The sequence below is a fragment of the Citrobacter sp. Res13-Sevr-PEB04-36 genome (assembly GCF_015672735.1).
Taxonomy (GTDB): Bacteria; Pseudomonadota; Gammaproteobacteria; order Enterobacterales; family Enterobacteriaceae; genus Citrobacter.
Map to the genome: position 1 here is coordinate 1 of NZ_JADABY010000012.1, position 49,459 is coordinate 49,459.

The window sequence follows — 49,459 nt, forward strand, 5'->3', positions numbered from 1 at the left end:
ACCGGTAATACGACCACTACGCATCACTAAAATGCGATCGCACATACCCAGTACTTCCGGTAATTCAGAAGAAATCATGATGATTGATTTCCCTTTTGCCACCAGTCGATTCATTAATTCATAAATTTCAAGTTTGGCCCCCACGTCAATGCCGCGCGTAGGCTCATCAAAGATGAGAATATCGGTGTCTTTACACACCCATCTGGCAATAATTATTTTCTGCTGATTACCACCACTTAAATTTAATGCGGCCTGCTCAAGGTGTGGCGTTTTAATTCGCAGGGCTTTCACCTGCTCCTGGCTGGTTTGCTGACAGCGTTTGCTATCCACATTACCGTAGCGATCGGAATACTCCGGGTAATTCCCCAGCATAATATTGCGTTCAACGGACAACCCTAATGCCAGCCCTTCTTTTTTTCTGTCCTCGGTTAAATAGCTGATCCCCTGTTTAATTGCATCAGGGATATCTTTGACCACCGTAACATTGCCATTAAGTTTAATGGTGCCGCTATCAATAGGGTCTGCGCCGAAAATAGCACGCGCCAGTTCGGTACGACCTGCCCCCATCAGACCGGCAAAACCCAGAATCTCCCCCTGATGCAAGGTGAAGTCGATGTTGTTCAACACCCCTTTACGCGTCAGGCCACTCACCTCCAGCACCGGTTTATGCTGAGACAGGGGGGCACGACGCGGATAGATATTCCCAAGGTCACGCCCAACCATCATGGCAATCAGATCGCTGATTTTCACCGCGTCATAATCAACGGTGGCAATAAACTGGCCATCTCGCATTACGGTCGCGCGGTCGGCAATCAATGCCAGCTCTTCCAGACGGTGCGAGATATAAACAATGCCGGTACCCTGCTCTTTCAACAATCGGGTAACCTGAAATAAACTGTCGATCTCCGTTTCCGTCAACGCAGCCGTTGGTTCATCCATAATCAGAATTTTGGCATTCACCGATATGGCTTTAGCAATCTCAACCATTTGTTGTTGAGCGACGGTAAGATCGGCAACCAGCGTATCTGGCGCAATGTTCAGGTTCAATTTTTGCAAAATATCGATAGCAGCCTGGCGCTGTTGTTTCTCGTCGAGACGCCAGCGGTTATTTTTGCAAAATTCCCTGCCAATGAAGATATTGTCTTCAACTGTTAACTCAGGAAAAAGATTAAATTCCTGATGAATAATCGTGATCCCAGCTTTTTGCGCACTCAATGGGTTCGTAAATGAAACAGATTGATCTTCAAAAATAATACTGCCTTCATCCGGTTGATAAACGCCGGATAAAATTTTCATCAAGGTGGACTTTCCCGCGCCATTTTCACCAAGCAGCGCGTGAACTTCCCCTTTACGTAAAGAAAAATCCACATTACTCAACGCTAATACGCCGGGAAAACGTTTTGTTATATGGCTCATCTGTAAAAATGTTTCGGACATTGCTGCTTTCCTCAATATACAGAAACTACAGTCGGTAAATCAGGCGAAAACAGCGTTGCCAGGGAGCCATCGTCACCGTTAATGCGAATACTGCCTAAAATCGTAGATGCGTTTTATCAATTTTGCTAACTCGAGTTAGCGATTGCCTTTTAAAGCTATTTTAGCTGCAAAAAATAACCAAATCATTTGATTTAAAATTGTGATGCCGGGCAGACAATTTATTGTATCTTATTAATTAAAAAGGGAATTAACTAGAATACATCCATTTATTTATTTGACGCAGATCGAATTTTAACCACTTCTCGTGAGGCTTCTCACAGTTCCACAACAAAAAAGTTGTGCAAAAAACTCTCTGATACCTAAGCTAACTCGAGTTAGCAAAAATGAGAAATTCAGCCAACTGCGGCAGTGGTGTCCTCCATCCGCTTCAGCAGCACGGCATAAAGTGAGATGAGGAACCTCGAATGAACAAAATGAGTTTACCGAAAATCGGTATTCGTCCAGTAATTGACGGACGTCGTATGGGTGTACGCGAGTCGCTCGAAGAACAAACCATGAATATGGCGAAAGCCACTGCCGTGCTTATCACGGAAAAACTTCGCCACGCCTGCGGAGCACAAATTGAATGCGTGATCGCTGACACCTGCATTGCCGGGATGGCTGAATCCGCCGCCTGCGAAGAAAAATTCAGTAGCCAAAATGTGGGCGTGACAATCACCGTGACCCCGTGCTGGTGCTACGGCAGCGAAACCATCGACATGGACCCCATGCGTCCAAAAGCCATCTGGGGCTTCAACGGCACGGAACGTCCTGGTGCCGTCTATCTGGCAGCCGCACTGGCTGCGCATAACCAAAAAGGACTTCCTGCTTTCTCAATTTACGGTCATGACGTGCAGGATGAGGGTGACACTACCATCCCTGCCGATGTTGAAGAAAAACTGCTGCGCTTTAGCCGTGCGGGCCTGGCCGTTGCCAGCATGAAAGGCAAAAGCTATCTGTCCGTGGGTGGCGTTTCAATGGGGATCGCAGGATCCATCGTCGATCATAACTTCTTTGAATCCTGGCTGGGCATGAAGGTTCAGCCAGTTGATATGACCGAACTGCGTCGTCGTATTGACCAGAAAATCTATGACGAAGCAGAACTGGAAATGGCGCTAGCGTGGGCGGACAATAACTTCCGCTACGGTGAAGATCAGAATGCCCAGCAGTACAAACGTAACGAAGAGCAAAGCCGCGCAGTGCTGAAAGAAAGCCTGCTGATGGCTATGTGCATTCGCGACATGATGCAGGGTAACAAAAAGCTGGCAGACAAAGGTCTGGTCGAAGAATCCCTGGGCTATAACGCGATCGCTGCAGGCTTCCAGGGCCAGCGTCACTGGACGGATCAATACCCAAATGGCGATACCGCCGAGGCATTGCTGAACAGCTCCTTTGACTGGAATGGCGTACGTGAACCGTTCGTTGTCGCGACCGAAAACGACAGTCTGAACGGCGTGGCAATGCTGTTCGGTCATCAACTCACCGGCACGGCACAGGTCTTTGCCGATGTACGCACCTACTGGTCACCGGAAGCGGTGCAACGCGTCACGGGTAAACCGCTAACCGGCCTTGCTGAGCACGGCATCATTCACCTGATTAACTCCGGTTCTGCGGCACTGGACGGCTCCTGCAAACAGCGCGACAGCGATGGTAAACCGACTATGAAACCGTACTGGGAAATCTCGCAGAAAGAGGCGGATGATTGCCTGGCGGCAACCGAGTGGTGTCCGGCTATTCATGAATACTTCCGCGGGGGCGGTTACTCATCTCGCTTTCTGACCGAAGGTGGCGTGCCGTTCACCATGACCCGTATCAATATCATCAAAGGTCTGGGACCGGTGCTGCAGATAGCCGAAGGCTGGAGCGTGGAATTGCCGAAAGACATGCACGACCAGCTCGATGCCCGAACCAACTCCACCTGGCCAACCACCTGGTTTGCTCCGCGCTTAACCGGTAAAGGTCCGTTCAGCGACGTTTACTCGGTGATGGCGAACTGGGGTGCGAACCACGGTGTGCTGACCATTGGTCACGTGGGTGCAGACTTTATTACTCTTGCCGCTATGCTGCGTATTCCAGTGTGTATGCACAATGTGGAAGAAGAGAAAATCTATCGTCCTTCCTCCTGGGCAGCCCATGGCATGGATACGGAAGGTCAGGATTACCGCGCTTGCCAGAACTACGGTCCGCTGTACAAACGTTAATCACGGCGTCTTTGCCCGGTGGCGAAAGTTACCGGGTCTACAAAATACCGAATTGTAGACCGGATAAGCGTAGCGCCATCCGGCAACGTTTCAGGAGTTGTTATGAAACAAGATGTTATCCTGGTTCTCGACTGTGGTGCGACCAACGTACGGGCCATTGCCGTTGACCGACAGGGAAAGATTGTCGCTCGTGCTGCGACTCCGAACGCCAGTGACATCGCCGCAGAAAACAGTGCCTGGCACCAATGGTCGCTGGAGGCCATTCTGCAACGCTTTGCCGACTGCTGTCAGCGGCTCTCCACTCAACTGGCCGCCTGTCATATTCGCGGGATCGCCGTCACCACCTTTGGCGTGGACGGCGCGCTGGTTGATAAGAACGGCAAGCAACTGTATCCGGTCATCAGTTGGAAATGCCCACGTACCGCAGCGGTAATGGAAAATATCCATCGTTACATGTCGCCGCAGCAGCTGCAGGACGTTTCCGGCGTTGGCGCGTTTAGCTTCAATACGCTGTACAAACTTGTGTGGCTGAAAGAAAACCATCCGCAATTACTGGAACAGGCGCACGCCTGGCTGTTTATCTCATCACTTATCAACCACCGTTTGACTGGCGAGTTCACCACAGATACCACCATGGCGGGCACCAGCCAGATGCTGGACATCCAGCAGCGAGATTTCAGCCATGACATTTTGCAGGCAACGGGTATACCGCGTCGCTTGTTTCCGCGCCTGGTTGAAGCAGGCGAACAAATTGGAGTACTGCAACACGAGGCCGCTAACCAGCTCGGACTTCCAGAGGGTATTCCGGTCATCTCTGCCGGACACGACACACAGTTTGCGCTATTTGGCGCAGGAGCCCAACAGGATGAACCGGTGCTCTCCTCCGGCACATGGGAAATTCTGATGGTACGCAGTGCGCAGGTAAACACCTCCCTGCTTAGCCATTATGCGGGCTCCACCTGTGAGCTGGATAGTCAGGCAGGACTAAACAATCCCGGTATGCAGTGGCTGGCTTCAGGCGTGCTCGAATGGGTACGTAAACTGCTGTGGACTGCCGATACGCCGTGGCAAACGCTTATCGATGAAGCCAACGCCATTCCAGCTGGGGCTGATGGGGTAAAAATGCAGTGCGATCTGCTCACCGGCGCGAACGCGGGCTGGCACGGCGTCACGCTCAACAGTACCCGGGGACATTTATACCGTGCGGCACTGGAGGGACTCACCCACCGGCTGCGGCAAAATCTACAGACACTGGAGACCATCGGTCACTTCCAGGCGACAGAGCTGTTGCTGGTTGGCGGTGGAAGTCGTAACGCGCTGTGGAATCAGATTAAAGCCAACGTTCTGGGTATTCCTGTAAAAGTGCTGGATGATGCCGAAACCACCGTGGCGGGTGCCGCAATGTTTGCCTGGTCAGGCATTGGGGAATTTACCTCTCCGGAACAGGCTCGCGCCCAGGTGCACTACCAGTACCGTTATTTCTATCCGCAAACTGAACCCGAACTCACAGGAGTCGAGTGACATGCTAAAAACGATTTCCCCTTTAATTTCCCCCGACCTGCTGAAAGTGCTGGCTGAAATGGGTCACGGCGATGAAATTATCTTTTCCGATGCCCATTTCCCCGCGCACAGCATGGGGCCACAGGTCATCCGCGCTGACGGTCTGCTGGTCAGCGACCTTCTACAGGCGATTATTCCGCTATTTGAACTCGACAGCTACGCCCCACCGCTGGTGATGATGGCCGCTGTTGAAGGCGACACTCTCGATCCTGACGTTGAGGCTCGCTATCGTCAGGCGCTTTCATTGCAGACCCCCTGCCCCGACATCACGCGTATTGACCGCTATGCCTTTTACGAACGAGCACAAAAGGCATTTGCTGTCGTTATCACAGGAGAGCGGGCAAAGTACGGGAATATCCTTTTAAAAAAAGGGGTAACGCCGTAATCTCTGGTCAGAATGCCCGTCTGGTACGGGCATTCATCATAAGATGAGGATCAGAACATGAAAGCGGCGCGCCAGCAGGCAATCGTAGATCTGCTTACTAATCACAAAAGCCTGACAACCGAAGCCTTGTCTTTGCAGCTTAACGTCAGCAAAGAGACCATCCGCCGCGATCTCAGCGAGTTACAGGCCCAGGGTAAAGTGTTACGCAATCACGGTCGGGCTAAAGTTATTCATCGTGAAAATCAGGACAGCGGCGACCCGTTTCATATTCGACTCAAAAGCCACTATGCACACAAAGCGGATATCGCCCGAGAAGCGCTGGCATGGATCGAAGAAGGTATGGTGATCGCCTTAGACGCCAGCTCAACCTGCTGGTATCTGGCCCGACAATTACCGGATATCAACATCCAGGTATTTACCAACAGCCAACCCATTTGCCAGGAATTGGCTAAACGCGAACACATTCAGCTCATCAGCTCGGGCGGCCGCCTTGAGCGCAAATACGGTTGCTACGTTAATCCCTCGCTTATCTCGCAGCTAAAACCACTCGAGATCGACCTGTTTATTTTTTCCTGCGAAGGGATCGACAGCGACGGTGCGCTTTGGGACTCAAATGCGACCAACGCAGATTTCAAATCCATTCTGCTTAAGCGTGCATCGCAGTCTTTATTGCTGATCGATAAAAGTAAATTTAATCGTTCGGGAGAAACCAGAATTGGGCATCTGGATGATGTGACGCATATTATTTCAGATACACAGTTGATTGAAATAACCCAGGCCGAATAGGGCGATTACGCCGCCATCCGGCCTACAATGCAGCCCTATCGCTCGTCGCGACGACCGCCTACGGCAGCCCACAGACGGCGCACGTGCACGGTCACTTCTTCGCGGTCATGGTACAGCTGACGCGCCTGAATCTGAGCATTGATGTTATGTTCATCCAGCTGCGCCTGAATATAGGCCAGGTTTTGCGACACTTCTTCGTAGCGTTTTTTCATCGGCAGTTTGAGATTGAAAATCGTCTCACGACACCAGCCATTGACCAGCCACTGTGCCATCAGCGCGGCAACTTTCGCCGGCTTCTCCACCATATCGCAAACCATCCACGAAATGTTGCTACGATTCGGACGGTACTTAAATCCGTCTTCACGCAGCCAGGTAACCTGTCCGGTATCCATCAGGCTTTGCGCCATCGGACCATTGTCCACGGAGTAAACCCACATATTGCGTTTGACCAGCTGATAGGTCCAGCCGCCAGGACATGCGCCTAAATCCACCGCATACATACCGTTTGCCAGGCGCTCATCCCACTCATCGGCCGGAATAAAGACATGCAGCGCCTCTTCCAGCTTCAGCGTTGAGCGGCTTGGCGCATCGGCCGGGAACTTCAGACGTGGGATCCCCATGTAAAACGGCGAGTTGTTGTCAGGCCAGGAATAGCCGGTGTAACAGCAGCCCGGCGCAATAAAGAACACATGGACTACCGGGCGCTTTGGTGTCTCATACTTTGCCAGCACTCCCGCTTCGCGCAGCGCTGCACGCAGCGGTACGGTAAATTTGCGGCAAAACTTCACTAGCTCTTTGCTTTCGTTGGTGTCGGCCACTTCTACGCGCAGATCGCCGCCCTTCTCCACCACGCCCTGCAACATGCCAACAATCGGCGTAATACGGTCTTCCGGCGGTAAATATTGCAGCAACTCGCCGACAACAAACATCTGGCGAGCAAAAATCAGCGAGCTAAACGGCAACTCTTTTACGAGCTTTTCAGCATCCCCCTGCTGATAGCACTCAAAAGTCACATACCCCGCATTGTCTTTCACGCGGGCAAAGCCGAACACTTCCCGGCGCGTTGCTTTATCCGTAATTTCTGCGGCGCACTCTTTCTCAAAACCCGGGCGACACAACAATACAACCTTATTCATGGCTAACGCCCTTACGTTTCAATCGAATAGCACCCACTAACATCAGCGCCCAGCCTACCAGGAAGCTGAAACCGCCGACCGGGGTAACAAACGCCCACAGGCGTAAATGAGAGAGCGCGAGGCAATACAAGCTACCGCTAAACAGCACGGTACCTAATGCCATGAACACGCTACTCCAGTAAAACCAAATGCTGATACGTCGCTGCATGGCGACGGCCAGACCAAAAATAGCCAGCGTATGAAACGCCTGATACTCAAGACCGGTCTGGATCCAACCCATTTCAACAACGCCAAGCGTTTTGCTCAGAACATGAGCCCCAAACGCGCCCAGAGCAACAAAGATAAAGCCACTTATGGCGGCAAAAATCAGCATAAAACGGCTGGTCATGTTAATACCCTACGTAAATTATTGTTCGTAACGAAAGCGGAATTTTTCTTGTTCAGTGGCCGCTTTCGCCAGAATCCACTGACGGAAGGCGGCTATTTTACCCAGTTCTGCCTGACTGTCATGACAAACCAGATAAAACGCGTTCTTGCTGACCAGCACATCATTAAACGGGCAGACCAGACGGCCCGCTTCAATTTCTGATTGCGACATCACGTTATTGGCCAGCGCAACACCCTGTCCATGGATAGCAGCCTGTAGCACCATGGCGCTATGACTGAAGATAGGTCCCTGCTGAACGTTAATATGATTCAGGCCAAGCTGACGCGTATAGGCCTGCCAGTCGCGGCGAGAAGCATCGTGCAATAACGTGTGCTTTGCCAGATCCTCTGGCGTCTTCAGCGGTTTATCGCCGGTGAGTAATAAAGGAGAGCAGACCGGCAACAGATATTCTGCGTACAATTTTTCTACACGCAGGCCAGGCCAGTTGCCGCGGCCATAAAAAATCGCCACGTCAACATCGTCAGCCAGTTTATCTTCCTGACGGTCTACTGCCTGGATCCTGACATCGATTCCCGGATAAGCTGAGTTAAAGCTAGAGAGTCTGGGCACCAGCCATTGAATGGCAAAACTGGGCAATAAACTGACCGTAAGCGCGCCTTTTGCACTGCGTGCCTGAAGTTTACGCGTCGCATCGGTTAATTGCGAAAAAATCTCTTTGATGTCGAGGAAGTAGCTTTGGCCTTCTTCCGTCAGCAGAAGAGATCGATTGCGTCGACGGAACAGCTTCAGCCCAAGGAAATCCTCAAGTGACTTGATTTGGTGACTTACTGCGGCCTGCGTCACAAAAAGCTCTTCTGCCGCGCGAGTAAAGCTCAAATGACGCGCCGCGGCATCAAAAACACGTAACGCATTTAAGGGTGGTAATCGTTTTGACATGACTTTTAGGCTTTGATGTTAAATGAATTTAACAGTAATCTAACAGGCTGTAACCTATTAGTTTTTTTAATCTGAGCCATTATAAATTGTCCGTTGAGGTTCTACCAGCAAATACCTATAGTGGCGGCACTTCCTGAAGCCGGAACGAAAAGTTTTATCGGAATGCGTGTTCTGGTGGGCTTTTGGCTTACGGTTGTGATGTTGTGTTGTTGTGTTTGCAATTGGTCTGCAATTCAGACCATGGTAGCAAAGCTACCCTTTTTCACTTCCTGTACATTTACCCTGTCTGTCCATAGTGATTAATGTAGCACCGCCAACTTGCGGTGCTTTTTTTTGTCTGCGTTTTATCGATGGCCGAGCGGCTAGTTCTCCAGTTCTACCATCTCTTTCACGTCAGTGCGGTTAATCTGCTGTTTGTTGCCGTTAGCGTCCTTATACGAAATCATTCCCGTTTCATCATCGGTCTTTGGCTTACCATCAGACACGATTGTCCGACCATCGTTGGTGTGCATTACATAGTTCGGACCAGAACAGGCGCTCAGGGAAAAAGTCAGCATACAGGCAGAGATAATGGCGGCAGTCTTTTTCATATTCTTCTCCTTAAAGCGATTTATGCTAAATAAAACGAATTCCATAACAGGCAAAAATATTCGCCTAACATTATCTAGCATAAGACACTGGTCTGATTTCACCAGGATATCCAGAGGATTCCGATGCTTAGGGTTACCCTTGTGCCAGCGCCCTTTTTGCGCCACGATCGGTGTATTGAACTGAGGAATCCCATGAACGCTTTTAACCCCGCGCAGTTTCGCGCACAGTTTCCCGCACTCAATGATGCTGGCGTCTATCTCGACAGCGCCGCCACAGCGCTCAAGCCGCAGACGGTTATTGAAGCTACGCATCAGTTTTATAACCTGAGCGCCGGGAACGTCCATCGCAGCCAGTTTGCCGAAGCCCAACGCCTGACCGCCCGCTATGAGGCCGCACGGGAAAAAGTCGCCCGTCTGATCAACGCGTCGGATGACAAAACCATCGTCTGGACCCGCGGCACGACGGAAGCCATCAACATGGTGGCGCAAAGCTACGCGCGCCCACGTTTGCAGCCGGGTGATGAGATCATCGTTAGCGTGGCAGAACATCACGCCAACCTCGTTCCCTGGCTGATGGTCGCCCAGCAAACCGGGGCCAGGGTCGTCAGGCTGCCGCTCAATGCGCAGTTACTTCCTGACGTTGAGCGTTTGCCCGAGCTCATCACCCCGCGCAGTCGCATACTGGCGCTGGGACAGATGTCTAACGTCACCGGCGGCTGCCCGGATTTAGCACGCGCCATTACACTTGCCCACGCGGCAGGAATGGTGGTGATGGTAGACGGCGCCCAGGGTGTGGTGCATTTTCCCGCCGACGTTCAGCAGTTAGACATTGATTTCTATGCATTCTCGGGCCACAAGCTGTACGGTCCAACCGGCATTGGCGCACTGTACGGTAAGCCTGAGCTACTGGACGCCATGTCACCCTGGCTTGGCGGCGGCAAAATGATTAGCGAGGTCAGCTTTGAGGGGTTCACCACTCAGGCAGCACCGTGGAAGCTGGAAGCAGGTACGCCTAACGTGGCCGGAGTCATCGGCCTGAGCGCGGCGCTGGAATGGCTGGCGGATATCGACATTGTTCAGGCCGAGAGCTGGAGCCGTGGCCTGGCGACGCTGGCGGAGGATGCGCTGGCAAAACGCCCTGGATTCCGCTCCTTCCGCTGTCAGGATTCCAGCCTGTTAGCCTTTGACTTCGCCGGGGTGCACCACAGCGATATGGTCACGCTGCTGGCCGAATATGGCATTGCGCTGCGTGCAGGACAGCACTGCGCACAGCCGCTGTTGGCAGAACTTGGCGTATCAGGCACCCTGCGCGCCTCATTTGCACCTTATAATAGCCAAAGTGATGTGGATGCGTTGGTCACAGCCGTTGACCGCGCGCTGGAAATATTGGTGGATTAATGACAACTCCTCTGCTCGCCGGACACCCGTTTGGCACAACCGTAACCGAAGAGACGTTACGCAATACCTTTCTCCCGCTCAACCAATGGGAAGATAAATATCGTCAGTTGATCCTGCTCGGTAAGCAGCTCCCGGCCCTGCCGGATGCGTTGAAGGCACAGGCCAGAGAGATTGCCGGATGTGAAAACCGCGTCTGGCTGGGGTATACCCTGCAGGATAATGGCATCCTGCATTTCTTCGGTGACAGTGAAGGACGTATCGTGCGCGGTCTGCTGGCGGTTTTACTCACCGCCGTCGAGGGCAAAACCGCCGCCGAGTTACAGACACATTCGCCAATGGCGTTCTTTGATGAATTGGGGTTACGCGCGCAGCTTAGCGCCTCGCGCAGCCAGGGGTTGGATGCGCTCGTTGGGGCAGTTCAGGGTGCCGGATGGCAACGCTGATGCGTCTTATCCGGCCTACAACGCCACACAAACCGTAGGCCAGATAAGCGTAGCGCCACCCGACACAATCAGGGTTGACGCGCGGCTTTCGCCATCATCTTCTTCAGTGCGTGAGACACGGCAACAAAGCCAAAGGTTGCGGTCACCATGGTGGCCGCGCCAAATCCGGATGCACAATCCATACGTTTCGGCCCTTCCGCCGTCGCCTTCATGGCACACACGGAGCCGTCTGCCTGCGGGTACACCAGCGCCTCGGTCGAGAACACGCAGTCCACGCCCAGCTTGCCTTTACTGTTCTTCACCACGCCAAAATCGCTTTTTAGACGCTCACGTAACTTTGCCGCCAGCGGATCCTGAATGGTTTTTGCCAGATCAACGACCTGAATCTGCGTGGGGTCGATCTGCCCCCCCGCGCCACCGGTGGTGACCAGCGGAATTTTATTGCGTCGACAGTAAGCAATCAGCGCTGCTTTCGGGCGCACGCTGTCGATAGCATCAATGACATACGAAAAGCCCGCGTTCATATACTCAGCAACATTATCTGGCGTGACAAAATCGTCGACAACATTAACCCGACACTCCGGGTTAATCTGGCGTATCCGCTCGGCCATCACCTCGGCTTTCGCCTGCCCGACGGTATCTCGCAGGGCATGGATCTGACGGTTAGTATTGGTGACGCACACATCATCCATATCGATGAGCGTAATCGCGCCAATCCCGGTACGCGCCAGTGCTTCTGCCGCCCACGAGCCCACGCCACCAATCCCGACCACGCAAACGTGCGCCCCGGCAAACAATTGCAGGGCATTTTCACCATACAGACGCGCGGTGCCGCCAAAACGCTGACGCCAGGCGTCGCTTATTACCACTGACATAGAACCTCAGATATAGAAAACAAAAAGAGCGGACAATGCCGCCCTGAGTGTCGTTTCATAGCCGGATGGCGCTTCGCTTATCCGGCCTACGCGCTAATTTGTAGGCCTGATAAGGCTAGCCGCCATCAGGCAACTAGCCGCTAAATACGTTACCCGCGCTGCCGGATGACTTCAGCACCCAGACGCGACCATAGTGATTATACCAACCTGCGCGATGTCCGGCATCGGCACCAATACCCTGGTAGATATCAAAGTGCTGGCCTTTGATAGCGCCACCGACATCCAGTGCCACCATCAAGCGCAGTTCATACTGACCGGTAAACTTGCCGTTATTATCCAGTAGCGGGACTTCGGCCAGTAACGTCGTACCAGCTGGAATAATGCTGCGATCGGAAGCAACCGAAGCGCGGCCAATCAGCGGCACTGCGCTGGCGCCTTTAACTGGGGCATAAGATTGTGGTTTAAAGAAGACGAACGACGGGTTTTGCTCCAGCAGCTCACGCACTTCGGCTTCGCTGTGCGTTTCGCCCCAGTGGCGGATCGCCTGCATCGACATATCTTCTTTCTTCACTTCACCACGGTCGATCAGTACTTTACCAATACTGCGGTAGGCATGGCCGTTTTTACCAGCATAGCTAAAGAAGTTAAGTGGGCTGCCATCGCCGAAGTCAATATAGCCGCTACCCTGCACATCCATAATGAAGTTATCCATCAGGGAGTTGCTGTAGGCAAGAATATAGTTGTCACTCAGCGCCCCGGCGTAGATTTCAGCACGCGTTGGTAAGCGTCCGCGTTTTGGCGGCATGCGGTAGATAGGGTACTGAAATTCCCCCTGACGCGTATGGCGCGCCTGGATGACCGGCGTGTAATAGCCGGTGAACTGGACGTTACCATAGTTATCCGCCCCTTCCATTTGCCAGGCATCAATACCGAACTGGCGCATACTGCGCGTATCACCGCCCGCGCGTAACCATTCCTGAATAGCGTTGTAAACGTTGCTTTGATTGCCATATAAACGCGGTGAGGAACTGCGGATCTGATTTACCTGCTCGGCAAAATCACCGGCATTGATCGGTGCGCCAACCGCATCGGGCTGATTCACCAGTGAGAAAGGCTGGGTCAATTTCCCGTCTTTATACTGCTGCCCACGATCGGTGGGTTTAGAGGAACACGCGGCGAGCATCACGACTACCGCCCCCGCCAGAAGATATTTTGCCCAACGTCCTTTCATTGTTCTCGTCTTAAGTTGCCTGAATGCGAGATGAAGATAACAAACCCCTGAACCTAATGAAATGCGAATACATACCTCAAGGCAAATTTTGAACAAAAAATAGACCGAAATGCGTTGTTTTTGTTCATTTTCATCCTAAAACAGTGATCCACGTAAAAAAAGGTTGCATGAAATCGTTAGCAGAGTATAGTGCGCATCCACGGACGCGGGGTGGAGCAGCCTGGTAGCTCGTCGGGCTCATAACCCGAAGGTCGTCAGTTCAAATCTGGCCCCCGCAACCAATTAAAATTTGATGTAAGATTTTTGCGAAGTAGTTCGAATCACAGCAAGGCGGCAACGCAGTGAATCCTTAGGAGCTTACTCCAGTAAGTGACTGAGGTGAACGAGGAAAGCCAACGCCGATGTGGTTTGAAATACAAAGCAAAAAGACGGACGCGGGGTGGAGCAGCCTGGTAGCTCGTCGGGCTCATAACCCGAAGGTCGTCGGTTCAAATCCGGCCCCCGCAACCAATCAAATTTGATAAAATAGAAAGCAGTACGGTGACGCGGGGTGGAGCAGCCTGGTAGCTCGTCGGGCTCATAACCCGAAGGTCGTCGGTTCAAATCCGGCCCCCGCAACCAATACATTAAGCACCCTGACGGGTGTTTTTTTGTTTCTACGGCCCGTAAAAAAAGCGCTTTTCAGCGCTTTTTTGTTATCCCCTTCTTGCCAACGTCGCCCCATCGGCAAAATACGCTTTGATCCCTGCCAGAATGGACTCCGCCACTTCCTGCTGGAACGTCGCTGTTTTGAGCTTACGCTCTTCTTCAACGTTACTGATAAACGCTGTTTCCACGAGGATAGACGGAATATCCAGTGCCTTCAGTACCGCAAACCCGGCCTGTTCAACCTGATTCTTATGCAGATTATTCACCTTACCGAGCTTATTCAGCACCGCTTTACCAAACTTCAGGCTGTCGGCGATAGTCAGTGATTGCACCATATCGAACATAGTGTGGTCGACGTAGCGGTCACCACTCTTGCTGACGCCACCAATGAGATCCGAGGCGTTCTGGGTTTGCGCCAGAAATTTTGCGGCCGTACTGGTCGCGCCTTTGGTGGAGAGTGCGAACACCGACGAACCGCTGGGCTGTCGGCTGGTAAACGCATCGGCGTGAATAGAGACAAACAGATCGGCACGCTGTTTCTGGGCTTTGGCCACGCGTACCTTCAGCGGAATGAAGATATCTTCATTTCGCGTCATAAAGACCTTCATGTTGCCTTCTTTCTCGATCAGCGCACGCAAACGGCGGGCAATTTGTAGCACCACGTCTTTTTCACGTGTCTTGTATTTCCCCACGGCACCGGAGTCTTCTCCGCCGTGACCGGGATCGAGCATAATGACAATCGGACGATCGCGCCCCGCTTTACCCGGCTGCGGACCACTTTGCGCAGGCGGCACCTGCTTATCCAGATCGCCCTTATTGTAATCTTCAAGCAACGCCAGCAGAGGATCCTGTACATCCTGGGCATTGGCCGGATAGAGATCCATCACCAGACGTTCTTTAAAGCCCGCTACCGGTGCCAGTGCAAAAAGCTGTGGCTTCACGTTTTGCTTCAGCTCAAACACCATACGCACGGTCTGCGGGTCAAACTGCCCGACTCTTGCCGACTTGATGTACGGGTCGTCCGGGCGGATCTGCGTCCCAATGCCCTTGAGCACCGAGTTCAAATTGACGCCTTCAATATCTACCACCACACGCTCAGGATTACTCAGGGCAAACTGTTTGTATTTCAGCAGACGATTGGATTCTACGGTGACGCGAGTATAGCTGGACGCTGGCCAGACGCGCACCGCAACGACCTGACTCACGGCAGCCAAACCAACCTGACTGACGCTCAAAAGCCACATAGCACCCGCACCTTTCAGTAAACGGCGGCGACTGATTGCTGAATTGGATCCCGACATGCTTCTCCCGAGCAAAAGAAATCTTTAGTAGAGGTAATACGTAAAACGTCCGAATTGACCGGAAACTTTAACGAATGACGCATAATCTGTCATCTACAAAAGGGTAAACATTCTTTTTATATTCACGGCATTACTGGGAAAAATCTTTAGCAGGAATAAAAATTACGCTTGCGCACAACGCAAAAACAGAATAAAAATACACAAATTACGAATAATCATGCAATAGAGGTGTGCCGTGGTGAAGGAGCGTAGAACCGAGCTGGTACAGGGATTCCGCCATTCTGTTCCCTATATCAATACCCATCGGGGAAAAACGTTTGTCATTATGCTGGGCGGCGAAGCCATCGAGCACGAAAACTTTTCCAGTATCGTCAATGACATTGGCCTCCTTCATAGCCTCGGCATTCGCCTGGTTGTGGTGTATGGCGCGCGACCACAGATTGATGCCAACCTTGCTGCGCATCAGCATGAGCCGGTGTACCACAAAAATACGCGCGTGACTGACGCCAAAACGCTGGAGCTGGTCAAACAGGCAGCTGGTCTGCTCCAGCTTGATATTACTGCACGCCTGTCAATGAGCCTGAACAATACGCCCTTACAGGGTGCGCACATCAACGTGGTCAGCGGGAATTTTATTATCTCCCAGCCGTTGGGCGTGGATGACGGCGTCGATTACTGCCACAGCGGGCGCATTCGTCGTATTGATGAAGAGGCGATTCACCGCCAACTGGACAGCGGCGCCATTGTTCTGATGGGACCTGTCGCCGTTTCCGTGACCGGCGAGAGCTTTAACCTGACGTCTGAAGAGGTCGCCACTCAGTTAGCCATCAAACTGAAAGCGGAAAAGATGATCGGCTTTTGCTCCTCGCAAGGGGTGATTAACGATGATGGCGATATTGTGTCCGAACTGTTCCCCAACGAGGCCCAGGCGCGCGTTGAAGCCCAGGAAGCGATCGGTGACTACAGCTCCGGTACCGTACGCTTCCTACGGGGTGCGGTCAAAGCCTGTCGTAGCGGGGTACGCCGCTGCCACCTGATTAGCTATCAGGAAGACGGCACGCTGTTGCAGGAACTGTTCTCACGCGACGGCATCGGGACGCAAATTGTGATGGAGAGCGCCGAGCAGATCCGTCGCGCGACCATCAATGATATCGGCGGGATTCTGGAGCTGATCCGCCCGCTGGAGCAGCAAGGTATTCTGGTACGCCGCTCCCGCGAGCAACTGGAAATGGAGATCGACAAGTTCACCATTATTCAGCGTGATAACCTGACCATCGCCTGTGCCGCCCTGTACCCTTTCCCGGAAGAAAGAATTGGCGAAATGGCCTGCGTGGCGGTGCATCCAGACTATCGTAGTTCATCGCGTGGCGAGGTTTTGCTGGAGCGGATCGCCGTGCAAGCCCGACAAATGGGGCTCAGCAAGCTGTTCGTGTTGACCACGCGCAGCATCCACTGGTTCCAGGAGCGCGGCTTCACCCCGGTGGATATCGACCTGCTGCCGGAAAGCAAGAAAGAGATGTACAACTATCAGCGGCGGTCAAAAGTGCTGATGGCAGATTTAGGGTAGTGGTCGTTGCCGGATGCGGCATAAATGCCTTATCCGGCCTACATCACTGGCACATCTTTGGTAGGCAGATCGTAGGCCTGATAAGACGCGTTAGCGCCGCCATCAGGCACACCGCAGCCGGATGCGGCATAAATGCCTTATCCGGCCTACAAACTTACTCTGTAATACCGTCATTAAATAACGCCGACAGCCCGCTGCGGCGTTCTGTGCGAATAGCGACAGCCGCACTTAATATCCGCTCATCGGCGTACAGCGACAGGCGGCGACGTGCGCGGGTAATTGCGGTATATACCAGTTCGCGGGTGACAACGGGCGAGTGCTGGCTGGGCAAAATCAACGCCGCATGATCAAATTCAGACCCTTGCGATTTGTGCACCGTCATCGCCCAGGTGGTTTCATGTTCCGGCAAACGGCTGGGCTGCACCGACTTGATGGACCCATCCGGCAAAGCGAACCATACCCGCAGCCCCTGCCCGCGATCGAGCGCAATACCGATATCTCCGTTAAACAGCCCCAGCGAACTGTCATTACGCGCAATCATCACCGGTCGCCCCTCGTACCAGCGGGTATGCGCGGAACGCTGGATTTTACGTTTTTGCACCATCACCTGTTCAAGGCGTTCATTCAGTCCGATTACGCCGAATGGCCCTTCTCGCAAGGCGCACAGCAGCTGATATTCATTGAATGCCTGAATGACAGCCCCTGGCTCTGCGCCTTCGCGCAGCAAATCCAGGTAGCGACCATATCCGGCTAACGCCTCTTCAAGCATAGCGGCATAGTCTTCCCCGCTGTGCAGGGTACGTTTTTCGATATCGCTAAATCCCTGCTGGAATACCGTTTTCAGCGCGGCTTTATCACCGCGATTAATCGCCGACGCCAGCTGGCCGATACCGGAATCACTGCCGAAACGGTAGCTTTTTTGCAGCAGACAGAGGCTGTCCCGCAAAGAGGCGGCCAGGGTGCCCACGCCCGCAGGAATGGTGCTGCCGGTCAACCGACTCAGCTGTTTTGCACGTTCGGGAGTAAACCCCGCATTCACAAAGGCACAGATATCTCCCAGCACCGCGCCCGCCTCAACGGACGCCAGTTGGTCGCGATCGCCAAGAAAAATCACCCGCCCGTGCGGCGGTAGCGCATCAATCAGGCGTGACATCATGGGCAAATCAATCATCGAGGCTTCATCCACCACCAGCACATCAAGATGCAGGGGGTTGCCCGCATGATGGCGCAGGCGCTGGCTGCCGGGCTGCGCACCCAACAGCCGATGCAACGTACTGGCATCATCCGGAATGCGTTTCTTTTGCTCATCGGTCAGCGGCAGCTCACGCAGTGCCGCGCCCAGCGATGCGGTCAGACGCGCCGCCGCTTTTCCCGTCGGTGCCGCCAGGCGAATACGACAGCGCTCGCCGTCGGTTATCTGAATCAATGCCGCCAGCAGCCTCGCAACCGTGGTGGTTTTACCGGTTCCCGGACCGCCGGAGATCACCGATATACGGCGAGTCAGCGCCACGGCCGCCGCCACCTTTTGCCAGTTAACGCCCTCTTCTGTTCGCGGAAAAAGCGTCTCCAGCGTCTGGGCCAGCCGCGACTCATCGACGTCGATTGCCTGGTTAACTTCACTGAAAAAGCGGGCGACCGTACGTTCGTTATTCCACATCCGATTCAGGTACAGGCGATCGCCGTACAGCACCAACGGAGTGGGACGCTCGCCGCGACTCACCGCCACGGAGGCCAGCAGGCATTCAGTCCAGTCTGCTGGCTCACCCGCTTCGCCCAGCCAGGCGCTCAGCAGAGGATGGGCGTCTTCGCTTAAGGATAAACGGGAAAGCGGTAAACAGACGTGTCCCTCACCCGCTTCACGACTGAGTAGCGCCGCTGCCAGCGTGACCGCAGGGTTATCGTTACCGGCAACCGCCAGCGCAAACTGGGCATCCAGCGCCCGGAGCTGCTTTTGCTCTACCGCCTCCAGTAATCGCGTTTGGATTGTCATAACGTCTCCTCCAGTGTCGCACCGGCAAACATCTCGTCCATCAAGGCAACCAATTCTGCGTCAGGTCGGGTCGCGTAAATACCCTGCTGCGGTTGTTCGCTGTCAACGCCGCGCAGGAAGAGGTAGATGACGCCGCCAAAATGACGTTCATAGTCGTAGTCTGCGATGCGATGACGTAAATAGCGGTGCAGCGCCAGGGTATAAAGCTGATATTGCAGATCATAGCGATGCGCCTGCATGGCAGCGGCCATCGCCTGCTGGGTGTACGCCGTACTGTCTTCACCCAACCAGTTAGACTTGTAGTCGAGCAGGTAATAACGCCCCTGATGACGAAACACCAGGTCGATAAACCCTTTCAGCATGCCGCGTACCTGCATAAAGTCCAGCGGAGGACAGCCCGCCGAGAGCGGGTCATACTGGCGGATCAACGCATCCAGTTGGCTGGCAATCAGCGGCTGCGAAATCGGCAGATAAAACTCCATCTCCACCTGTTTTTCATGCGCTGAAAGTGCGCTCAGGCTCACGCCAGTTTCGTTGAGCGGCGCATGCAAAATGGCCTCCAGCCACGGGGTCAGAACCGGCGCCCAATGTGCGTCATACCCGCCAAGCGCGAGTTGTTCCTGCACCCAAAGCGGGTCCACCGGCTGGGTAAAATCAAGCACTTCAAACAGGCTATGCAGAAATGTTCCCGGCGACGCCCCACGCGGAAACTGGTGCGGCGTGAGTCCGGACTCCACAATCGCTTCGCCGACGCCCGCCGCATCAACGTCCAGCCGGGGGATCAGATCCTGCGCGATACCGTGCCCGCGCTGTTGCAGGCCGGAATAACTGGTAACGCGCCAGTTATCGCCTGGCAGGCGCGGTAGCGTCCGCGCACTCAACGGCTCGCGGCTTTCTTCAGCAGAAAGCCAGCGTTCGGTGTCCGGTTCATCAGGGACCCGACAGGCAATATCATCACTACAAAGCGCGTCAATGGCGGCGCGCAGTCCGGCAGCGTCCATCGGCTCGCCTTTTTGCAACAGACGGCCCAGCGCGCTTTGATGCACATCGGTGTCACCTTTTTTATCTCCCCGGCGGCGTACCAGCGGCGCAACGCCAAGGCTGCAGTGCCATACCGAACGGGTCAACGCGACGTAGAGCAAACGCAGGTCTTCCGCCAGACGTTCAACCTCAGCCAGCTCGACGCTCTCATCGGCCTGGCTGAGATCCAGCACCGCTTCAAACGAACGGCGATCGTGATAGAACGCCTGATCCTGCACGCGAAAATGGGTAATGAAAGGCAGCCAGACCAGCGGGTATTCCAGCCCTTTCGATTTGTGAATGGTAACGATTTTGACCAGGTGCTTATCGCTTTCCAGCCTGAGCTGCTGGCTGGACGCGTTGCTGTCTGGCTCAAGAATATGCTGGGATAACCAGCGCACCAACGCATGCTCGCTTTCCAACTGCGAACCTGCCTCCTGTAGCAGCTCGCTAATGTGCAAAATATCGGTCAGGCGACGCTCACCTCCCGCCGTTGCCAGCAGGTTTTCCGCAATCTGGCGCGCCGACATCAGCGCGCGCAGCATCGGCATCACGCCGCGCTTGTGCCAGAGCTGACGGTATCCGTCAAACTCCTCGACTACCGCATCCCAGGCATGCTCATCATTATTGAGCGTTTCGATATCCTGCGCATTCAGCCCCATCATCGACGTTGCCAGCGCGCTACGCAGCGTATTTTCACGCTCCGGCGTCATCACCGCCTGCAATACCCACAGTAGTTCCTGCGCTTCGAGGGTTTCAAAGACGCTGTCACGGTTGGAAAGATAGACCGACGGGATCGCCAGTTGCGTCAGCGCATCGCGGATAAGCGCCGCCTCCTGGCGACTGCGCACCAGCACGCTGATATCCGACGCGCGCACCGGTCGTGATGTTTTAGCGCTCGTCAGAAGTGCCTCGCCCGCGTGTCCGGCTTTCAGCCAGTCGCGAATTTGCGTCGCACAAACCCGGGCCATGTAATTCTGATAGTCACCGACACCGCAACTTTCCCCGTCCATTAACCACATGTTGATCGCTGGCTGTGTTTCACCGTTCAGGACAAACCGCAACGACTGATTTTTTTCGGCGGATTTCACCGGACTAAAGGGGATTTCGCGGAACATAAAGGCGTCGGTCATCTGGCTAAACAGCGTATTCACACCATTAACCATGCCAGGCGCCGAGCGCCAGTTGGTGTCGAGCGTATAGTGCGCGCTCACTTCGCTGCGCGCCTTCATATAGGTAAAAATATCCGCGCCGCGAAACGCGTAAATCGCCTGTTTCGGGTCGCCAATCAGCAGCAGGGCCGTATCCGGCTGATGCTGCCAAATACGGCGGAAAATGCGATATTGCTGCGGATCGGTGTCCTGGAATTCATCAATCATTGCCACCGGAAAACGGCTGCGGATGGCTGTCGCCAGTGCGTCGCCGCTTTCGCTGCGCAGCGCCGCATCGAGACGACTGAGCATATCGTCAAAACCCAGCTCACCGCGTCGACGTTTTTCTGCAGCCACCGTTTCGCGGATCTCCGCCAGTGCCCGTGTGATCACCAAATCGCGAATGGTCAGCGGCTCAGCGAGCAGTTCATCAATGGCAACAAAGAGCGGATGCTGTGGCGTGACGCCGCCCGCTTTGGTGCGATCCTCCAGAAAACGCTGGGAGAATTTTTCCAGAGCATCCGGCAGTTGATAACTTTGCGTTTCTTCCTGCGCCCAGGCGCTTATCTTCTCGATCCATTTGCCCTGATTACCCCGGTTAAACTTACGTCGGTCGATCCCGGAGGCCTCCAGCAATCCGTCCAGCTCATCAACCGAATCGCACCATTGCTGCTTGATTTGATTGATGCACGCGAGGATTTTTTCGTGTCGGGATGCCAGCGTTTCATCAGCTGACGGCGGCGCTTTAATGACCGGCGCTTCCCCTTGCAAGTAGCGATCGATATCCCTCAGCAGCGCCTGCGGCCCTTTCCACGTTTCAAAAACCACCTTCGCAATGTCGCGAGACAGCGGGTAGCAATGCCGACGCCAAAAGTCCGCGCAGGCCTGATAACGTAGCAGTGATTCATCTTCAATCAGCTGTTGTTCAAACAACATGCCGGACTCAAAGGCATTGAGACTGAGCATGCGCTGACAAAAACCGTGAATGGTAAACACCGCCGCTTCATCCATCTGTCGTTCAGCCAGCAGCAGCCACTGCGCGGCCTGCTTTTTATCGGCAATTTCATCTAACAGACGGGCGTACAGCGGGTTTTCGGTGGTTTCACGCAGGCAGGCAATACGCAGTTCATGGATGTTGCTACGAATACGTCCACGCAGTTCTTCAGTGGCCGCCTCCGTAAAGGTGACCACTAACAGCTCTTCGACGGTCAGCGGGCGGGGAAAGGCGGCAGAGCCGCCCAGTCCAAGTAGTAAACGTAAATACAGGGCGGCGATGGTAAAGGTTTTACCGGTGCCTGCGGAGGCTTCAATCAGACGCTCGCCCGTCAGGGGCAAGCGGAGAGGATCAAGGGACTCAGCGGCATCATTCATTCTTTTCACTCATCAGGGGTAAGGTTTGCTGCAACGCGCTGACAGTCTGCCACACTTTCCAGCCTTCCGGGCGCACATAGTCTGCCTTCCCGTTCTGACTGCCGGAAACCTGTGACAGTATCGCCATGCCTTGCGGCTCAACCACCGCCTGATGGAAGAAATCGGCAAGCTTTTGCGGCGTCAGCAGTTTAATCTGAGCCACGATTTTATCACGTGAATCGAAGCGCATATTACCCCGATCGAAATCTTTGCTTAACTGCGAAGCTTCTGCCCCCAACGTTTGCGGCGCCTGCAGCATTTGCGCAATGATAGCCTGCTGAATTTGCGCGAACTCATCGGCTTTCATCGCCCGCAGCTTCGCTTCCGCCGTGGGGAAAAATGCTTTGTAGCGGTCCCACAGATAAGACGGCTGCTTGTCACTGCTTTGCAGAAGGAAGCCCATCCCCCACTGACGGCCCACACTCATCGGGAAGGCAAATACGGCATAGCCCAACTGCTCTTCGGTGCGCAGCTGATTGTAGAACCACGGCTGCACAATCTGCCCTAACATGGCGCTGTAGGCAGAGCTGGTGTATTCATCGTAGCCGGTGGGGACAAATACTGCCGCCAGCGCGGAGTCTGTGCTGCTGCCCGCTTTTTCAAAGATAACGGACTGCTTTTTGTCCACCACCACATCTTTGTTACGACACCACTCCGAGCCGTTAGCACCCAGCTGTTTCTGGATGTCCCGCGCCATGGTCTTCGCCTGCGCCTCGCTCATATTACCAATCACGAGGAATTCAGGTCGCGCCCCGGCTTTTAACGTGTCACGGTAGGTCATCACCTCATTTAAGGTAATGGAAGGCAGCAGCTTACGGCGCTCATCACGCGAGAAGTACGGCACCTGAGAAAGCATCTGTACCGGCATAATCGCCTGGTCGTAGGCTTTGCCTTTTTCTGCGGAGTCCATCATCTGCGCGTACCAGGACTTCGCCTGTTCCAGCTGTTCGTCCGTAGAGGTATAGCTGAAATAGCCGCTCAGCAGCGCCTGAAAAAGCTGCGGTAAACGTTGTGTATAGCCGTTGGCGTTGAGCATCAAACCGTTGTTGGCGTTGGTCGAGAAGCCAATACCGCCCACCGCAGCCTGGTTACTCAACTGGTCAAGCGCAATGCCTGCCAGGTAATCGTTAAGCGCGAATAACACCTGGTTTTTGGCGCTGTCCATCGCCTTCGGGTTACGCAGGATCACGCTGACGTCGGCCTTCGGCTCAGTGGCAAAATACTGGCTCGGCGCATAGACCACGCGTAAATCCGGCTCATCGACGATCAGATCCGGATGCGCATATTTTTTATCCGCTTTAATCAGTGTGAAATCATCAGGAATATAGGGGTTCAACTCTGGCAAAGACAGCGCAATGCCCTGCGCTTTTTGCTGCCAGTCAGCGAAGGTTTTGTCGCTTATTTTATCGACCTGATAAGGCGCATCAACAAAGTATGCGGTTTTGTTGTGCGGCTCTTTCGGGCTGATGTACCAGATACGCGCGTTTTGCGGCGTCATCATCGCCAGACGCTGCTGCACGGCTTTCGCATCGTACTGGTCGGCAATATTTACCGCATCCAGCGTATGCTCTACCGGAACGCGGATCATGGTATCTGCCAGCCATTCCACATAGTCCATATCACGGGTGATGGACGGATAGCGGAAGTCGAGATCCAGCACGTGCGCCAGCTCGTCGAAATAACGTTTATCGACGCCTTTATCGCGTAACAGGTTGAGATAGCTGAAGATGGCCGCGACCACTTCATCGCGATTCGCCAGGCCTTTGTCGGTTAAGGTCGCGGAAATAGCTAATACACCGCTGTTACCGTTGACCACCGGATCAGAGTCCGCACGGATGCCTTCCACTAACCCCTGTTTTTGCAGCCAGTCAGACAAGGTACCAGGGCTGCGGTTGCCAATCAGGTACGTCACCAGCTCATCCGTTTTACTGCGAAACTGTGCGCTATTGTTATCAATACGAAACTCAATGCGCAGCACTTTACGCGGCATCGCCGGGACATAGTGGATTATGATGCCTTTTTGCGCGTCGGTAACTACCGGGACGGTGATTTCCGGCTTTTCGATATTTTTGTTCGGCACCCGTCCGAAGGTATCAGCGGCTATCCGCGCCAGTTCTGGCAGCGGTTTATTGCTGTAAATTACCGCCTTCATCACGTTTGCCGAGTAGTACTTTTCATGAAACGTCTGTAAAGCCTGCAGCACCGGATTACCCGGCTTGTCGCTCAGCGTTTGCAAGTTACCGCCGGAGAAGCGCGAGCCCGGGTGCGCCGGGTTAATGGTCTCGGCACTCACCTGCGCCATACGCATACCGTCACGGGTACGCGCCAGCGTCAGCTCAGAGTTGACAGCATTGCGCTCGCGATCGGCATATTTTTTATCCAGCAACGGTTCGGCAATGGCGTCCGCCAGACGATCTACCGCCCCGACCAGCGCGTCGTTTTCAACTTCAAGGTAGAAAGCCGTGCGATAAGGCGCCGTGCTGGCATTGTGACTGCCGCCGTGCATTTTAAGGAATTCCGCTAAGCTGTCCGGCTGCGGGTATTTTTTCGAGCCCATCAGACACATATGTTCGAGGTAATGCGCCAGCCCCTGATGCTCGTCGGGATCTTCCAGAGACCCAACCGGCACCACCAGTGCGGAAAGGGATTTCACGGCCTGAGGATCGGATACCAGCAAGACGACCATGCCGTTATCCAGGCGCACAGCCTGATACTGGCGGGTATCTTTATCGCTTTTACGGATGGTTTCAGCTAAGGGCTGCCAACCGGTATCTGCCTGACTTACGGGCGCCCAAAGGGCGACGAACAACAGTATTGCGCAAAACCAGGTGCTGCGGGGCATTCACAAACCTCATCATTAACGTATTCACCTGTTCACAGCAAACCACGCTGAAAGGCGGGGTCTGAACAGGGCAAGACTTTGTGCTGAACGAGTCAGCATCTTATGTGTAAGAATCAGTCCGTGACAGAAAGCGCATCATAGAGGAAGCCATCCAGCTGCGCAATTTTTATACAATCATCATGACTGATTAAAGCGAAATAATGGTAACAAAAAGCGTTGAGACTGCGACACGATGGCCTCTAGTGTATCCTGCTCCAGCTGACGCCACAGGCGTTGATACCAGATATCATCGCCCTCACCGCGTACCATCATGTTGCCTTCGTAAGCCTGCAAAAACTTACTACGCGCTTTTTGCCGCGTATCATCGTCCTCTAACATGGCATCATTTGCGGCGTCATAACAGGTTTTTATCCACGCCCCACCGCTTTCCGGTAGCACCAGCAACGGCGATGACATGCCCTCGCGATACCCGTCAATAAGCTGCGCCAGGTAAAGCATTGCCTGTTCGGCATCCAGTGGCGGGAAACGCCACTCTGCGTCTTTACGCAGGAACAGTCGACTCTCTCCCGTTCCGCCACTGGCACAATAGACAAGATGTTCCAGCCAAAGTTGCACGCCCTGAGAAACGCTTATCAAAGATGGGCGCCAGCGCAACAAGCCGTCCTGCTGAACCTGCGGTAGCCACCCGGTGATATGCACGCCATTGCAGTTGAGATCGATTTCCATGCTCTGACCCGGCTGGCGGCAGGCGATAATACGCTCGGCCAGCGACTGCATTTCCTGGCGCTGGGTATCCCACAGAATTTCGCCAAATGCCCCATAAGGCAGTGAGCCCGCCGCACGGAAATGACGGAACAAACGCTCTGCGTCATGCTCTTCAACCAGCGTGTTAAGCAATTGCTGATTAAGCTGATAGCGGGTTAATCCTTCAAGGATAAAGGGTTCCGTCTCCGGGATTTCACTCTCTTCAGAGCGGAAGTTCACCTGTAGCCGCATCTGGAAAAAAGCCCGCACCGGGTGTGCCCAGAATCTCTGCAGCGTCTCCAGCGTCAGGGTTTCAGGCATGACATATGGCAGTGGCTGCACAAAATCAGTGTGCGCTTTGCCTGTCAAGCTCGCCGCCGGCAGCCACTCCCGGGCATAGCTTTGCTGTTCGCCCGGTAGATAGTTTTGTGCGTCAAAAGGCATACGGGTATGCAAACGAGTAATGTGCGCTTTTACCCGGGCTTCGCTTTCATCACAGGTGAGCGCTTCATCACCCGGCAAATAGTGGCTTTGTCCAATGTAGTCCAGCAACTCCTGCACCAGCACCGACGGGAAGCGCTCGCTGTTGTCCTGGATTGAACGGCCAATGTAGCTGATGTAGAGCGTTTGCTGCGCCGAGATCAGAGCTTCCAGAAACAAATAGCGGTCATCATCGCGGCGGCTTCGGTCGCCACGCATCGGCTTTTGACTCATCAGATCAAAACCTAAAGGCGCAAGCTGGCGCGGATAAACGCCGTCGTTCATGCCCAGCAGACACACTACTTTGAAAGGAATCGATCGCATCGGCATCAAGGTACAGATATTGACCGGCCCCGCAAGGAAGCGCTGGCTAATGCGTTCCTGGTCGAGCCGTTGCGCCAGCTCATCGCGTAACAGCGAAAGCGGCACGGCCTCACCGTATTTAGCCCCCAGACCTTCAGCAATAATGTCCTGCCACTGATCTTTAATCAGCGTCATTGCCGCTTCGGTATCCACATCCGGCAGGAAGAAATCATTGAGCATGTCGTTGCAGACAGGCAACCACTCTTCCAGCGGACGTTCCTGCGCCAGACCCCGACGCCAGAGATTCAGTTTCATCAACAACGAAGCCAGGTGCCCCACCAGTTCGGCGATCAAACCGCTGGACTCATCATACGGCAGTACGGATTGCCACTCCCCCTGCGCACTTTCCATCGCATAGCCCAGCAGCATGCGCGTCAAACCAAATTGCCAGGTGTGTTGGCCTGTCGGCGGCAGTGCCAGTTCACGCACGTTGTCATCATCAATGCCCCAGCGAATGCCAGACTCATTCACCCACAAGCGGAGGTAGCGCAGCCCTTCTTCGTTGATATTGAAGCGCGCCGCCAGCACAGGAACATCCAGTAAGGCCAGCACATCCTCGGAGACAAAGCGGCTGTCCGGCAACGACAGCAGGCTAATAAACGCCTGTAAAACAGGATGGGACTGCCGCGCGCGACGGTCAGAAATGGCATACGGTAAATAGCAATCGGCCGGTGCGCTGCCAAAAACAGCCTGGATAAAGGGGCTGTAGCTGTCGATATCCGCCACCATGACGATGATATCGCGCGGCGTCAGCGTTGGGTCCGCTGCAAGCATCGCCAGCAGGCGATCATGGAGAATTTCCACCTCTCGCTGCGGGCTGTGGCAGACATGAAACGTTACGCTGGTGTCAGTCGGCTCAAGTAAGCGCTTATTATCGCTATGCGAATACTCCTCCAGATTAACACCCGCCACGGCCCGGCTTTCCAGTTCGAGGATATCCGACTGAATGTTATGCAACAGATTGTCGGGCGTGATATCCACAAACGCATCCAGCTCCTGAGTGTTTTCCAGCTCTGAAAGCAGGTAAATATAGTCCCGCCCCAGTTTGCCCCACGAGGCCAGCAGCGGGTTACTGACATCCTGTTCGCCGTCGCTGTTAAACAACTCTTCAGCATTCTGGCTATCACGAAACAGCGGCAGATGACGTTCTTCAAAGCTATGCCGACGCTGGCGTGCCAGCAGCTTTGCCAGATACGCGGGATCTTTAATATCGCCCCAGTAGTAACGACATGGATTAGTAAACAACAGATGAATTTCAATGTGCTTACCCAGCGCCTGCAGCGCCTGAAGATACACGGGCGGCAGTGCGGAAATACCGCAAATAAAGACGCGAGCGGGCAGCCCCTGCGGGCAGCTTGAGGCATTTTCCAGGGTCTGAATAAATCGCTGATATAAATTAGCGCGGTGCCAGCGCTCTTGCCCCAGCTCAGCGGTGTATTCCACCAGCGCTTTCCACAACGGTGCCTGCCAGGCCTGAGACTCTCCCAATCCTTCAACCTGTTTCCCCGCCTCCCACTGCGTCAGCCAGTCAGGACGATAGACTAAGTACTGGTCAAACAGGTCAGCGGCACGTGAGGAGAGCTGAAACAGCTTACGTTTGTCGGTATCGTCCGTCAGATACTGGCGCAGTAGCGTGAATGCCTCGTCGTCCAGCAACTGCGGCAGCAGCGTCATCAGCTTCCAGCTCATACTCTGCTTGCTGAACGCACTTTCTTTTGGGATATCCGGCAGTACCCGCACAAACATATCCCAGATAAAACTCGCAGGTAGCGGGAAGTCAATATTGGCGGCAATGCCGAACTTCTGTGCCAGAGTCATTTGTAGCCATTGCGCCATGCCGGTACTTTGAACCAGGATCATTTCGGGTTCAAAGGGATCGTCGAGCCGGTCGCGCTCAACGATATATTCCATTAACGCTTCCAGCACATCCAGACGATTGGAGTGGTAGACCCTTAACATAGCGGCTCCTGACTACTGACTGTTCGGGCAGTGCAGACGCGTCATTTGACCTTGCCTGCCTAGGGGTGAAGAAAGTTTGACGTTGATGCTGACACATCCCGCCCGCGTTGTCTGCATTCGGTTTACCTGCCAGTTTAACGGCGGCGAAAATGCCGTCATCTGGGTTTGCATCCACGCATGACGCCATAGCTGCTGATACTGACTTCTGATGAGGAAACTGTTCATCAACACACGTTGATACCCCGACAATGCCGTCACAATCATTATCATAAGTACCATTGCCAACATCACTTCTGGCAGGCTAAAACCGCGTTGCCGGTTCAGGGTAGCAGACATAGCGCTGCCTCCCTTAGTGGGCAGAAATCGCTCCAGCCGTGTGCGGAGAAGACGATATTACCGTCGATTACTTCGCCCTGCCGCCATAGTGATATCCCTTCATAATGTGCAATAAGCAACACGTTATTATCGCCATGCAATCGCAGGCAAACCGCTGCATTCGCTGTTAAATCACGCCGACATTGCACGGCGGACTGTGATAACCAGGACTGCATACGTCCCCATTCCATGGCGGATTGCACCACAGCCTGGCGCTGCAAAGCCTGACTTTCTATGGCAACGCGCGAAGCAAAACTGGCCTCCTGTTGGCTAAGTCCCTGCAGCAGCAAACCACCGAGTAGCAGAAGCAAAAGCACCATCGCCAGGGACGATACGCCGCGCTCCCGGTTCACAGATTAAACCCCGTCACGCTATAGCGCGCTTCAACAACTTTTTGTGGCTCAATTTTGCTGATTCCGCGTAGACGTAAGGTCAGAACAGGCGCAAATCCGCTGATGTTCTGGCGTTCAACCTGAAATGTCTCAATCAGTATCGCGTCAGGATCGGTCATTTTATCCCAGCCCTTTCCGTCGCAGGATGTCGCACCACGCAAGGTTTCCAGCACCTGTTCTTGTAAACGAAAGCCGATCAGGTCTGCGTCTTTTGCCGGGGTGACCTCCCAAACGCCGTTGCCGTTGGCATCCCAACGCGCAATCACGCAATCACCGTGACCCGATATCACCAGCCCTTCACCGCTACAGTTTCCAGGACAGTACCCCGCCCGCTGGAGATGTTTCGCCACCGTATAGACTCGCTGCCAGAGTTCATCTTCAAGAGCTAACTGGCGCGTGTTAAGCAAAATATCGCGCTGAAGCGCCGGTAAAAAGCGCGTTGCCCCCAGTAGCAAAACGCTGCTGATGGCCATTGCTATCAGCACCTCCAGCAGTGAAAAACCACGCTCATTTACCGACATACATTTGCCTCATCACGCTCACAAAGCCGGATTCGCCCCCAGCCCGATATCACCACCCACCATTCGCCCGCCGCATTTTTCAGGCCAATATGCCCGGCCCACGCGGTGTTGCGCAGGCCAAAAAAGGCCAGTGATGGCGTCATGTCTGTCATCTCGACATCGTCCCAACGCGGGGTTAACACCAGCGTAGAGGCGGGTTTACAGGTATTTTGAGCCGCAGCAGAGCTGACCAAACACCATGAGGTTCCCTCTCTGATAACGCCAATGACATGATCGCGGTTGTGCCAATTAGCATCCTCACGCAGTTGCAGCAAGTAGTCCCGCACCTGACTGGCGGTTTGCCACAAGCGTTGCTGTTGCTGCCAGCGTTGCCAGCCATACAGCCCTGACGCGCTGAGCGTGACGATGATGAGCATGACCACCAGCGTTTCAATCAGCGTATAGCCTTGTTGTTTTTTCATGCCGCCAGTATGGCGTCGAGGATAATAATCGCGAGCGGGAAATTCGGGTTGTTCGGCGAGCTTCGGGGAATATTTACTTCGTTGCAGCGCATTACTAAATTACAGGAACCAGCATCGAAAAACTGAATTTTGGGCAAAAAAAACCGACGCGCAAGGGCGTCGGTCGTGGCAGGATCGCGGTCGATTAGATAGCAACCGGCGCTTTAATACCAGGGTGCGGATCGTAACCTTCAATCTCGAAATCATCGAAACGATAGTCGAAGATAGAGTCAGGCTTACGCTTGATGACCAGCTTCGGCAAGGCGCGCGGTTCGCGGCTAAGCTGTAGGTGAGTTTGATCCATATGATTGCTGTACAGGTGCGTGTCGCCGCCTGTCCAGACAAAATCACCAACTTCAAGATTGCACTGCTGCGCCATCATGTGTACCAGCAAAGCGTAGCTGGCAATGTTGAACGGCAGGCCGAGGAACACATCGCACGAACGCTGATACAGCTGACAGGAGAGCTTACCGTCTGCCACATAGAACTGGAAGAACGCATGGCACGGTGCCAGCGCCATCTTATCCAGTTCGCCTACGTTCCACGCAGAAACGATGATACGGCGAGAGTCCGGGTCATTCTTCAGTTGGTTAAGCACCGTGGTGATCTGATCAATATGGCGGCCATCTGGCGTTGGCCACGCGCGCCACTGTTTACCATAGACCGGGCCCAGATTGCCGTTTTCATCTGCCCACTCATCCCAGATAGAAACGTTGTTTTCGTGCAGATAGGCCACGTTAGTGTCGCCCTGCAAAAACCACAGCAGTTCATGAATAATAGAGCGCAAATGGCAGCGTTTAGTGGTAACCAGCGGGAACCCTTCCTGCAGATTAAAACGCATCTGATGTCCAAAAATGGAAAGCGTTCCGGTTCCGGTACGGTCGTTTTTCTGAGTGCCTTCATCCAGCACTTTTTGCATCAGTTCTAAATACTGTTTCATGATTCCTCAGGAAGCGTGTTGCTGTGGGCTGCGGCGGTACGCCCAAACCATCATAATGATACCAGCGACAATCATCGGGATAGACAAGATCTGCCCCATGCTGATGTACTGTACCCATTCGCCGGTAAACTGCTGATCCGGCTGGCGGAAAAATTCAACGATGATACGAAACGCGCCGTAGCCAATCAGGAACAGACCGGAGACCGAGCCCATCGGACGCGGTTTACGAATGAACAGGTTAAGAATGATAAACAGCACCACGCCTTCCAACGCCATCTCATAAAGCTGAGATGCGTGGCGAGGCAGCGAACCGTAGGTATCGAAAATAGATTGCCACTGTGGGTTGGTTTGCAGCAGTAAGATGTCTTCGGTACGCGAGCCCGGGAACAACATGCTATATGAGAAGTTCGGGTCAACGCGTCCCCACAGTTCGCCGTTGATAAAGTTGCCCAGTCGCCCTGCACCCAGACCAAACGGAATCAACGGAGCAATGAAATCAGACACCTGGAAGAACGAACGTTTGGTGCGTTTGGCGAAGATAATCATCACCAGAATCACACCGATAAGACCACCGTGGAAGGACATTCCTCCATCCCAGACGCGGAACAGATACAGCGGATTATCGAGGAACAGCGGGAAGTTATAGAACAGCACGTAACCGATACGCCCACCGAGGAACACCCCGAGGAAGCCTGCATAGAGTAAGTTTTCAACTTCGTTTTTGGTCCAGCCACTTCCCGGGCGATTCGCGCGGCGCGTCGCCAGCCACATCGCGAAAATAAACCCCACCAAATACATCATGCCGTACCAGTGAAGTGCGACGGGTCCAATTGAGAAAATGACCGGATCGAATTCCGGAAAATGCAGATAGCTACTGGTCATCTGTCACCACAAGTTCTTGTTATTTCGCTGAAGTCAGACAGCAATTGATAAGCGCGCCTGTATGATACAGGCGCTCCGAAGGTGCGAATGATAGCACAAGGGGATCACAGCGGATGCCGGGAAGATGTAAAAGATCTGTATAGGCAAGCCAGACACCACCAGGGATGCCTGATAGCACAGTGCTTATCAGGCGGACAATTCAGACTTACAGCCCCCCGCGAATCAAACCGCCCATACCGCGGCGTTCCATAAATGCCGCCACCTGATGGCGCACTTCTGTTGCCAGTTGCGCTTCCAGGCTGCGCTGTGCCAACGTTTGTGCCTCGTCAAAATCGATGTGGCGTAGCAGGTATTTCACGCGCGCAACGGAACGACCGTTCATCGACAAGTGGCGAAAACCCAGACCGATTAAAATGGTCACACACATCGGGTCACCCGCCATTTCACCGCACAAGCGTAAATCAATACCGCTTCGCTCTGCTTCCTGAGCAATCATCGCCAACGCGCGTAACATCCCCGGATGCAGACTGTCATAGATGCTGGCGACCCGCGTGTTGTTTCGATCGACCGCCAGAATATACTGGGTCAGGTCGTTGGTCCCGACCGAGATAAAATCAACTCTGTTCGCCAGATGCGGCAGCATAAAGACCATCGACGGAACTTCTAGCATGATGCCGATGCGCGGTTTTGGGATCGCATAACCGATCATCTCTTCCACTTCGCGTCCGGCGCGCTCAATCAGACGTCGTGCCTCGTCCACTTCATCAATACTGGTGACCATCGGTAGCAAAATACTCAGGTTGCCGGTTGCCGCGTTGGCACGCAGCATTGCGCGGACCTGGATCAAAAAGATCTCCGGCTGATCGAGCGTAATGCGGATCCCACGCCAGCCAAGACACGGATTCTCTTCACTGATTGGCATGTAAGGCAACTGTTTATCAGCCCCAACATCAAGCGTACGCAGAGTCACCGGCTTGTCGTTAAACATCTGCAGCATGCCTTGATACTGGGCAACCTGTTCTTCTTCCGAAGGAAAACCGCTTTGCAGCATGAACGGTATTTCGGTGCGATACAGCCCGATGCCGTCGATCCGGCTTCCCAGTTTTTGCTCGTGTTCCGGGCTTAATCCAGCGTTAAGCATAACCTTAACGCGCTCGCCGCTTTTCAACTGGGCAGGCTGATTAACGTCATCTTCTGCCAGACGGCTCAGTTCAATCTCTTCACTGATGAGTCGCTGATATTCCTGGATCAATACCGGTTCAGGATCAACCAGCACCTCACCGCGATAACCGTCCACCACCAGCGTGCGGCGGTGTAATACCGATGGCTGAATATCAGCCCCCATCACGGTAGGAATGCCCAGCGCGCGCACCATAATCGCCGCGTGGGAGTTGGCGGCACCATCTCTGACCACCACGCCAACCAGTCGGTCCTGGGGTAGTTCGGCCAGCGTGGTCGCAGAAAGCTCATCAGCCACCAGTACGAAGCGTTCCGGCCATGCATTCGGCCCCTGGATCGAATCGTCAAGATGGAACAGCAGACGCTGGCCGAGCGCACGTAAATCCCCGGCCCGCTCTTTGAGATAGTTATCACTCAGGGCGGCAAACTGTTCAGCGAACTTCTCAATAATGGTCTTAACCGCCCATTCCGCCACCGAACCGTTATCCACTTCCGCAAACAGTTCGCGGCGCAGGCGGGTATCAGAAAGCAGGTGCGAGTAGAGATCGAAGATCGCCGCCGTTTCTTTCTGTGCTCCTGCGGCAAAGCGCTTGCTGTAACGACGGAATTCGTTCGCGGCTTCTTCCAGTGCCCCGGTCAGCCGTTCGCGTTCCAACGCGGGATCCAGCGTTGACGCCTGATACACCTGCTCCATCAGCGGTAGCGTGGCATCCTGCCAGCCTTCGGCAATCGCCACGCCGGGTGCTGCAGGCAACGCACGAATGCGCGTTTGCCTGTACTGACCAAACAACGCGGTGAGCTGCGACTGAGAAAGAATGGCGGCCATTTGCGTGGCGAGCGTCACGAGGAATGATTCTTCGCTTTCATCGTACTGGCGCAGTTCACGCTGCTGGACCACTAGCACACCCAATAGCTGGCGGCGCTGAATGATTGGCACACCTAAAAAGGCGCGGAACCGCTCTTCTTTTACCGAAGGAATGTATTTGAAGCTGGGGTGTTTTTGCGCATCGGCGAGGTTGATAGGTTCCGCCAGCCTGCCAACCAGGCCAACGATACCTTCATCAAACGCGAGTGCAACAGTGCGGCCGCGTGGTTTTTTGAGTCCCCGGGTCGCCATCAGGTAATAACAACGTCGGTCGTGATCGGCCAGATAAACCGAGCAGACCTCTGTATCCATCGCAAGACAGATGTCGGTAACCAGAATATTCAGCGCCTCATTGAGACGCGGAGCACTGGCCACCTTTTCGACTATTTCGCGCAGGCGGGTGAGCATAATTTGCGTAGCTTAACCTCTTTTACGTCTGTACGCCGGTGCGCTTTGCGGCTTAGGAGTACTCTCCTGAAGCGCCATCACAACACTTGCGAATTCTTTCATCACCCTGCGATAGACATCGCGTTTAAATGACACTACCTGTCGAACCGGATACCAGTAACTCACCCAACGCCAACCATCGAATTCGGGCGTGCTGCTGGTTTGCATATTGATCTCAGCATCGCTGCTTATCAATTGCAGAAGAAACCATTTTTGTTTCTGGCCGATACAAACCGGCTTCGTGTCCCAACGCACCAAACGTTTCGGTAACTTGTAACGCAACCAGTTACGAGTAGAAGCAAGGATCCGGACATCTTTACGACTGAGGCCCACTTCTTCAAACAGTTCCCGGTACATCGCCTGCTCTGCCGTCTCTCCTGCGTTAATCCCACCTTGTGGGAATTGCCAGGAGTGCTGACCAAATCGCCGGGCCCACATGACCTGCCCCTGGCGGTTACAAATTACTATCCCTACATTCGGGCGGTAGCCATCGTCATCAATCACCGGACTACCTCAACATAAACCTCATATATAAACGATTGTTTCACACTCCAGAGAGGCGGTAAACCACTCTGTGAAGCGCACGAGACTCTAATAACAATTGAATAACTCACAGCAAAGGACTGAGTTATAAACAGAGGTAGGCTGAGTTAGGCGATTTTATTCACCTTTTCTGTGGATATAGTTGTGAAGAAGTACGGAATTACTATGGGAAAACCCGGAACAGTCTGAATAAGACCACCGTCACATATAAAAATTAGTCTTCTATATTCATTGAGTTAAAAGCAATTGCAGCGAATAAACGCCCAGAAATGTGATGTGCGTCACGCATGCGATCCTCGAGCTGATGAAAGATCAACCAGCGTTGGTTTTATCCACAGATTGTGCCAATAAGTTAGGCACAATTTGTGTGAAAATTCGATTTTCGTCGCACGTCAAGGCTGTAAATTGAAACAGTAGTGGGGGTTTTTCACAGTTATCCCATCTTTCTGTGGATAACATGGTGTAAGATCCTGTTCATTGTCAGTGACCAGAATTGGAAAACCCAATCGGCTGTTGCGCAACTCTGCGTAGCGGAATCTAAAAACCAATAAAAATCAGCCAATTGAATAAAGCCTGTGGAAAAAGATAAACTCTGTCCACTCGGTATAAGATCATTGTTCATTTTTTCACCTAAAGGTTAACTCAATGCCAGAGCTCCAGCCACTGCTGTCCCCCCCTGAATCAGAAGCCCAGCTGCTTGCCCAGGCACGACAGCTCTCGGGTTACACGTTAGGGGAACTGGCGGCAATGGCGGGAATAGTGACGCCCAACGATTTAAAGCGAGACAAAGGCTGGATCGGCGTGCTGCTGGAAATTTGGCTCGGGGCCAGCGCGGGCAGCAAGCCGGAACAGGATTTTGCCTCACTGGGCGTAGAGCTGAAAACGATCCCTGTGGACAACCTTGGCAGACCGCTGGAAACCACCTTCGTTTGCGTGGCTCCCTTAACCGGTAATACAGGCGTAACGTGGGAGACCAGCCATGTCCGCCACAAGCTTAAACGCGTACTCTGGGTGCCAGTTGAAGGGGAACGCAGCATCCCGTTAGCACAACGGCGCGTAGGTTCTCCGCTACTGTGGAGTCCGAATGAAGAAGAAGACTATCAATTGCGCCTGGACTGGGAAGAATTGATGGACATGATTGTGTTAGGCCACGTCGAGCGCATCACCGCCCGCCATGGGGAAGTGTTACAGCTGCGCCCAAAAGCCGCCAATGCGAAAGCACTTACCGAAGCCATTGGCGCCCACGGCGAACCCATCCTGACCCTGCCGCGCGGTTTTTATCTAAAAAAGAACTTCACGCGCGCATTGCTTGAGCGACATTTCTTGTTCCAGGCGTAATAGACACCGTCTGGCCTTTCACCCGCCGCATTACGGGCCTATAATTACCGCTTCTTTTTTTTGGCAGGACTTTGTTCGATGTTATTTGCATGGATAACCGATCCTAACGCCTGGCTGGCGCTCGGTACGCTGACGCTGCTGGAGATCGTTCTGGGGATCGACAATATTATTTTCCTTTCCTTGGTAGTTGCCAAACTCCCGACCGCGCAACGCAGTCATGCCCGACGTATCGGGCTGGCGGCAGCGATGATCATGCGTCTGGCACTGCTGGCGTCTATCGCCTGGGTAACACGTCTGACCAACCCGCTGTTTGAGGTGTTTGGTGAGGCAATTTCAGCGCGTGACCTGATCCTTCTGCTCGGTGGATTGTTCTTAATCTGGAAAGCCAGTAAAGAGATCCATGAATCGATTGAAGGTGAAGAAGAAGGGCTGAAAACGCGCGTATCCTCGTTCCTCGGGGCGATTGTGCAGATCATGTTGTTAGACATTATCTTCAGCCTGGATTCCGTCATCACCGCTGTAGGCTTGTCCGATCATTTGTTTATCATGATGGCGGCGGTGGTTATTGCCGTCGGGGTAATGATGTTTGCAGCACGCCCAATAGGCGAGTTTGTCGATCGTCACCCCTCGGTAAAAATGCTGGCACTCTCTTTCCTGATTCTGGTCGGCTTCACGCTGATTCTGGAAAGTTTCGATGTGCATGTGCCGAAAGGGTACATTTATTTCGCCATGTTCTTCTCTATTGGTGTAGAGACCCTGAACTTGTTGCGCAATAAAAAGAATCCGCTCTAACGCTTTTGTCGCTCCCCGCAAGGGGAGCGATGACCCGCGTCACCTTTTCTTCTCACAGATTAAGATTTTACTGCTTTCGTCCAGCATAACTTCGCGTTATTACTAAACTAGTGTCAGACGCAGGCCATGTGAGGATAAATAGATGAAAAAATGGGCAGTTTTAATTTCCGCCGTAGGATTGGCTTTTGCCGTTTCTGGTTGCAGCAGTGATTATGTGATGGCGACGAAAGACGGTCGTATGATCCTGACCGACGGCAAACCCGAAATTGATGACGATACCGGTCTGGTGAGTTACCACGATCAGCAAGGCAATGCGATGCAGATTAACCGCGACGACGTATCTCAAATCATTGAGCGTTGATGGTTGAGGTCAGCCACGCTGCTGGCCTTAACAATTTTGCTTCCCTTTTTCCCTTCCCTCAGCCATTTTTATAATCCTTATGTTGTGATTATAAAAAGGAAACGGCTATGCAATATCACCGTATACCCCACAGCTCGCTGGAAGTCAGTACACTGGGGCTGGGCACAATGACGTTTGGTGAACAAAACAGCGAAGCCGACGCACATGCACAGCTTGACTATGCCGTTGCACAAGGCATCAATTTAATCGACGTTGCCGAGATGTATCCGGTCCCGCCACGCCCGGAAACCCAGGGCCTCACGGAAACCTACGTCGGTAACTGGCTCGCTAAACACGGCAACCGTGAAAAACTGATCGTCGCCTCGAAGGTCAGCGGTCCATCGCGTAACAATGACAGCGGTATTCGTCCTAATCAGGCGCTGGACCGCAAAAACATTCGTCAGGCGTTGAACGACAGCCTCAAACGCCTGCAAACCGATTATCTGGACCTGTATCAGGTTCACTGGCCACAGCGCCCAACCAACTGCTTTGGCAAGTTAGGCTACAGCTGGACAGACTCCGCTCCGGTAGTCACCCTTCTGGAAACGCTGGAAGCGCTGACCGAATTTCAGCGCGCCGGGAAAATTCGCTATATCGGCGTGTCCAACGAAACCGCATTTGGCGTGATGCGCTACTTACACCTTGCAGATAAACACGATCTGCCGCGCATTGTCACCATCCAGAACCCCTACAGCCTGCTGAACCGCAGCTTTGAAGTAGGACTGGCGGAAGTCAGCCAGTACGAAGGCATTGAACTGCTGGCCTATTCATGCCTGGGTTTTGGGACGTTAACCGGTAAATACCTGAACGGCGCGAAGCCTGCCGGTGCGCGCAATACGCTGTTTAGCCGCTTCACGCGCTACAGCAGCGAGCAGACGCAAAAAGCTGTCGCCGCCTACGTAGATATCGCCAAACGCCATAACCTGGACCCGGCGCAGATGGCACTGGCCTTTGTGCGTCGCCAGCCGTTTGTCGCCAGCACCCTGCTGGGGGCGACGACCATGGATCAGCTAAAAACCAACGTCGAAAGTTTGCATCTGACGTTAAGCGAAGAGGTACTGGCAGAGATTGAAGCGGTGCATCAGGTTTATACCTATCCTGCACCGTGATTTTGGTATGTGGTTTTCTTGCCGGATGACGGCGTAAACGCCTTATCCGGCCTACAAAAACAAGCCGTACTGTAGGCCGGATAAGGCAACGTTGCTATCCGGCAACAGCACATAACAGACTAATGGCGACGTTGCCAAATCCACAGCGCCGTAATCGCCAGCGCGAACAGCCCGCCAAAGCCAATTCCGATAGCAACTGCCGGAATGCCCACCAGCACCGCCAGCGAGTAAATACCGAGCATCAGCAGCATGGCGCTGTTTTCACCCAGATTTTGCACCGCGATGGCATTGCCCGCACCAACGCTTTTTTTGCCTCGTTCTTGCAGGAGCGCATTCAGCGGCACAACAAAGAAACCGCCCAGTACACCGATAAGCATTAGCAGCCCATAGGACGGCAACAGCGCATGCTGCAGAGATAAGAACAGTACGCCGACGCCAATCAGGATCCCCGCAGGCATGCAGCGAGACACCGTCTCCAGCGTGACCAGCTTCGCCGCCGCACCCGCGCCAACAACAATCCCAATTGCCACCATGGCGTTGAGATAGGTCGGTGTGGCGTTATCGGTAATCCCCAACGCTACCGGCACCCACAGTACCAGCAGAAAACGCAGCGTCACCCCCGCGCCCCAAAACAGGCTGGTTCCCACCAACGAGAAACGCGTTTCACCGTTGCGCCACAGCGAAGACGCCGCGCAGAAGAAGCTGCGCGTCATTTTCCCCAGATGCCACGACTGACCAGGACGCGCGGCGGCAAGCTTCGGGATAGACAGGTTCGCCACCACCGCACCCGCATAGGCCAGCGCGCAAACTGAGAGCGCGGCTATCACATGCCAGTCAGCCAGCACGCCGCCAGCCACCGAGCCCAGCAGAATAGCGGCGATGGTTGAGGCTTCCATCAGACCGTTGGCTTTCACCAGCTTATCGCCGGTGGTCAGTTCACCGAGAATGCCATACTTGGCCGGTGAATACGCCGCCGCGCCGACCCCGACCAGCGTATACCCCAGAAAAGGGTTAATACCGAAGCAGATACTTGCTGCACCCAGCAGTTTGAGACCGTTGGCGAACATCATCACTCTGCCTTTGGCAAAGCTGTCCGCCACCTGCCCAACAAAAGGGGCAAAAAGAATGTAAGCACCTACAAACACCATTTGCAGGATCGGCTGGCTCCAGTCCGGATAGAATTGCTCCTTCAGCAACGCCAGGGTGGCAAACAGCAGCGCGTTATCGCCAAACGCCGACAGAAACTGCGCGGCGATAACGGACATCATCCCTTTGGACCAGATTGAAGTGTTCGAGTGTACTGACTCACGCATGTTGTTGTTCCGGTTCATCAACCCAGCTTTTCAGCGTTACAAAGTCCGGCTTACCGCTGCCGAGGAGAGGGAGTTGCTTCAGATGGCGAATATCACGCGGCACGGCGAGTTCCGGGATACCGTGGGTCCGCGCATGCTGCAGCAGTTTTTCACGCGTCAGCTCGCTGTCAGTGGTGAACAGCACCAGCGCCTCACCTTTGCTGGCATCGCTCTTGATAGCCGTGGCGTGCATTTTGTCAGCGGAGACTGCCAGCGCCAGCTGCTCGACCATTTCCAGCGACACCATCTCGCCGGCAATTTTCGCAAAACGCTTGGCGCGCCCCTGAATCTGCACGAAGCCGTTCTCGTCAAAGCGCACAATGTCACCGGTGTCATACCAACCGCGCTCAACCTCTCCCTGCGCGTTTTCTGCCATCGGCACTTCCAGCACGCCTGGTTTTTCGACACGCAGATAGCCGCTCATAATATTCGGGCCCTTCAGTTGCAAACGTCCGCCGTCTTCAATGCCAGGAACCGCCAGCAGTCGGGCATCCATACCGGGCAGAATACGCCCTACCGTGCCCGATTTTGCCGCCATCGGCACGTTAATCGACACCACCGGCGCACATTCCGTCACACCATAGCCTTCAAGCACGCGCAGTCCAAACTTCTCCTGCCACAGTTGCTTTGTGGTGTCCTGCAGCTTTTCAGCTCCCGCTACCACGTAGCGTAAACGGTGGAAATCATAAGGATGGGCAAAGCGCGCGTAGTTGCCGAGGAACGTCGAGGTGCCAAACAGTACGGTGCAATTACGGTCATAAACCAGCTCCGGCACGATGCGGTAATGCAGCGGACTGGGATAAAGAAACACTTCTGCACCGGTCAGGAGCGGGGTAAAAAGCCCCACCGTCAGGCCAAATGAGTGAAACAGCGGTAGCGCCGACATGAAACGATCGTCAGCGGTGAAGTCGGCAATGGTTTTAATTTGCTCGACATTCGCCAGAATGCTTTTGTGGCTGTGTACCACGCCTTTCGGATGGCCCTCAGAGCCAGAGGTAAAGAGGATCACCGCGGCATCTTCAGGTTGCTGCTTCACCTGTGCCAGATGTGGTATCAGCAGATGAGAGAAAATCCACAGCTTATCGTTAAAGGTGATATCGGCTTTTAAATCTTCCAGGTACACCCAGTGCACCTGGGTAAGCTGTTCCGGTAAATGCCAGAGTTTGCCTTTGTCGAGAAACTGGCGGGAGGTAAAAATCGTTTTGATTTCGGAGGCGGTAATGGCGCTGGTCAGCCCTTTGACGCCCGCCGTGTAGTTCATCATGGCCGGAATACGTCGACGAGCAATAGCGCCAAAAATCACAGCAGCGCTGATCCCCGCATTGGGGAGCATCAGACCAATCTTCTCACCTTCTACGCTGTATTTTTCCAGAATACGGGCGACAAACAGCGTTTTGGTCAGCAGTTTACGGTAGCTGTCCGGATTAAAGTTAACGTCTTCGATGCAGTTTTTGCCTGCGCCAAAGCGGTACTTCGCCGCCAACAGAGATTCATACAACGTTTCACGCGGTCGCACGGCCATGCGCGCTTCCATCATAATCTGGTGCAGCATTTCACCGGCCATCTTGCGGCGATCGCGCGCGCGCGGCGCTTCCGGCATCGGTAACTGCGTGGGCGGCAGAATGTGCAGTTGAATGCGCGGGAAGAAACGCTGTTTAACCAGACCTTTCAGACGGCTGAAGTAGCTCAGCTCAGCTCCCTCAATGCGTACAGGGACCACCGTCGCGCCCGATTTCGCAGCAACAAATCCGGCACCATCATAGATTTTCATCAATGAACCGGTAGTCGAAATACGGCCTTCCGGGAAGATAACTACCGGGCGTCCCTGTTCTACCAGGCGTACCAGATGTTTAATTGACATCGGTTTGGTAGGGTCTAACGGCACAAAATCAATCAGCGGGGTGAGCCAGCGCATGTACCATTGTTGACTGATCGAGGTGTACACCGCAAAGACCGGTCGAATCGGTAGGAACAGCGCCAGCAGCATGCCATCAATAAAGGAGACATGATTAGGAGTGATTAAGACGCGTTCTCCCTGTAGCGCACTGACATCGCCCGTAACGCGAACGCGGAAAAGCACGCGAAACACATTACGAAAAAAACCTAATAGCATTTCAACTCCCTGTACCATCAATTATCTCAAGATGAATGGTGGCAGATTATACGAGTTGGGTGATAGGCGCGACAGGTAAATGGAATCCGAAATAAGAGGCGAAAAAAAACCTGCGCATCCGCGCAGGTTGGTGCAAGAGACAGGTACGAAGTGCGTACCGAATAATCTCACCAATCAATACCTCTGGGATCTTGATTGTGGTCGCCACCGGGCCGATACGCCAGCCCGAAAACGCAAAGGAATAAACCCAAGTGCAACCAGTTGTGTAAATTATCGCTTACTGTTACAGATACGCGTAAGGGCAAAAAAAAACCTGCGCATCTGCGCAGGTTGGTGTAAATCTTGTGATCAACTCGAAAGCTGATTTCACCTATCAATACCTCTGGGATCCCAACTCTAGCAATCCTCTCTTTCCCCTCGCCAGCGAACAATCGCAACAGGTCATCGCAAAGTGTAAGCAAAAATTTGCATTCTCTTTTTCTGTCTTAATTCATTCGCGCGCGCTCACATTTGCGATGCCCTGACGGGCAATCTGCTTGAACAACCAGCCGTTTTCCGTAACACTGACGGAATGTAAGCGTTTACCCACAACAGGTACTATCATGGCGACCATAAAGGACGTAGCCCGACTAGCTGGTGTATCAGTCGCCACCGTTTCTCGAGTGATCAATCATTCCCCCAAAGCCAGCGAAGCATCACGCCTGGCTGTCACGAGTGCAATGGAATCACTCAGCTACCACCCCAACGCCAATGCGCGTGCACTGGCGCAACAATCCACCGAGACCGTCGGCCTGGTGGTAGGTGATGTATCCGATCCATTCTTTGGGGCAATGGTTAAAGCTGTCGAGCAGGTGGCCTATAACACGGGTAACTTTTTACTGATTGGCAACGGCTACCATAATGAACTGAAAGAACGCCAGGCGATTGAGCAGCTTATTCGCCACCGCTGCGCAGCGCTGGTAGTTCACGCAAAAATTATCCCGGACGAAGAACTGGCATCATTAATGAAGCAAATCCCAGGCATGGTGCTGATCAACCGCATATTACCCGGTTTCGAACAGCGCTGCGTTGCCCTGGATGACCGTTACGGCGCATGGCTGGCCACCCGCCATCTCATCCAGCAGGGCCATACACGCATCGGCTACCTGTGTTCCAATCACAGCATTTCGGATGCAGAAGATCGTCTGCAGGGCTATTACGATGCGCTGGCGGAAAGCAACATCCCGGTTAACGATCGACTGGTGACCTTCGGTGAACCTGATGAAAGCGGCGGCGAACAGGCAATGACGGAATTACTGGGACGCGGCAAAAACTTCACCGCTGTCGCCTGCTATAACGACTCGATGGCGGCGGGTGCCATGGGCGTATTAAATGACAATGGCATTGATGTGCCGAACGAGATTTCTCTGATTGGCTTTGATGATGTGCTGGTATCCCGCTACGTGCGTCCACGGCTGACAACGGTACGTTATCCTATCGTGACGATGGCAACCCAGGCCGCCGAACTGGCTCTGGCGCTGGCAGACAACCGTCCGGTGCCGGAAATTACCCACGTATTTAACCCCACCCTGGTCCGTCGACACTCCGTTTCGACGCTGACAGAATCAGGGAATTCGTCGTCAAACGATTAACCAGATACCACAATGCAGCGTAGGCCCGATTGCGTTTCGCTATCGGGCATTCACTTAAAACAGTTCCAGCGCTAACAGCTCATCAATTGTCTGGCGACGGCGAATCAGCCGCGCCACGCCGTTGTCAAACATCACTTCCGGCAGCAGCGGACGGCTATTGTAGTTCGACGACATTGACGCACCGTACGCCCCGGTATCGTGTAGCACCAGATAATCCCCCGGCATAACCGCTGGCAGCAGGCGCGTTTCGACTTTGCCGCCCTCTTGTTGGGTAAACACGTCACCCGACTCGCACAGTGGCCCGGCAACCACGGTCTCCAGTTGAGGAGCCTGTTGCAGTGAGCGGCCATCTCCCGCCAGCGCTGAAATATGGTGGTAGCTGCCGTACATTGCCGGGCGCATCAGATCGTTAAAGCCGGCGTCGATCAACACAAAGTGGCGACTACCCATGGCTTTTACGCTGCGCACCTGTGCCACTAGTACGCCTGCTTCCGCCACCAGGAAACGTCCCGGTTCGATCTCAAGCTTTACTGGATGCCCCAGATGTTTCGCAATTTGCTCACGCGCGGCATTCCACAAACCAAAGTAGTGATCGGTATTGATCGCCTCCTCCCCTTCACGATACGGGATCGATAACCCACCGCCCGCCGAGATCGCCTCCAGATCCTGACCAAACTCCACCACCTGACGTACCATCGCACCGCAGACCTGCTCCAGGTGACCGTAGTCCACGCCAGAACCGATATGCATATGAATACCGACCAGCTTCAGCTGATAGCGCTGGATCACCTCCAGCGCTATCGGAAGGTCACTGTACCAGATACCGTGTTTGCTGTTCTCGCCACCAGTATTGGTTTTCTGGCTGTGCCCGTGACCAAAGCCTGGATTCACGCGCAGCCACACGCGATGCCCCGGCGACACCAGGCCCAGTTGCTCAAGCATATCCACCGACCCCGCGTTAACCGGGATCTGCAGCTCGTGCACCCGTGCCAGCGTCGCTTCATCTATCATATCGGCAGTAAAGACGATCTCATCGTTACCTGGCATAAAACCCGCCGCCAGCGCACGTTCAATTTCGCCGAGCGACACCGAGTCCACCTTCACGCCCTGCTCGCGCATCAGACGCAGGATATGAATATTTGAGCAGGCCTTCTGAGCAAAACGCACCACGTCAAACTGGCTCAGTTTAGCAATCTGCGCGCGAATGATTTGCGCATCATAAACCCACACCGGACAGCCGAACTCGGCAGGCAGGCGCAGCAGGTTATCGGCGGTCAGGTCGGTGTCGGTATTGTTGAGCGGGCGTGGCATAGCAGACTCCAGTCATCATCTTTTCTATGATTACGCCACAACCCAAAGAGAATAAAAAATATCGTTTTATCGTGAGTCTATGCAAAAATGATATGGAATAACTGATCCGAGGAATACCCATGCCTGCCGTTAACCTGCGCCATATCGAAATTTTTCACGCCATCATGACGGCAGGTAATCTGACGGAAGCCGCGCGGATGCTGAATACCTCGCAGCCGACAGTCAGCCGCGAGCTGGCGCGATTTGAGCAGGTGCTGGGGTTGAAGCTGTTTGAGCGCAGCCGCGGGCGTCTACATCCAACGGTGCAAGGACTGCGATTATTCGAAGAAGTACAGCGTTCCTGGTACGGTCTGGACCGTATCGTCAGCGCCGCCGAAAGCCTGCGCGAGTTCCGCCAGGGCGAGCTGTCAATTGTATGTTTACCTGTGTTTTCACAATCCTTTTTGCCCTCGCTGCTGCATCCGTTCCTGGCGCGCTATCCGCAGGTCAATATTCAGATTATCCCGCAGGAGTCACCGCTGCTGGAGGAGTGGCTATCAGCACAACGTCACGATTTAGGCATAACGGAAACACTGCATACCCCAGCGGGAACCCAACGCACAGAGCTTCTCTCATTGGATGAAGTCTGCGTACTGCCGCAAGGGCATCCGCTGGCTGAAAAATCAGTCTTAACGCCGCAGGATTTTCAGGGCGAAAACTATATCAGTCTGTCGCGAACGGATAGCTACCGCCAGCTGTTGGATGCTCTGTTCCACGAGCATGAGGTTAAACGGCGGATGGTCGTAGAAACGCATAGCGCCGCCTCCGTTTGTGCGATGGTGCGTGCCGGAGCGGGGATCTCTGTGGTTAATCCTCTCACTGCTCTGGATTATGCCGCCAGCGGCGTTGTCGTCCGACGTTTCAGTATCGACGTACCTTTTACCGTTAGTCTGATTCGCCCATTGCATCGACCTGCATCTGCGCTGGTCGATGCGTTCACAACGCACCTGCAAACCCATCTTCCGCGCCTGCTCGAACCGCTGGATGCTATTTTAGACCAACCTACGACAACATAAACTCCACCGCATCTGCCGCATGAATCGCTGCGGTATTGAACACCGGGATCGGGCTTAACTGCGCCGGGACCAGCAGGCCAATCTCGGTACAGCCAAAGATAACCCCCTGCGCCCCCTGACGCGCCAACGCATCAATCACACCCAGGTAATAATCGCGCGAGGCGTCGCTGAATTCACCGAGACATAGCTCATCAAAGATTATCTGATTAATCTTCTGCCGGTCATCCTGTTCAGGGATTGATGTACTGATGCCAAATTCATCCTGTAAGCGTCCGCGATAGAAATCCTGCTCCATGGTGTAGCGCGTACCGAGCAGTGCCACATTGCGCATCTTCTGCTGGCTGATAGCGCGCCCGGTTGCATCAGCAATGTGCAGAAACGGCACGTCGCAGGCGGTTTCTATTGCCCCCGCTACTTTGTGCATGGTGTTGGTACACAGCACAATGCCCTCGGCACCGGCTTGCTGAAGCCCCATAGCAGCCTGCGCCAGAATGTCGCCCGCTTTATCCCACTCGCCGCGACTCTGACACAACTCAATCTCATGGAAATCCACGCTGTGCAACAGGATCTGCGCTGAATGCAGGCCGCCCAAACGCTGCTTCACACCTTCATTAATGAGTCGATAATAAGGAATGGTCGATTCCCAGCTCATACCACCTAACAGACCGATCGTTTTCATCATTTTTCCCGCGTTGGTTACCGTTACGCCAGTGAACCAAAGATGTGATCAACTTTCCACATCTGTGAGCCATCGTTTCTTTTTTATTATTTCTGATATAAATTTAATGAAACATTGTTCCAATACTATACAGGACGGCCGGATGTTTATTTTTCATAAAGAAACCACCCTTGATGATCTGGGCAATGGCGTTACCCGCCGCATTCTGGCTCACGATGGCAAAATGATGGCTGTGGAAGTTAATTTCGAGCAAGGGGCTATTGGGCCACTACACAGCCACCCGCACGAGCAGCTGACCTATGTGCTATCCGGCGAATTTGAATTTACCATTGGCGAAGAAAAGCATGTCGTCCGTGCCGGTGACACGCTGTATAAACAGCCTAATATTTTGCATGGCTGCGTATGTTTAAAGCCGGGAACATTACTTGATACCTTCACGCCAGTACGCGAAGATTTTCTGAAAGCGTAATGTGTTAAATAAAAAAAGCCGGGTGATGCTTACCCGGCCTACAATGTGCTCGAACTGAAGGCCGGATAAGGCATTTACACCGCCATCCGGCACGTTGATGCAACCACTATACCCCAATATTTCTTAGTTTCTCTCCCGCCATCAGCTTGCGTTCAATATGCTCCAGGGTGACGTTTTTGGTTTCAGGAATAAGCCAGAACGTAATACCAATGAATACGACATTCAGTGCGGTATAAAGCCAGAAAGTACCAGCGGCGCCAATGCTGTCGAGCAGCGTCAGGAAGGTTGCTCCGATGATCATATTCGACACCCAGTTGGTGGTGGTTGAACAGGTGATACCGAAGTCACGGCATTTCAGCGGCTGAATTTCCGAGCACAGGATCCACACCACCGGCGCGGCGCTCATCGCATAACCCGCAATACACATCATGGTCATCCCGACTGACAGCCATGATAATCCGCGAGATGCCGTACCGTTATCAAACTGCATCAGGCAGTAGCCCAGCACCAATGTTCCCAGCGCCATCACGGTAAAACCAATTTTCAGCGCCGGTTTACGCCCGGCTTTATCGACCGTAAAGACGGCGATAAACGTAGCAAACATAAAAGTTAAGCCAACCACCAGCGTGGCAATCATCTGTTGTTCTGTGGTGGTAAAGCCCGCCATTTTAAAAATGCGCGGCGCGTAGTACATGATGATGTTCATCCCGGTGAACTGCTGCATCGCCTGTAGCAACATACCGAGGAAAACCGCACGACGAACGTTACTGTTAATCTTAAACAGCGCCCATCCACCCTGCTTAAGCTTCAGGCTTTCACGGATTTCATTCAGTTCATCGCGGGCTTTTTCTGAAGTGTCTCGCAGCATACGCAGCACTTCTTCGGCTTCAATATGGCGCCCCTTTTGTGCCAGCCAACGCGGGCTGTTTGGTAAAAAGACCACCAGCACAATCAATACCACCGCAGGCAGGGCCAGCACGCCGAGCATAGCCCGCCAGTTGCCGGTGTAGCTGAACGCCGTATCGGATAAAAAGGCCAACACAATGCCCAGCGTCACCATCAGCTGGTACATGCTGATCATTTTGCCGCGCACGTTTTCACTGGCCATTTCGGAGAGATAAAGCGGCGCGGTATAGGATGCAATACCGACGGCTACGCCCAGCACCACGCGGGCGGCGATCAGGAGTTCAACGCTAGTCGCGAATGCCGATCCCAACGATCCAAGAACAAAGAGGATTGCCCCAACCATCAGACTGTATTTTCGCCCGAGGCGGAAAGAGAGCCAACCGTTGAACAGTGCGCCAATCGCCGCACCCAGCATCATGCTGCTAACTACCCACTCCTGCAAACGACTGCTTAGCGCAAAGTGTTCAGTGATAAACGGCAGCGAACCCGCAATCACCCCAATATCCAGACCAAATAATAATCCTGCGACGGCTGCGGAAACCGAGACAAACAGATTCATACGTCGCGTGTCACGCATTGAACGCGGCGCTAAAGCAGCATCATGATTAATTGAGACCATTTTTTCCTGCCAGAAACAGAGTAAGACATAAAACTGAAAGTAAGGGATCCTTTGCCAGGAACGTCAGGCTGGAAACGGCAAATACATGGATAAATTAGCTACCACACGCTGTTATGTGATGGACATTACAATTTTAAAATTTATAGATAATTACTCAATAA

At 53.7% G+C, this 49,459-nt stretch carries 39 protein-coding genes and 3 tRNA genes; 17 read left to right on the top strand and 25 right to left on the bottom strand.

The annotated features are described in order from the left end of the window. Window positions 1-1,437, bottom strand: a 1,437-nt coding sequence (locus IMQ48_RS03120) for a sugar ABC transporter ATP-binding protein (protein WP_196207871.1), incomplete at its 3' end; no start/stop codon positions are given. Between the two features lie 464 nt (window positions 1,438-1,901). Here IMQ48_RS03120 and fucI point away from each other — a divergent pair. The 4 genes from fucI to fucR all read left to right on the top strand — a co-directional run bounded on the left by fucI (window position 1,902) and on the right by fucR (window position 6,408). After that, complete coding sequence (gene fucI / locus IMQ48_RS03125; protein WP_196207872.1) at window positions 1,902-3,677, top strand: L-fucose isomerase; 1,776 nt, start codon at window positions 1,902-1,904, stop codon at window positions 3,675-3,677. Between the two features lie 102 nt (window positions 3,678-3,779). Beyond that, a complete protein-coding gene (gene fucK / locus IMQ48_RS03130; protein WP_196207873.1) occupies window positions 3,780-5,198 on the top strand; it encodes an L-fuculokinase in 1,419 nt (472 codons plus the stop codon). A 1-nt stretch (window position 5,199) separates the two neighbouring features. Further along, window positions 5,200-5,622 carry an L-fucose mutarotase gene (gene fucU / locus IMQ48_RS03135; RefSeq protein WP_196207874.1) on the top strand — a complete coding sequence of 141 codons (423 nt, stop codon included), beginning with the start codon at window positions 5,200-5,202 and terminating at the stop codon, window positions 5,620-5,622. Window positions 5,623-5,679: 57 nt separating this feature from the next. Continuing rightward, entirely contained in the window at window positions 5,680-6,408 is a 729-nt protein-coding gene (gene fucR, locus IMQ48_RS03140) for an L-fucose operon activator (RefSeq protein ID WP_196207875.1), read from the top strand. Between the two features lie 35 nt (window positions 6,409-6,443). On the opposite strand, the gene rlmM is transcribed toward fucR, so the two are convergent. The 4 genes from rlmM to IMQ48_RS03160 all read right to left on the bottom strand — a co-directional run bounded on the left by rlmM (window position 6,444) and on the right by IMQ48_RS03160 (window position 9,458). After that, on the bottom strand, window positions 6,444-7,544 hold the full coding sequence (gene rlmM / locus IMQ48_RS03145; RefSeq protein ID WP_181498571.1) for a 23S rRNA (cytidine(2498)-2'-O)-methyltransferase RlmM: 1,101 nt from the start codon (window positions 7,542-7,544) through the stop codon (window positions 6,444-6,446). Beyond that, the gene (locus tag IMQ48_RS03150) at window positions 7,537-7,932 is read right to left on the bottom strand and encodes a DUF423 domain-containing protein (RefSeq protein WP_096755875.1); all 396 of its coding nucleotides are present in this window, start codon (window positions 7,930-7,932) and stop codon (window positions 7,537-7,539) included. The genes rlmM and IMQ48_RS03150 overlap by 8 nt, the downstream gene beginning before the upstream one ends. 18 nt (window positions 7,933-7,950) lie before the next feature. Next, the gene (gene gcvA, locus IMQ48_RS03155; RefSeq protein ID WP_096755874.1) at window positions 7,951-8,868 is read right to left on the bottom strand and encodes a glycine cleavage system transcriptional regulator GcvA; all 918 of its coding nucleotides are present in this window, start codon (window positions 8,866-8,868) and stop codon (window positions 7,951-7,953) included. A 362-nt stretch (window positions 8,869-9,230) separates the two neighbouring features. Continuing rightward, window positions 9,231-9,458, bottom strand: a complete 228-nt coding sequence (locus tag IMQ48_RS03160; protein WP_196207876.1) for a YgdI/YgdR family lipoprotein — start codon at window positions 9,456-9,458, stop codon at window positions 9,231-9,233. Window positions 9,459-9,650: 192 nt separating this feature from the next. Here IMQ48_RS03160 and csdA point away from each other — a divergent pair, with 192 nt between their 5' ends. Together csdA and csdE are read left to right on the top strand one after the other, a co-directional pair. Further along, entirely contained in the window at window positions 9,651-10,856 is a 1,206-nt protein-coding gene (gene csdA, locus IMQ48_RS03165; protein WP_196207877.1) for a cysteine desulfurase CsdA, read from the top strand. Continuing rightward, window positions 10,856-11,299, top strand: coding sequence for a cysteine desulfurase sulfur acceptor subunit CsdE (gene csdE, locus IMQ48_RS03170; RefSeq protein ID WP_196207878.1), 444 nt, complete (start codon window positions 10,856-10,858; stop codon window positions 11,297-11,299). The genes csdA and csdE overlap by 1 nt, the downstream gene beginning before the upstream one ends. Window positions 11,300-11,367: 68 nt before the next feature. Here the strand turns inward: csdE and tcdA are convergent, their stop codons facing one another. Together tcdA and mltA are read right to left on the bottom strand one after the other, a co-directional pair. After that, window positions 11,368-12,174, bottom strand: a complete 807-nt coding sequence (tcdA, locus tag IMQ48_RS03175) for a tRNA cyclic N6-threonylcarbamoyladenosine(37) synthase TcdA (RefSeq protein WP_096755870.1) — start codon at window positions 12,172-12,174, stop codon at window positions 11,368-11,370. A 133-nt stretch (window positions 12,175-12,307) separates the two neighbouring features. Then, on the bottom strand, window positions 12,308-13,405 hold the full coding sequence (mltA, locus tag IMQ48_RS03180) for a murein transglycosylase A (protein ID WP_096755869.1): 1,098 nt from the start codon (window positions 13,403-13,405) through the stop codon (window positions 12,308-12,310). Between the two features lie 204 nt (window positions 13,406-13,609). Here mltA and IMQ48_RS03185 point away from each other — a divergent pair. From IMQ48_RS03185 to IMQ48_RS03195, 3 genes are all read left to right on the top strand, one after another. Next, window positions 13,610-13,686 (top strand) — tRNA-Met (locus IMQ48_RS03185). A 152-nt stretch (window positions 13,687-13,838) separates the two neighbouring features. Beyond that, window positions 13,839-13,915: transfer RNA gene (locus IMQ48_RS03190), tRNA-Met, on the top strand. Between the two features lie 34 nt (window positions 13,916-13,949). After that, window positions 13,950-14,026, top strand: a tRNA-Met gene (locus IMQ48_RS03195). Window positions 14,027-14,100: 74 nt separating this feature from the next. Here IMQ48_RS03195 and amiC read toward each other — a convergent pair. Further along, window positions 14,101-15,354: an N-acetylmuramoyl-L-alanine amidase AmiC gene (amiC, locus tag IMQ48_RS03200; protein ID WP_196207879.1), complete on the bottom strand. Its 1,254-nt coding sequence runs from the start codon at window positions 15,352-15,354 to the stop codon at window positions 14,101-14,103. A gap of 235 nt (window positions 15,355-15,589) precedes the next feature. Here amiC and argA point away from each other — a divergent pair, with 235 nt between their 5' ends. Then, window positions 15,590-16,921 carry an amino-acid N-acetyltransferase gene (argA, locus tag IMQ48_RS03205; RefSeq protein WP_196207880.1) on the top strand — a complete coding sequence of 444 codons (1,332 nt, stop codon included), beginning with the start codon at window positions 15,590-15,592 and terminating at the stop codon, window positions 16,919-16,921. A gap of 154 nt (window positions 16,922-17,075) precedes the next feature. Here the strand turns inward: argA and recD are convergent, their stop codons facing one another. The 12 genes from recD to rppH all read right to left on the bottom strand — a co-directional run bounded on the left by recD (window position 17,076) and on the right by rppH (window position 35,485). Beyond that, complete coding sequence (recD, locus tag IMQ48_RS03210; protein WP_196207881.1) at window positions 17,076-18,911, bottom strand: exodeoxyribonuclease V subunit alpha; 1,836 nt, start codon at window positions 18,909-18,911, stop codon at window positions 17,076-17,078. Continuing rightward, entirely contained in the window at window positions 18,908-22,453 is a 3,546-nt protein-coding gene (recB, locus tag IMQ48_RS03215; RefSeq protein WP_196207882.1) for an exodeoxyribonuclease V subunit beta, read from the bottom strand. Before recB ends, recD begins: the two co-directional genes overlap by 4 nt. Beyond that, the gene (gene ptrA, locus IMQ48_RS03220) at window positions 22,446-25,334 is read right to left on the bottom strand and encodes a pitrilysin (RefSeq protein ID WP_196207883.1); all 2,889 of its coding nucleotides are present in this window, start codon (window positions 25,332-25,334) and stop codon (window positions 22,446-22,448) included. The genes recB and ptrA overlap by 8 nt, the downstream gene beginning before the upstream one ends. Window positions 25,335-25,511: 177 nt before the next feature. Further along, on the bottom strand, window positions 25,512-28,880 hold the full coding sequence (gene recC, locus IMQ48_RS03225) for an exodeoxyribonuclease V subunit gamma (protein WP_196207884.1): 3,369 nt from the start codon (window positions 28,878-28,880) through the stop codon (window positions 25,512-25,514). A 12-nt stretch (window positions 28,881-28,892) separates the two neighbouring features. Further along, complete coding sequence (locus tag IMQ48_RS03230; protein ID WP_196207885.1) at window positions 28,893-29,216, bottom strand: prepilin-type N-terminal cleavage/methylation domain-containing protein; 324 nt, start codon at window positions 29,214-29,216, stop codon at window positions 28,893-28,895. Beyond that, the gene (locus IMQ48_RS03235) at window positions 29,201-29,608 is read right to left on the bottom strand and encodes a DUF2509 family protein (protein WP_196207886.1); all 408 of its coding nucleotides are present in this window, start codon (window positions 29,606-29,608) and stop codon (window positions 29,201-29,203) included. The genes IMQ48_RS03230 and IMQ48_RS03235 overlap by 16 nt, the downstream gene beginning before the upstream one ends. After that, on the bottom strand, window positions 29,605-30,168 hold the full coding sequence (locus tag IMQ48_RS03240) for a prepilin peptidase-dependent protein (protein WP_196207887.1): 564 nt from the start codon (window positions 30,166-30,168) through the stop codon (window positions 29,605-29,607). The genes IMQ48_RS03235 and IMQ48_RS03240 overlap by 4 nt, the downstream gene beginning before the upstream one ends. Beyond that, window positions 30,159-30,629 (bottom strand): prepilin peptidase-dependent protein, encoded by a 471-nt coding sequence (locus tag IMQ48_RS03245; protein WP_196207888.1) that lies wholly within the window; start codon window positions 30,627-30,629, stop codon window positions 30,159-30,161. Before IMQ48_RS03245 ends, IMQ48_RS03240 begins: the two co-directional genes overlap by 10 nt. Before the next feature lie 184 nt (window positions 30,630-30,813). Then, window positions 30,814-31,608, bottom strand: coding sequence for a thymidylate synthase (thyA, locus tag IMQ48_RS03250; RefSeq protein WP_135324456.1), 795 nt, complete (start codon window positions 31,606-31,608; stop codon window positions 30,814-30,816). Window positions 31,609-31,614: 6 nt separating this feature from the next. After that, complete coding sequence (gene lgt / locus IMQ48_RS03255) at window positions 31,615-32,490, bottom strand: prolipoprotein diacylglyceryl transferase (protein WP_115257571.1); 876 nt, start codon at window positions 32,488-32,490, stop codon at window positions 31,615-31,617. A 205-nt stretch (window positions 32,491-32,695) separates the two neighbouring features. Next, the gene (ptsP, locus tag IMQ48_RS03260; protein WP_196207889.1) at window positions 32,696-34,942 is read right to left on the bottom strand and encodes a phosphoenolpyruvate--protein phosphotransferase; all 2,247 of its coding nucleotides are present in this window, start codon (window positions 34,940-34,942) and stop codon (window positions 32,696-32,698) included. Between the two features lie 12 nt (window positions 34,943-34,954). Beyond that, a complete protein-coding gene (gene rppH, locus IMQ48_RS03265; protein WP_135324454.1) occupies window positions 34,955-35,485 on the bottom strand; it encodes an RNA pyrophosphohydrolase in 531 nt (176 codons plus the stop codon). Window positions 35,486-36,169: 684 nt separating this feature from the next. Here rppH and mutH point away from each other — a divergent pair. The 4 genes from mutH to IMQ48_RS03285 all read left to right on the top strand — a co-directional run bounded on the left by mutH (window position 36,170) and on the right by IMQ48_RS03285 (window position 39,163). Continuing rightward, on the top strand, window positions 36,170-36,862 hold the full coding sequence (mutH, locus tag IMQ48_RS03270; protein ID WP_196207890.1) for a DNA mismatch repair endonuclease MutH: 693 nt from the start codon (window positions 36,170-36,172) through the stop codon (window positions 36,860-36,862). 78 nt (window positions 36,863-36,940) lie between these two features. Continuing rightward, the gene (locus tag IMQ48_RS03275; RefSeq protein WP_096755846.1) at window positions 36,941-37,654 is read left to right on the top strand and encodes a TerC family protein; all 714 of its coding nucleotides are present in this window, start codon (window positions 36,941-36,943) and stop codon (window positions 37,652-37,654) included. A 142-nt stretch (window positions 37,655-37,796) separates the two neighbouring features. Then, complete coding sequence (gene ygdR, locus IMQ48_RS03280) at window positions 37,797-38,015, top strand: lipoprotein YgdR (RefSeq protein ID WP_000758660.1); 219 nt, start codon at window positions 37,797-37,799, stop codon at window positions 38,013-38,015. A gap of 107 nt (window positions 38,016-38,122) precedes the next feature. Beyond that, the gene (locus IMQ48_RS03285; protein WP_196207891.1) at window positions 38,123-39,163 is read left to right on the top strand and encodes an NADP(H)-dependent aldo-keto reductase; all 1,041 of its coding nucleotides are present in this window, start codon (window positions 38,123-38,125) and stop codon (window positions 39,161-39,163) included. A 119-nt stretch (window positions 39,164-39,282) separates the two neighbouring features. Here IMQ48_RS03285 and lplT read toward each other — a convergent pair whose 3' ends face one another. Together lplT and aas are read right to left on the bottom strand one after the other, a co-directional pair. Further along, a complete protein-coding gene (gene lplT / locus IMQ48_RS03290) occupies window positions 39,283-40,476 on the bottom strand; it encodes a lysophospholipid transporter LplT (RefSeq protein ID WP_196207892.1) in 1,194 nt (397 codons plus the stop codon). Next, complete coding sequence (gene aas / locus IMQ48_RS03295) at window positions 40,469-42,628, bottom strand: bifunctional acyl-ACP--phospholipid O-acyltransferase/long-chain-fatty-acid--ACP ligase (RefSeq protein WP_196207893.1); 2,160 nt, start codon at window positions 42,626-42,628, stop codon at window positions 40,469-40,471. The genes lplT and aas overlap by 8 nt, the downstream gene beginning before the upstream one ends. Before the next feature lie 602 nt (window positions 42,629-43,230). On the opposite strand from aas, the gene galR reads away from it, so the two are divergent. Further along, complete coding sequence (gene galR, locus IMQ48_RS03300) at window positions 43,231-44,259, top strand: HTH-type transcriptional regulator GalR (protein ID WP_196207894.1); 1,029 nt, start codon at window positions 43,231-43,233, stop codon at window positions 44,257-44,259. A gap of 54 nt (window positions 44,260-44,313) precedes the next feature. Here the strand turns inward: galR and lysA are convergent, their stop codons facing one another. Continuing rightward, window positions 44,314-45,570 carry a diaminopimelate decarboxylase gene (gene lysA / locus IMQ48_RS03305; RefSeq protein ID WP_196207895.1) on the bottom strand — a complete coding sequence of 419 codons (1,257 nt, stop codon included), beginning with the start codon at window positions 45,568-45,570 and terminating at the stop codon, window positions 44,314-44,316. Window positions 45,571-45,689: 119 nt separating this feature from the next. Between lysA and IMQ48_RS03310 the strand changes: the two genes are divergently transcribed. Next, complete coding sequence (locus IMQ48_RS03310) at window positions 45,690-46,625, top strand: LysR family transcriptional regulator (RefSeq protein ID WP_196207896.1); 936 nt, start codon at window positions 45,690-45,692, stop codon at window positions 46,623-46,625. Here the strand turns inward: IMQ48_RS03310 and IMQ48_RS03315 are convergent. After that, a complete protein-coding gene (locus IMQ48_RS03315) occupies window positions 46,612-47,304 on the bottom strand; it encodes an aspartate/glutamate racemase (RefSeq protein ID WP_196207899.1) in 693 nt (230 codons plus the stop codon). The genes IMQ48_RS03310 and IMQ48_RS03315 overlap by 14 nt on opposite strands. Window positions 47,305-47,446: 142 nt before the next feature. On the opposite strand from IMQ48_RS03315, the gene IMQ48_RS03320 reads away from it, so the two are divergent. Beyond that, window positions 47,447-47,773: a cupin domain-containing protein gene (locus tag IMQ48_RS03320; protein WP_196207897.1), complete on the top strand. Its 327-nt coding sequence runs from the start codon at window positions 47,447-47,449 to the stop codon at window positions 47,771-47,773. Window positions 47,774-47,879: 106 nt separating this feature from the next. Here IMQ48_RS03320 and araE read toward each other — a convergent pair whose 3' ends face one another. Next, on the bottom strand, window positions 47,880-49,298 hold the full coding sequence (araE, locus tag IMQ48_RS03325; protein ID WP_196207898.1) for an arabinose-proton symporter AraE: 1,419 nt from the start codon (window positions 49,296-49,298) through the stop codon (window positions 47,880-47,882). Window positions 49,299-49,459 lie beyond the last annotated feature (161 nt).

Coding starts and splice junctions, on each gene's coding strand:
- ptrA (WP_196207883.1), bottom strand. CDS start 25,334: ATGCCCCGCAGCACCTGGTTTTGCGCAATACTGTTGTTCGTCGCCCTT.
- csdA (WP_196207877.1), top strand. CDS start 9,651: ATGAACGCTTTTAACCCCGCGCAGTTTCGCGCACAGTTTCCCGCACTC.
- galR (WP_196207894.1), top strand. CDS start 43,231: ATGGCGACCATAAAGGACGTAGCCCGACTAGCTGGTGTATCAGTCGCC.
- IMQ48_RS03310 (WP_196207896.1), top strand. CDS start 45,690: ATGCCTGCCGTTAACCTGCGCCATATCGAAATTTTTCACGCCATCATG.
- IMQ48_RS03285 (WP_196207891.1), top strand. CDS start 38,123: ATGCAATATCACCGTATACCCCACAGCTCGCTGGAAGTCAGTACACTG.
- IMQ48_RS03315 (WP_196207899.1), bottom strand. CDS start 47,304: ATGAAAACGATCGGTCTGTTAGGTGGTATGAGCTGGGAATCGACCATT.
- IMQ48_RS03240 (WP_196207887.1), bottom strand. CDS start 30,168: ATGTCGGTAAATGAGCGTGGTTTTTCACTGCTGGAGGTGCTGATAGCA.
- lgt (WP_115257571.1), bottom strand. CDS start 32,490: ATGACCAGTAGCTATCTGCATTTTCCGGAATTCGATCCGGTCATTTTC.
- recD (WP_196207881.1), bottom strand. CDS start 18,911: ATGACAATCCAAACGCGATTACTGGAGGCGGTAGAGCAAAAGCAGCTC.
- amiC (WP_196207879.1), bottom strand. CDS start 15,354: ATGTCGGGATCCAATTCAGCAATCAGTCGCCGCCGTTTACTGAAAGGT.
- ygdR (WP_000758660.1), top strand. CDS start 37,797: ATGAAAAAATGGGCAGTTTTAATTTCCGCCGTAGGATTGGCTTTTGCC.
- ptsP (WP_196207889.1), bottom strand. CDS start 34,942: ATGCTCACCCGCCTGCGCGAAATAGTCGAAAAGGTGGCCAGTGCTCCG.
- rlmM (WP_181498571.1), bottom strand. CDS start 7,544: ATGAATAAGGTTGTATTGTTGTGTCGCCCGGGTTTTGAGAAAGAGTGC.
- fucR (WP_196207875.1), top strand. CDS start 5,680: ATGAAAGCGGCGCGCCAGCAGGCAATCGTAGATCTGCTTACTAATCAC.
- tcdA (WP_096755870.1), bottom strand. CDS start 12,174: ATGTCAGTGGTAATAAGCGACGCCTGGCGTCAGCGTTTTGGCGGCACC.
- fucK (WP_196207873.1), top strand. CDS start 3,780: ATGAAACAAGATGTTATCCTGGTTCTCGACTGTGGTGCGACCAACGTA.
- csdE (WP_196207878.1), top strand. CDS start 10,856: ATGACAACTCCTCTGCTCGCCGGACACCCGTTTGGCACAACCGTAACC.
- IMQ48_RS03275 (WP_096755846.1), top strand. CDS start 36,941: ATGTTATTTGCATGGATAACCGATCCTAACGCCTGGCTGGCGCTCGGT.
- IMQ48_RS03320 (WP_196207897.1), top strand. CDS start 47,447: ATGTTTATTTTTCATAAAGAAACCACCCTTGATGATCTGGGCAATGGC.
- mutH (WP_196207890.1), top strand. CDS start 36,170: ATGCCAGAGCTCCAGCCACTGCTGTCCCCCCCTGAATCAGAAGCCCAG.
- recC (WP_196207884.1), bottom strand. CDS start 28,880: ATGTTAAGGGTCTACCACTCCAATCGTCTGGATGTGCTGGAAGCGTTA.
- IMQ48_RS03160 (WP_196207876.1), bottom strand. CDS start 9,458: ATGAAAAAGACTGCCGCCATTATCTCTGCCTGTATGCTGACTTTTTCC.
- fucU (WP_196207874.1), top strand. CDS start 5,200: ATGCTAAAAACGATTTCCCCTTTAATTTCCCCCGACCTGCTGAAAGTG.
- mltA (WP_096755869.1), bottom strand. CDS start 13,405: ATGAAAGGACGTTGGGCAAAATATCTTCTGGCGGGGGCGGTAGTCGTG.
- lysA (WP_196207895.1), bottom strand. CDS start 45,570: ATGCCACGCCCGCTCAACAATACCGACACCGACCTGACCGCCGATAAC.
- IMQ48_RS03150 (WP_096755875.1), bottom strand. CDS start 7,932: ATGACCAGCCGTTTTATGCTGATTTTTGCCGCCATAAGTGGCTTTATC.
- lplT (WP_196207892.1), bottom strand. CDS start 40,476: ATGCGTGAGTCAGTACACTCGAACACTTCAATCTGGTCCAAAGGGATG.
- thyA (WP_135324456.1), bottom strand. CDS start 31,608: ATGAAACAGTATTTAGAACTGATGCAAAAAGTGCTGGATGAAGGCACT.
- recB (WP_196207882.1), bottom strand. CDS start 22,453: ATGAATGATGCCGCTGAGTCCCTTGATCCTCTCCGCTTGCCCCTGACG.
- araE (WP_196207898.1), bottom strand. CDS start 49,298: ATGGTCTCAATTAATCATGATGCTGCTTTAGCGCCGCGTTCAATGCGT.
- gcvA (WP_096755874.1), bottom strand. CDS start 8,868: ATGTCAAAACGATTACCACCCTTAAATGCGTTACGTGTTTTTGATGCC.
- IMQ48_RS03230 (WP_196207885.1), bottom strand. CDS start 29,216: ATGTCTGCTACCCTGAACCGGCAACGCGGTTTTAGCCTGCCAGAAGTG.
- fucI (WP_196207872.1), top strand. CDS start 1,902: ATGAACAAAATGAGTTTACCGAAAATCGGTATTCGTCCAGTAATTGAC.
- aas (WP_196207893.1), bottom strand. CDS start 42,628: ATGCTATTAGGTTTTTTTCGTAATGTGTTTCGCGTGCTTTTCCGCGTT.
- IMQ48_RS03245 (WP_196207888.1), bottom strand. CDS start 30,629: ATGAAAAAACAACAAGGCTATACGCTGATTGAAACGCTGGTGGTCATG.